The organism is Pseudoalteromonas sp. SG44-8 (genome assembly GCF_014164125.1).
In the GTDB taxonomy this organism is placed as follows: Bacteria; Pseudomonadota; Gammaproteobacteria; order Enterobacterales; family Alteromonadaceae; genus Pseudoalteromonas; species Pseudoalteromonas rhizosphaerae.
The window spans coordinates 1-57,671 of the sequence record NZ_JACJEQ010000025.1 but is presented as its reverse complement, the minus strand read 5'-3'; the positions used below and the strand labels follow the sequence as shown (position 1 = coordinate 57,671).

58 protein-coding genes and 1 tRNA gene (1 of these 59 running past the window's edge) are annotated in these 57,671 nt (G+C 41.4%); 24 read left to right on the top strand and 35 right to left on the bottom strand.

Going from position 1 to position 57,671, the window contains the following annotated elements; translation table 11 throughout:
- Window positions 1–438: the 3' portion of an alkylphosphonate utilization protein gene (locus H5163_RS16550; protein ID WP_145238171.1), read on the top strand. It extends 129 nt beyond the left edge of the window; only the last 438 of its 567 coding nucleotides appear in the window; its start codon lies off the left edge, out of view; its stop codon occupies window positions 436–438.
- Between the two features lie 148 nt (window positions 439–586).
- Window positions 587–1,399, top strand: a complete 813-nt coding sequence (locus H5163_RS16545; RefSeq protein WP_182735556.1) for an META domain-containing protein — start codon at window positions 587–589, stop codon at window positions 1,397–1,399.
- A 51-nt stretch (window positions 1,400–1,450) separates the two neighbouring features.
- Here H5163_RS16545 and H5163_RS16540 read toward each other — a convergent pair whose 3' ends face one another.
- Window positions 1,451–2,290 (bottom strand): 23S rRNA (adenine(2030)-N(6))-methyltransferase RlmJ, encoded by an 840-nt coding sequence (locus H5163_RS16540; RefSeq protein WP_182735555.1) that lies wholly within the window; start codon window positions 2,288–2,290, stop codon window positions 1,451–1,453.
- Between the two features lie 234 nt (window positions 2,291–2,524).
- On the opposite strand from H5163_RS16540, the gene zapB reads away from it, so the two are divergent.
- The 9 genes from zapB (at window position 2,525) to H5163_RS16495 (ending at window position 9,900) form a co-directional block, all read left to right on the top strand.
- On the top strand, window positions 2,525–2,755 hold the full coding sequence (zapB, locus tag H5163_RS16535) for a cell division protein ZapB (RefSeq protein WP_145238165.1): 231 nt from the start codon (window positions 2,525–2,527) through the stop codon (window positions 2,753–2,755).
- A complete protein-coding gene (locus H5163_RS16530) occupies window positions 2,755–3,054 on the top strand; it encodes a cell division protein ZapA (protein WP_145238162.1) in 300 nt (99 codons plus the stop codon). The genes zapB and H5163_RS16530 overlap by 1 nt, the downstream gene beginning before the upstream one ends.
- 107 nt (window positions 3,055–3,161) lie before the next feature.
- Window positions 3,162–4,181, top strand: a complete 1,020-nt coding sequence (locus H5163_RS16525) for an MBL fold metallo-hydrolase (protein WP_149980510.1) — start codon at window positions 3,162–3,164, stop codon at window positions 4,179–4,181.
- A 54-nt stretch (window positions 4,182–4,235) separates the two neighbouring features.
- Window positions 4,236–5,726, top strand: coding sequence for a LysM peptidoglycan-binding domain-containing protein (locus tag H5163_RS16520; RefSeq protein ID WP_182735559.1), 1,491 nt, complete (start codon window positions 4,236–4,238; stop codon window positions 5,724–5,726).
- A 76-nt stretch (window positions 5,727–5,802) separates the two neighbouring features.
- Window positions 5,803–6,291, top strand: coding sequence for a peptidylprolyl isomerase (locus tag H5163_RS16515; RefSeq protein ID WP_182732172.1), 489 nt, complete (start codon window positions 5,803–5,805; stop codon window positions 6,289–6,291).
- Between the two features lie 9 nt (window positions 6,292–6,300).
- The gene (locus H5163_RS16510) at window positions 6,301–7,029 is read left to right on the top strand and encodes an SDR family NAD(P)-dependent oxidoreductase (RefSeq protein WP_145238150.1); all 729 of its coding nucleotides are present in this window, start codon (window positions 6,301–6,303) and stop codon (window positions 7,027–7,029) included.
- A complete protein-coding gene (locus H5163_RS16505) occupies window positions 7,026–7,868 on the top strand; it encodes an amidohydrolase (protein ID WP_182735554.1) in 843 nt (280 codons plus the stop codon). Before H5163_RS16510 ends, H5163_RS16505 begins: the two co-directional genes overlap by 4 nt.
- A 48-nt stretch (window positions 7,869–7,916) precedes the next feature.
- The gene (locus H5163_RS16500) at window positions 7,917–9,488 is read left to right on the top strand and encodes a S41 family peptidase (protein WP_182735553.1); all 1,572 of its coding nucleotides are present in this window, start codon (window positions 7,917–7,919) and stop codon (window positions 9,486–9,488) included.
- A 31-nt stretch (window positions 9,489–9,519) separates the two neighbouring features.
- Window positions 9,520–9,900 (top strand): hypothetical protein, encoded by a 381-nt coding sequence (locus H5163_RS16495; protein WP_182732169.1) that lies wholly within the window; start codon window positions 9,520–9,522, stop codon window positions 9,898–9,900.
- 128 nt (window positions 9,901–10,028) lie between these two features.
- On the opposite strand, the gene H5163_RS16490 is transcribed toward H5163_RS16495, so the two are convergent.
- The 4 genes from H5163_RS16490 to H5163_RS16475 all read right to left on the bottom strand — a co-directional run bounded on the left by H5163_RS16490 (window position 10,029) and on the right by H5163_RS16475 (window position 13,166).
- On the bottom strand, window positions 10,029–11,204 hold the full coding sequence (locus H5163_RS16490) for a mandelate racemase/muconate lactonizing enzyme family protein (RefSeq protein ID WP_064668182.1): 1,176 nt from the start codon (window positions 11,202–11,204) through the stop codon (window positions 10,029–10,031).
- A gap of 28 nt (window positions 11,205–11,232) precedes the next feature.
- Window positions 11,233–12,000 (bottom strand): class II aldolase/adducin family protein, encoded by a 768-nt coding sequence (locus tag H5163_RS16485; protein WP_182735552.1) that lies wholly within the window; start codon window positions 11,998–12,000, stop codon window positions 11,233–11,235.
- 160 nt (window positions 12,001–12,160) lie between these two features.
- Window positions 12,161–12,484 (bottom strand): c-type cytochrome, encoded by a 324-nt coding sequence (locus tag H5163_RS16480; RefSeq protein WP_145238134.1) that lies wholly within the window; start codon window positions 12,482–12,484, stop codon window positions 12,161–12,163.
- A gap of 142 nt (window positions 12,485–12,626) precedes the next feature.
- Window positions 12,627–13,166, bottom strand: coding sequence for a DUF2058 domain-containing protein (locus tag H5163_RS16475; RefSeq protein ID WP_149980503.1), 540 nt, complete (start codon window positions 13,164–13,166; stop codon window positions 12,627–12,629).
- Between the two features lie 222 nt (window positions 13,167–13,388).
- Here H5163_RS16475 and H5163_RS16470 point away from each other — a divergent pair, with 222 nt between their 5' ends.
- Complete coding sequence (locus H5163_RS16470) at window positions 13,389–14,531, top strand: MFS transporter (protein WP_145238127.1); 1,143 nt, start codon at window positions 13,389–13,391, stop codon at window positions 14,529–14,531.
- Here the strand turns inward: H5163_RS16470 and H5163_RS16465 are convergent.
- Together H5163_RS16465 and H5163_RS16460 are read right to left on the bottom strand one after the other, a co-directional pair.
- Window positions 14,498–14,998 carry a prolyl-tRNA synthetase associated domain-containing protein gene (locus H5163_RS16465; protein WP_145238125.1) on the bottom strand — a complete coding sequence of 167 codons (501 nt, stop codon included), beginning with the start codon at window positions 14,996–14,998 and terminating at the stop codon, window positions 14,498–14,500. The genes H5163_RS16470 and H5163_RS16465 overlap by 34 nt on opposite strands.
- Window positions 14,999–15,388: a hypothetical protein gene (locus H5163_RS16460; protein ID WP_145238122.1), complete on the bottom strand. Its 390-nt coding sequence runs from the start codon at window positions 15,386–15,388 to the stop codon at window positions 14,999–15,001. It lies immediately after the preceding gene.
- Between the two features lie 175 nt (window positions 15,389–15,563).
- Here H5163_RS16460 and H5163_RS16455 point away from each other — a divergent pair.
- Window positions 15,564–15,639 (top strand) — tRNA-Ala (locus H5163_RS16455).
- Window positions 15,640–15,832: 193 nt separating this feature from the next.
- Here the strand turns inward: H5163_RS16455 and H5163_RS16450 are convergent.
- Window positions 15,833–17,080: a glutamate-5-semialdehyde dehydrogenase gene (locus tag H5163_RS16450; protein ID WP_145238119.1), complete on the bottom strand. Its 1,248-nt coding sequence runs from the start codon at window positions 17,078–17,080 to the stop codon at window positions 15,833–15,835.
- Window positions 17,077–18,183: a glutamate 5-kinase gene (proB, locus tag H5163_RS16445; protein WP_145238116.1), complete on the bottom strand. Its 1,107-nt coding sequence runs from the start codon at window positions 18,181–18,183 to the stop codon at window positions 17,077–17,079. The genes H5163_RS16450 and proB overlap by 4 nt, the downstream gene beginning before the upstream one ends.
- A gap of 919 nt (window positions 18,184–19,102) precedes the next feature.
- On the opposite strand from proB, the gene H5163_RS16440 reads away from it, so the two are divergent.
- Complete coding sequence (locus H5163_RS16440) at window positions 19,103–20,965, top strand: sodium:proton antiporter (RefSeq protein WP_145238113.1); 1,863 nt, start codon at window positions 19,103–19,105, stop codon at window positions 20,963–20,965.
- Window positions 20,966–21,031: 66 nt separating this feature from the next.
- Here H5163_RS16440 and H5163_RS16435 read toward each other — a convergent pair whose 3' ends face one another.
- The 15 genes from H5163_RS16435 to cutA form a co-directional block, all read right to left on the bottom strand.
- Entirely contained in the window at window positions 21,032–21,655 is a 624-nt protein-coding gene (locus H5163_RS16435) for a tetratricopeptide repeat protein (protein ID WP_145238110.1), read from the bottom strand.
- A 148-nt stretch (window positions 21,656–21,803) separates the two neighbouring features.
- Complete coding sequence (locus H5163_RS16430) at window positions 21,804–23,117, bottom strand: adenylosuccinate synthase (protein ID WP_182735551.1); 1,314 nt, start codon at window positions 23,115–23,117, stop codon at window positions 21,804–21,806.
- A 217-nt stretch (window positions 23,118–23,334) separates the two neighbouring features.
- Window positions 23,335–24,213 carry a protease modulator HflC gene (gene hflC, locus H5163_RS16425; RefSeq protein ID WP_145238107.1) on the bottom strand — a complete coding sequence of 293 codons (879 nt, stop codon included), beginning with the start codon at window positions 24,211–24,213 and terminating at the stop codon, window positions 23,335–23,337.
- A 5-nt stretch (window positions 24,214–24,218) separates the two neighbouring features.
- A complete protein-coding gene (gene hflK / locus H5163_RS16420) occupies window positions 24,219–25,385 on the bottom strand; it encodes an FtsH protease activity modulator HflK (protein ID WP_145238104.1) in 1,167 nt (388 codons plus the stop codon).
- A 106-nt stretch (window positions 25,386–25,491) separates the two neighbouring features.
- The gene (gene hflX, locus H5163_RS16415; protein WP_149980498.1) at window positions 25,492–26,775 is read right to left on the bottom strand and encodes a ribosome rescue GTPase HflX; all 1,284 of its coding nucleotides are present in this window, start codon (window positions 26,773–26,775) and stop codon (window positions 25,492–25,494) included.
- A gap of 16 nt (window positions 26,776–26,791) precedes the next feature.
- Window positions 26,792–27,055 (bottom strand): RNA chaperone Hfq, encoded by a 264-nt coding sequence (gene hfq, locus H5163_RS16410; protein WP_064668197.1) that lies wholly within the window; start codon window positions 27,053–27,055, stop codon window positions 26,792–26,794.
- Between the two features lie 79 nt (window positions 27,056–27,134).
- A complete protein-coding gene (gene miaA, locus H5163_RS16405) occupies window positions 27,135–28,052 on the bottom strand; it encodes a tRNA (adenosine(37)-N6)-dimethylallyltransferase MiaA (RefSeq protein ID WP_149980497.1) in 918 nt (305 codons plus the stop codon).
- A gap of 10 nt (window positions 28,053–28,062) precedes the next feature.
- Window positions 28,063–29,910 (bottom strand): DNA mismatch repair endonuclease MutL, encoded by a 1,848-nt coding sequence (gene mutL / locus H5163_RS16400; RefSeq protein ID WP_182735550.1) that lies wholly within the window; start codon window positions 29,908–29,910, stop codon window positions 28,063–28,065.
- Window positions 29,911–29,926: 16 nt separating this feature from the next.
- Window positions 29,927–31,270: an N-acetylmuramoyl-L-alanine amidase gene (locus H5163_RS16395; protein ID WP_145238092.1), complete on the bottom strand. Its 1,344-nt coding sequence runs from the start codon at window positions 31,268–31,270 to the stop codon at window positions 29,927–29,929.
- A 29-nt stretch (window positions 31,271–31,299) separates the two neighbouring features.
- On the bottom strand, window positions 31,300–31,773 hold the full coding sequence (gene tsaE / locus H5163_RS16390; protein ID WP_145238089.1) for a tRNA (adenosine(37)-N6)-threonylcarbamoyltransferase complex ATPase subunit type 1 TsaE: 474 nt from the start codon (window positions 31,771–31,773) through the stop codon (window positions 31,300–31,302).
- Between the two features lie 128 nt (window positions 31,774–31,901).
- Window positions 31,902–33,242 carry an acetyl-CoA carboxylase biotin carboxylase subunit gene (gene accC, locus H5163_RS16385; RefSeq protein ID WP_145238085.1) on the bottom strand — a complete coding sequence of 447 codons (1,341 nt, stop codon included), beginning with the start codon at window positions 33,240–33,242 and terminating at the stop codon, window positions 31,902–31,904.
- Window positions 33,243–33,268: 26 nt separating this feature from the next.
- Window positions 33,269–33,730 (bottom strand): acetyl-CoA carboxylase biotin carboxyl carrier protein, encoded by a 462-nt coding sequence (gene accB / locus H5163_RS16380; protein WP_182735549.1) that lies wholly within the window; start codon window positions 33,728–33,730, stop codon window positions 33,269–33,271.
- A gap of 33 nt (window positions 33,731–33,763) precedes the next feature.
- Window positions 33,764–34,216, bottom strand: coding sequence for a type II 3-dehydroquinate dehydratase (gene aroQ / locus H5163_RS16375; protein ID WP_145238079.1), 453 nt, complete (start codon window positions 34,214–34,216; stop codon window positions 33,764–33,766).
- 227 nt (window positions 34,217–34,443) lie between these two features.
- Window positions 34,444–36,273 (bottom strand): protein-disulfide reductase DsbD, encoded by a 1,830-nt coding sequence (locus tag H5163_RS16370; protein ID WP_182735548.1) that lies wholly within the window; start codon window positions 36,271–36,273, stop codon window positions 34,444–34,446.
- A complete protein-coding gene (gene cutA / locus H5163_RS16365; protein WP_182732161.1) occupies window positions 36,273–36,593 on the bottom strand; it encodes a divalent-cation tolerance protein CutA in 321 nt (106 codons plus the stop codon). Before cutA ends, H5163_RS16370 begins: the two co-directional genes overlap by 1 nt.
- A gap of 211 nt (window positions 36,594–36,804) precedes the next feature.
- On the opposite strand from cutA, the gene H5163_RS16360 reads away from it, so the two are divergent.
- The 6 genes from H5163_RS16360 to H5163_RS16335 all read left to right on the top strand — a co-directional run bounded on the left by H5163_RS16360 (window position 36,805) and on the right by H5163_RS16335 (window position 41,059).
- Window positions 36,805–37,281 carry an FxsA family protein gene (locus H5163_RS16360; RefSeq protein ID WP_182735547.1) on the top strand — a complete coding sequence of 159 codons (477 nt, stop codon included), beginning with the start codon at window positions 36,805–36,807 and terminating at the stop codon, window positions 37,279–37,281.
- A 153-nt stretch (window positions 37,282–37,434) separates the two neighbouring features.
- Window positions 37,435–37,722, top strand: coding sequence for a co-chaperone GroES (locus H5163_RS16355; RefSeq protein WP_054204533.1), 288 nt, complete (start codon window positions 37,435–37,437; stop codon window positions 37,720–37,722).
- 47 nt (window positions 37,723–37,769) lie between these two features.
- Window positions 37,770–39,416, top strand: a complete 1,647-nt coding sequence (gene groL, locus H5163_RS16350; protein WP_145238063.1) for a chaperonin GroEL — start codon at window positions 37,770–37,772, stop codon at window positions 39,414–39,416.
- Between the two features lie 178 nt (window positions 39,417–39,594).
- The gene (gene rnk, locus H5163_RS16345; RefSeq protein ID WP_145238060.1) at window positions 39,595–40,008 is read left to right on the top strand and encodes a nucleoside diphosphate kinase regulator; all 414 of its coding nucleotides are present in this window, start codon (window positions 39,595–39,597) and stop codon (window positions 40,006–40,008) included.
- Window positions 40,009–40,244: 236 nt separating this feature from the next.
- Window positions 40,245–40,643, top strand: coding sequence for a VOC family protein (locus tag H5163_RS16340; RefSeq protein WP_149980488.1), 399 nt, complete (start codon window positions 40,245–40,247; stop codon window positions 40,641–40,643).
- A 131-nt stretch (window positions 40,644–40,774) separates the two neighbouring features.
- Window positions 40,775–41,059 carry a hypothetical protein gene (locus H5163_RS16335; RefSeq protein ID WP_149980487.1) on the top strand — a complete coding sequence of 95 codons (285 nt, stop codon included), beginning with the start codon at window positions 40,775–40,777 and terminating at the stop codon, window positions 41,057–41,059.
- 45 nt (window positions 41,060–41,104) lie between these two features.
- Here the strand turns inward: H5163_RS16335 and H5163_RS16330 are convergent, their stop codons facing one another.
- The 10 genes from H5163_RS16330 to H5163_RS16285 form a co-directional block, all read right to left on the bottom strand.
- Window positions 41,105–43,072 (bottom strand): methyl-accepting chemotaxis protein, encoded by a 1,968-nt coding sequence (locus H5163_RS16330; protein WP_182735546.1) that lies wholly within the window; start codon window positions 43,070–43,072, stop codon window positions 41,105–41,107.
- Window positions 43,073–43,184: 112 nt separating this feature from the next.
- Entirely contained in the window at window positions 43,185–44,675 is a 1,491-nt protein-coding gene (locus H5163_RS16325) for an NAD(P)H-hydrate dehydratase (protein WP_182735545.1), read from the bottom strand.
- Window positions 44,676–44,895: 220 nt separating this feature from the next.
- On the bottom strand, window positions 44,896–45,708 hold the full coding sequence (gene speD, locus H5163_RS16320) for an adenosylmethionine decarboxylase (RefSeq protein WP_145238045.1): 813 nt from the start codon (window positions 45,706–45,708) through the stop codon (window positions 44,896–44,898).
- A gap of 88 nt (window positions 45,709–45,796) precedes the next feature.
- Window positions 45,797–46,210 carry an OsmC family protein gene (locus H5163_RS16315; RefSeq protein WP_145238042.1) on the bottom strand — a complete coding sequence of 138 codons (414 nt, stop codon included), beginning with the start codon at window positions 46,208–46,210 and terminating at the stop codon, window positions 45,797–45,799.
- An 81-nt stretch (window positions 46,211–46,291) separates the two neighbouring features.
- A complete protein-coding gene (locus tag H5163_RS16310; RefSeq protein ID WP_149980484.1) occupies window positions 46,292–46,639 on the bottom strand; it encodes a DUF3802 family protein in 348 nt (115 codons plus the stop codon).
- Window positions 46,640–46,779: 140 nt separating this feature from the next.
- Window positions 46,780–48,249: a succinylglutamate-semialdehyde dehydrogenase gene (gene astD / locus H5163_RS16305; RefSeq protein ID WP_145238036.1), complete on the bottom strand. Its 1,470-nt coding sequence runs from the start codon at window positions 48,247–48,249 to the stop codon at window positions 46,780–46,782.
- A gap of 15 nt (window positions 48,250–48,264) precedes the next feature.
- Entirely contained in the window at window positions 48,265–49,281 is a 1,017-nt protein-coding gene (gene astA / locus H5163_RS16300) for an arginine N-succinyltransferase (protein ID WP_145238033.1), read from the bottom strand.
- Window positions 49,282–49,369: 88 nt separating this feature from the next.
- Window positions 49,370–50,575 (bottom strand): aspartate aminotransferase family protein, encoded by a 1,206-nt coding sequence (locus H5163_RS16295; protein ID WP_149980483.1) that lies wholly within the window; start codon window positions 50,573–50,575, stop codon window positions 49,370–49,372.
- 382 nt (window positions 50,576–50,957) lie between these two features.
- Window positions 50,958–52,118: an HDOD domain-containing protein gene (locus H5163_RS16290; RefSeq protein ID WP_145238027.1), complete on the bottom strand. Its 1,161-nt coding sequence runs from the start codon at window positions 52,116–52,118 to the stop codon at window positions 50,958–50,960.
- Between the two features lie 57 nt (window positions 52,119–52,175).
- A complete protein-coding gene (locus H5163_RS16285; RefSeq protein ID WP_145238024.1) occupies window positions 52,176–52,757 on the bottom strand; it encodes an aminodeoxychorismate/anthranilate synthase component II in 582 nt (193 codons plus the stop codon).
- Between the two features lie 268 nt (window positions 52,758–53,025).
- On the opposite strand from H5163_RS16285, the gene H5163_RS16280 reads away from it, so the two are divergent.
- From H5163_RS16280 to glpD, 3 genes are all read left to right on the top strand, one after another.
- A complete protein-coding gene (locus H5163_RS16280; RefSeq protein ID WP_145238021.1) occupies window positions 53,026–53,271 on the top strand; it encodes a YdcH family protein in 246 nt (81 codons plus the stop codon).
- 170 nt (window positions 53,272–53,441) lie between these two features.
- A complete protein-coding gene (gene glpK / locus H5163_RS16275) occupies window positions 53,442–54,944 on the top strand; it encodes a glycerol kinase GlpK (protein ID WP_182735544.1) in 1,503 nt (500 codons plus the stop codon).
- Between the two features lie 47 nt (window positions 54,945–54,991).
- Complete coding sequence (gene glpD / locus H5163_RS16270) at window positions 54,992–56,485, top strand: glycerol-3-phosphate dehydrogenase (RefSeq protein WP_182735543.1); 1,494 nt, start codon at window positions 54,992–54,994, stop codon at window positions 56,483–56,485.
- A gap of 7 nt (window positions 56,486–56,492) precedes the next feature.
- Here glpD and H5163_RS16265 read toward each other — a convergent pair whose 3' ends face one another.
- Window positions 56,493–56,891 carry a thioesterase family protein gene (locus tag H5163_RS16265; protein ID WP_182718911.1) on the bottom strand — a complete coding sequence of 133 codons (399 nt, stop codon included), beginning with the start codon at window positions 56,889–56,891 and terminating at the stop codon, window positions 56,493–56,495.
- 31 nt (window positions 56,892–56,922) lie between these two features.
- On the opposite strand from H5163_RS16265, the gene H5163_RS16260 reads away from it, so the two are divergent.
- Window positions 56,923–57,627 carry a 2OG-Fe(II) oxygenase gene (locus H5163_RS16260; RefSeq protein WP_145238009.1) on the top strand — a complete coding sequence of 235 codons (705 nt, stop codon included), beginning with the start codon at window positions 56,923–56,925 and terminating at the stop codon, window positions 57,625–57,627.
- Window positions 57,628–57,671: the final 44 nt, after the last annotated feature.

The window sequence follows — 57,671 nt, the reverse complement described above, 5'->3', positions numbered from 1 at the left end:
TGCCAAACGTGTAAAGACCAAGTTGAAGGCACCACTGATATTACCCCTACTCATTGGCATTGTTTAAACGATAGCATGTGGAGCCAAACACCTGCGGTACAAGTGGTGGCGTACCGTATGCTAACCCGTTTAGCTGCTGATAATGGCTGGGCACAAGATGCGCTAGACATGATCTATCTTGAAGAAGATACGTTAGCATGGGCTAAAAAAGTACTTGCTGAAAATGATGATATTAAACATGTTGATAGCAACGGCGTGGTACTGCAAGCCGGCGATACAGTCACACTTATTAAAGATTTAGATGTTAAGGGCAGTAGCTTAACGGCTAAACGTGGTACTGCTGTGCGTAATATCGGCTTAACCAGCAACCCTGAACATATTGAAGGACGTGTTGACGGTCAGCGCATTGTTATTTTGACCAAGTTTGTGAAGAAGTAAATATATCTCTGCCTACAAAAAGGTGCATTTATGCGCCTTTTTTGTTATTAAATAACAACTTAGAATAATTAAGCTATGATTAAGTAACTACCCCGTACACTTATAGTAATTAAGAATTCACCGATTTAATTACATCAAGGAATAAGCCATGCTATTACACAAACCAAATGCAATTTTAAAATCGATTGTTGGTATTAGTCTATTAGCCAGTAGTGCTGTTGTGCTTTCAGGATGCCAAAATCAATCTGAGCCAACTAAACAGATGACTGATGATGCAGCTATGGCCACTTTAACAACTCAAGTTAGCTACCTTGATCGTAGTATGCTACGTCCGGGATCACAACTCACAGTGACTTTAGCTGATGTGTCAAAGATGGATACTGAAGCAGAAATAATTAGTCAACAAACTATTGATATCAATGGCGCACCACCTTACACGGTAGAGCTTAGTTATGACACAAGAAAAATTGCTCAACGTCATCGCTATAGTTTGATGGCACGGATCACCAATCAAGACCAACTATTATATGTAAGCACTACACATAACAATCCATTTGAGCAATCACAACAAGCATCTTTTGAAGTCGTCGTGTCTAAAGTTGCGCCGCAAAAGCCCAATGTCGATTTAGTAAATACGTATTTTAAAGCTGTTACTATAAATGGCGTGCAAGTCACTGTTGAAACAAAAGAACCCTTTATTCAATTTAGTAAAGATAACAAAAGCCATGGCTTTTTAGGCTGCAATAATTTTGCTGGTAGTTATCAAGTAGATCAACAAGCACTGACATTCAGCCCGCAAGCTAGTACTAGAAAAATGTGCTCTCAAGGTATGGAACAAGAAACTGCAATGTCTGGCGTACTAGAAAATACTGCGACGTGGAATATTAATGGTGAATCACTCACCTTAAAAGATAAGCAAGGTAAAGTACTGGCAACATTTAAAGCCGTGTATTTTAATTAACTCTAATCACTCTCTGTAATTAAACGCCCAGTAAACTGGGCGTTTCGATGTTTATTCGGCAACTAATTGTTCGCTGCGATAAAAGCCTGATGAATCGCTTAATAAGTTAACTAGTTCAGGTAATACCTTATCCATAGTTTGTTTTAACTTCCACGGTGGATTAATCACTATCATCCCCGATGCAGTCATGCCATGCACGTCAGTATCTGCTTCAGTCGCCAATTCAAATAACTGAATATTACGCATACCTGAAGCAATCAATCCCTCTTCCATACGCTCAATTCTTTCTCTGTCGACCGCCGGATACCAAATCATGTAAGTGCCAGTAGCAAAGCGTTGATAAGCCTTCGTTAATGTTGTTACCACAGTGTCGTAATCGTCTTTAATTTCATAAGGTGGATCAATGAGTACACATGCTCTACGCGAAGCGGGGGGTAATAACCCCACTAGGCCCGTAAAGCCATCCTCGCCGCGGACACGAATTGAGCGCTTACCGCTCATGTTTTCTTGTAGTAATGCCAAATCTCGCGGATGTAGTTCAAAAAACCAACCTTTGTCTTGGCGACGCAAGAAATGCTCAGCAATTTTCGGCGAGCCCGGATAAAAAGCTAATTGTTCTGTGTCATTAAATGATTTAATTAAATCAATATAATCATTTAGTTCCTGATGCTCACTGCGATGTTGATAAAGCTTAGCAATGCCATTAAGGTATTCTTGCGTTTTTTGTGCATCAGCACTGGCTAATTCAAAAAAGCCAGCTCCTGAGTGAGTATCGATATAGTCCAATGGCTTATCTTTGAGCGTCTGGTAACTTAATACCTGAGCTAATACCAAATGTTTAACGACATCGGCTGGGTTTCCAGCATGAAATGAGTGTCTGTAACTGAGCATAATATAATTTCGCTTAAATAAACTCATTGAAGTTAGTTATATTCTACAACATAAAACGCCAAGGGTCATAAATTGCTGGCCATTAAGTGAACCACTTATGAACAAATTAGTCGCTAGCCTGAACAGCTTATTAACATTAAATAAAAATCAGCCAAAACACACGTAAATGCTGGCATATAAAGCAACTTTGCTTTACATTTGCATGACAATAATCACAGTTTTATGAGCGCCTTTATGAATAACGATACCCTTTCTCAACTAGAACAATTGATCGACCAATTAATTAGCCAAAATTCACAGCTACAAACTCAGGTTAGCGAGCTTAAAGATAAAAATAGTAAGCTAATCGATGAAAATGAAATTCTTCAACTTGAAGTACTTGAAAGTGAAGAAAAACAAAAAGACACCAGCACAACTTTAACGGGTTTACTTGAGAAGCTACAAAGCGCCCAACAGGCTAACTAATGTCTGAGCTGCAAAACCAGCGAGTCACAGTTGAGTTGCTTGGTAAAGAGCAGCAATTTGCTTGCCCAGCTGGGCAAGAGGATGCACTCATTGCATCAGCCAAATACTTAAATGATTTGGTTGATAAAATGAAGCAGCGCTCAACAGTGCGCAATGATCAAAAAGCCTTATTAATGGCAGCCTTGAATATTAGCCATGAGTTACTCGAAGCAAAAACACAGCAAAGCGTTACCCAACAGCAGCAGGATCAACTCATCGATAAGCTCAGTGCTTACTTAGGGCAATCGTCAGCCGAATAAAAAAAGCGCACTCGCGCTTTTTTTATTATCTCGTGGATTCCAGTATCAATTAAAAACAAAATCAGCTAACTTGCCTATTTTATTTTCTCTATTTTGGCAATACGGTTATGACTCACCCTTTTTATATCCCCACTCAGTTAACTGCACTTTTATTGCTAAGCTTTAGTCTTGTTGCACCCCGCTCTGCTGTTGCAGCAACACAGTGGCAAACAATCTCCCCTAACGTACAATTTTTAGAGCAGCAACGAGCCCTACGCTTTTATGACTCAAACCAAGTGCTCATTGAAGGTGATAAATGCGCGCTAATGTTTGATGCCAGTGGCGACTTTGCCGCTGTTGAAGCAACCGTTAAGCAACTAAAAAGCACCTTAAAAACCCCTTTGTGTTACTTAGTTGCTAGTCACTTCCACGACGACCATTTACTGGGCATGGCTATTTTGCAGCATCATTTCCCTGATGCTCAATTAATTGTCCATCAACAACTTGCTACTGAATTTAGTCAACTCCAACAAACCTATACTAATAAACTTGATAGTTATGAAAAAAGTATAGAATTGAGTTTACAGCGTTTAGCCCAGCAGCCCGAAGCGCAACAACAGCACTGGCAAAACAAACTCAACTTAGCTAAGCAGCGATTATTACGATGGCGCCAATATCAACTACAACCACCACAAACTTACGTTGTTGATAGCTTAACCATTGAACTTGGCAACTACCCGGTCACTATTAACGCACACCAAGCCCATACTAATGGTGATTTAACTCTCAGCGCCGAAAATCATCGCATTTTAGTCGGTGCTGATGTGGTTGATTGGCTGCCTTATCCCGGCCATGGTAATTTTAATAACTGGTTGCAGATACTCACGCAACTTCACTCAGATCAGCGCATCAAGATAATCCTTCCTGGCCACGGAAGCGTACTAAAACGAGACGATTTACAGCAACCATTAAACTTTTTGCACGCGATACAACAGCATGTAACAAACTACCCAGAGCAAGATTTAGTGCAATTACAGCAAAGCTTTAATCAGCAGTTTGCGAAAGACTACCAAGTTGATGAGATAGCACGAAAAGCTTACCCGTTGTTTCTAGAGGCTGGACTTAAACGAGTTAAACAGTCAAAATAGCGCTCGCACACGGATGTGCTAGACTTTTAAAAGGATATTAATTTAGTGATTTTTATGCGCTGTTACCTCTTTGCCCTGTTTGTGACTTTAATCTTACTATCTGGTTGCCAAACAACTGAACCACATTTAGCGCCAAGTGATACTGTGCAAGCTCCGGTTATTTTTAATCACCTTAAACCGTCATCAAATAGCTCAGCACAGCCCACAGATACCAAGCATAAAAAACAAAAAATAACATTAACAGCTCCAGCGCAACAAGCCGCTACATCACCTCAAGCGCACACTCGTAATGACGATTTATGGCAACATATAGCCAACAATCTAACCATTAACATATACTTAAACAAAGCACTAAATAAACGGATTCTCTGGTATACCAAGCAACCCAAATACTTACAGATTGTCAGTGCCCGGGCTGCGCCTTATCTTTATCATATTGTTAGTAAAATAGAACAACGTAAGTTACCCATGGAATTAGCCTTATTGCCTTTTGTAGAAAGTGACTTTCGCCCGACTATTAGCTCATCAGAACAAGCTGTTGGGGTATGGCAATTAGTCGGTGCGACGGCTCATCATTTCGGTATAAAATCAGATCAATGGTATGACGGGCGCAAAGATGTTCTCGCTTCAACAGATGCAGCTTTGGCCTATTTAGAGTATTTACATAAGCGCTTTGATGGCGACTGGCTACATGCATTAGCGGCTTATAATAGTGGCGAAGGACGTGTAAAGCGCGCCATCGCAGAAAATAAAAAGCGCGGCAAAAGCACTGATTACTGGTCGTTGAAATTACCCAAAGAAACCTCTGAATACGTGCCAAAGCTAATGGCATTAAGCTACTTAATACAAAACCCTCAGCACGGACTATACCGCCCTAAACTTGCCAACAAAGCCCTTACAACTGAGCTTAACGTTGGCCAGCAATTTGATTTTTCGGTGATTGCCAATTTATCTGGTATTGGTCGCAGCCAACTACACAAACTCAACCCTGGCTATTTAAAAAACCAAAGCTCACCTAATGGTCCCCATACTTTATTACTACCACTGCAACAGCAAAGCTTATTAAGCAGCCAGTTCTTTAAAAATAATTTCACTGGCGAATATACAGTGAAAAAAAATGATACTTTGTACTCGATTGCTCGTCGTTTTGGATTATCAGTTAACAAACTAAAAGCGATGAATAACAAAACCTCTAATTTAATTGGTATTGGTGAAGCATTGATGGTTGGCCAACCTCGCACCATGCCAGACTCGTTAACTATCAATTATAAAATCAGTCCTTACCTTGAACAAACTGAAATAGCGATCCCCACTATCGCTATTCAATATCAGGTAAAGCCTGGTGATACTATCTGGGGAATTAGCCAACTTTATGATGTGCCGCATAGTGATTTAGCCCGGTGGAATAAACTTAGTGCCTCGAGTATTTTAACGCCTGGCACGCAGCTGGTGCTACATTTGCCGCAAGCAACAAAGGCCGTGTCACAATTGCATGACGAAGGTTTACTTTCAGAGCTTGCAAGAACCTTAAAGCAACCACACTAACCGAACCAGTAGTTTATAATCCGGCTTATTTAGCGTAAAATTAGCTTTTCATTACAGTTAAATTAAAGAGATCGGCATGCAAATTAGCAAAAACTCGGCAGTTGAATTTCACTACACATTAAGTGAAGCGGGCGAGCAACTAGAAACAAGTACTGGCAGTGAGCCGCTAACCTATATTCATGGTTTGGAAGGTATGCTTCCAGGTCTTGAAACGGCTCTTGAAGGCAAGGCTGCTGGCGATAGCTTCAGCGTGACACTTACACCGAGTGAATCTTACGGTGAACGTGTTGATGATCTTATTCAACGTATTCCTCTTAAACACCTTCAAGGTGACACTAAAGTATGGAAGCCAGGTATGACAGCAATGGTTAGCTCTAATCAAGGCCGTCATCAAGTAACGATCGTGAAAGTAGGTCGTTTCAATGCTGATTGTGATTTAAACCACCCATTTGCAGGCAAAACTCTAACGTTTGATGTGCAAGTACTTAGCGTACGTGAAGCAACCAGCGAAGAAGTATCACACGGCCATGTCCATAGCGAAGGCGGTTGTGGTCACAACCACTAAGGAAATTCCATGTCAAAGGTTGCTATCGTTACAGGCGGCAGTAAAGGTATAGGTCTTGCTGTTGTAAAGCGTTTTCTAAATAATGGTTACCAAGTACATAACCTTGATCTAGAACCTGCAAATTTAGGCACTTGGCACCACTGCGATGTGAGTGATGTTAGCGCAGTAAAAACGGTTATTGCAAAAATTGCCAGTAATGGCAAATGTATAGATGTGTTGGTATCGAATGCCGGCCGTCATCTAAGCGCGACAATTGAAGACACTGACGAAGCAACCTTCGATAGCTTGTTTGCTCTTAATGTAAAAGGTGCCTACGCGGCAATTCAAAGCGTGTTACCAAGCATGAAAGCGCAACAAAATGGGGCAATTATTTTAATTGCCTCAGATCAAGCCATCATAGCTAAAAACAACTCGTTTGCGTATAACCTGACCAAACATGCGTTAGCCTCAATGGCAAAAACCACCGCATTGGATTATGCCCAGTTTAATATTCGCACCAATGCAGTGTGCCCAGGCACCATAGAAACACCGCTTTTTCATAATGCTATCGACGCATATTGTGCTCGTAGTGGCGCCGACAAAGCCACTATAGTTGCCGAAGAAGGCGCATTACAGCCACTCGGACGATTAGGCCAAGCTGATGAAGTCGCAGCATTGGTTACGTTTTTAGCCAGTGATGATGCCAGCTTTATTACCGGCAGTTTGCAAACCATTGACGGTGGTTACACCGCGCAATGAGTGAACGTATTATTGACCCCCACGTACACTTTTTTAATTTAGTCCAAGGGCAATATGATTGGCTACAAGGTAACAATCCTGTGCCTTGGCCAAATTTAGATACGATTAAAGCGCCCATAAGTGTTAACCAATTACAGCATATAAGTCAGTTTGAAATTGCTGGCCTAGTACACATTGAAGCAGGCTTTGATAACCAGCACCCCATCAATGAACTGCACTGGCTAGCTGAGCACTTAAGTGGCCACAATTATAAAGCTATCAGCTTTGCCAATATTAACAGTCATCCCGACGATTTTAATAATGCAATTACCGCTTTATCACACCTAAGCTTAGTGGGCATTAGAGATATCACCGAAGGCGCTGATGCCATGCGCTTAAGCGATGCTACATGCCATGATAACTTAGCGCTATTAGCCAGTAAGCAGCTGATATTTGAAGCTCAATTTGAAGTTGAAAAGCTTACAATTACCCAACAGCTAATCAACTACTGCCAACAACTTCCGCATTTACAATTAATAATAAACCATGCGGGTTTACCCAATAATCTGTCAATTTGGCAGCATGGGATCAGCCAATTAGCGCAACTACCTAACTGCTGGATTAAATTTTCAGGCTTTGAGCTACTCACTGCGCAGATGCAAGCTCAGCAACAGCAGTGTTTTAACTTTATCCTGCAGCACTTTGGCCAGCACCGCGTTATGTTTGCTAGTAATTTCCCTGTATGTCAAATCAACGCGAGTTATCAACAGCGTTGGTCAAACCATTTTGAGCTTTGTAACACTCATAATTTATGGCAAAAACTCAGCTACAAAAATGCTCAGCACTGCTACCAAGTTTAATAAAAAACCGCTATATTGAGTTATATTGTATAAAAACAGAGCATCATCATGGCTATCTCTTCTATTCAAAAGCTCACTATTGGGTTTTTCAATGTTTCTTTTCTAGCGTTTCTTTCTGGCTGTGGTGGCGGTAGTACAATGACCGACAACAACAGCAATGGTGGTGGCGACACTGGTAGCAGTATCAATTGGACGCAAGGTGTATTTCAGCCCTCTAGTAACTTTTATCAACAATGCCAAGTATTAAACGAAAAGCACTGGCTGCGATCATGGAGTAACGAAACCTATCTTTGGTATGACGAAATTATCGATCGTGATCCAGCGCTGACCCCTGCTGTAAGTGAATATTTTAAATTACTAAAAACCGAGCAAATTACCGAGTCAGGCGCAAACAAAGATAACTTTCACTCCAGTCTGCCGACCGCACAATGGAGAGCCCAAAGCCAATCAGGGGTAACCTTCGGCTATGGTTTTAACGTTAAATTAATAAGCCCTACAGCACCACGCCAAGGTGTGATCAGCTATACAGAACCTAACTCACCTGCAAGTGCGCAAAATCTTGCCCGCGGCTTTGAGATTTTAGAAATCGATGGTGTTGATTTTATCAATGCCAATACGCAAGCTGAAGTAGATACCCTCAACGCAGGTTTATATCCAACTAAAGTTGGTAAAAGCACCAGCTTTGTATTCAAAGATATAAATACCGATGAAACCCGCGAAGTTATTTTAAACTCGCAAACGATTACTTCTAGGCCAGTCACAAACGTGAAGACCTTAGCTGATGGCACTGTTGGTTACTTTCAATTTAATAGCCACAATGCAATTGCTGAAAAACCGCTTTATGATGCCTTTAATAATCTCAAAGCAAGTAATGTCACTGACCTAATTATTGATATTCGTTACAATGGCGGTGGTTTTTTACAAATGGCTAGTCAAGTTGCTTATATGATCGCAGGCCCCGCGAATACCAACGGTAAAATTTTCGAAAAAACCATTTTTAACGATCAACACCCAACATTTAATCCAGTAACAGGACAACGCTTAAAACCCGTCATGTTTACCAATGAGTTTGTTGGTTTTGCTGATAATCCTGCTCTAGTTGTTGGCACGCCATTACCAACCTTAAATTTAGAACGCGTGTACTTGTTAACTACCGCCAGCACTTGCTCTGCCAGCGAAGCGATAATAAATGGCTTACGCGGTGCAGATATTGAGGTAATTCAAATTGGCTCTGGTACCTGCGGTAAACCATACGGTTTTTATCCCACCGATAACTGCGATACGACTTACTTTAGCATTCAATTTACTGGCGAAAACAATAAAGGTTTTGGTGAATATTCAGATGGTTTTGCGCCGCAAAACACCACTGATAATGCCCGCTTACCAGTACGCATAGCCGGTTGCGCCGTTGCTGATGACTTTAGCCACCAGTTAGGCGATCCTGAAGAAGCGGTACTAAAAGCCGCGTTGGGTTATCGTGATAATGGTAGTTGTCCAGCAGCCAGTTCAATAGCCAGTAAGCAAGGTTTTGCACCTGCACGCTTTGGTGACACCCCAACAGTATTAGATACGCGGGCTGGATCTCTTGCTGAGCAAAATAAAATACTGCCTTCGCATTAAGCGTTAGCATTAAACTCAAGGCAGAATTGTTATGCTAAAAGAATGTTCATCATCAATACTAGCCGCGCTCTTGATCTGCGGCTGCTCTGTACAAAATGAAAAACCAACACCAAAATTACAGCATGCATTACTAATAGAGCCACAAGGTGAACTGATTGCTCAAGGAATTGCTCGCCTAATGCGCTCAGAGAAGATTGCAGTAGCTAATGATGTGTTTATGAAGCGCAGCTTGATGGTCGTTGATAACGTCACTAAAACCGACGAGCTTGGCAACCCTATTATGGGTAAACAGCTAAACATGCCAGACCGTTTTGAATTACTGATAAAAAACAACCTATGCTTTGTACGTCATCTCGATAGCAAAGCCACCGAGCCGCTACCGGATGTACAATGTAAGGTGAATGATATCTAGGTGCTAGGAAAATTTTAACGCTTTGAATTAGTAAGAAATAGTTTTAAATTTGCAAAGGTCAAAGTAGATAAATTTAATGAATAGCGAGCAGGAATTAGCTCGCTATTCATAGCTCGTAGCCTATGATTTTATTTGATCTCAACACGCTGAGAGCGCATCACTATTTCGTCGTTAAGTTCAATACCAATACCCGGCTCTTCAGACACTTCAAAGAAACCATTTTTAGGCTGTGGATCTTGCAAGCATAACTCACGGTTCCACTTTTTAATTGCATAAGTGTGATGCTCATGAATTAAGAAATTTGGAATAGCCGTTTCTAAATGTAATGATGCTGCGGTTGCAACGGGGCCGCCACAGACGTGAGCCTGAATACGTACATCAAAAATATCAGCGTAATCACACACTTTTTTAGTTTCAGTAAAACCACCACATAAACCGATATCTGGCTGTAATACATTAATACTTTGATCTTCTAAGTAAGGGCGCACACCCCAACGATTATATAAACGCTCGCCACCGGCAATTGGCACTGATACTTTATCTGCCACTTTGGCATGTAACGAATGATTTAAGTAGTTAACTGGTTCTTCATAAAACATACAGTCAAATTCTTTAGCGATTTCACCGATTTGAATAGCAGAGGTAACACCCGGTAAACTGTGGCATTCAAAAATGATATCGACTTCATCACCAACAGCTTCACGAATTGCCTGCATACGGGCGCGATATAGCTTCATTTCAGCACGTGAAATAATGTTAGTGCGGTCGTAATAGGTATTGCCGTCTTTATCATATTGGATCGGATCAACTTTAACGGCATCGTAGCCTTCAGCCACTGCTTTTAACGCCGCTTCTGCGTATTCTTGTGGATGTACCAGAGCTTTAAACTCAGTGTCCCAGTCAAACTGTAATTGCGAAGCATAAGTACGCAGCTTGTCGTTAACTTTACCGCCTAGCAACTGATACACAGGCAAACCTAGTGCTTTACCCTTAATGTCCCATAAAGCAGTGTCTATCGCGCTCATTGCTGCATAGACTACTGGGCCCCCACCTAAACCCCAAAAGCTTTCACGCAGCATACGCGACCATAATTTTTCGGTTTGAAATGGGTCATGACCAATTAAGAAAGCATCAGCCATTTCTTTGATCATAGCAGCGGCAGCACTGTGTCCTAAATCATAAGCAAGGCCAGCTTCGCCAACCCCGCTAATACCTTCGTCAGTATGAATACGGACAAATACAGGAGTCCAAGCAGGTCTGTCTGGACAGTGGATATCAAAAACTTCAACGCGATTAACTTTCATGACAATTCCTTATTAACCAAGGCTTAGGTTATTTTGCAAAACTAGGATCAAGACGATGGGCCTTACGTAACATCGCAGGCCAAGCTAATTGCCCACCGGTACTACCGCTGTGCACTACATTCGCTTGATTATAAATATTATCGATTATGGCTTGAGGTACTGGTGTAACAGCTTGGCCACTGGCTTGTAAAGCCAGCTGTATTTCACAAGCACGCTGTAAGTCATAAAAACGCATAAATGCATCACCCACCGTTGGCCCCACAGTTAAACCACCATGGTTTACTAACAACATATGATTAGTATTAGCGAGATCATCTTGTAAACGTTTTTTCTCATCGCTATTAACTGCTAAGCCTTCATAGCCGTGATAAGACAATGACGGCAGTGAAAACATTGAATACTGACTAAGTGGCAGCAGACCATTTTGCTGCGTGGCAACGGCAATCGTTTCTTTAGTATGTAAGTGAATAACACAATGAGCGTCATCACGCACTTCGTGAATCGCGCTGTGAATCGTAAAACCAGCAGGGTTGATTGCAAATGGCGTGTCATCTAAAATATTTCCGGCCAAGTCCACTTTGACTAGGTTAGAAGCTGTTACTTCATCAAATGTGAGGCCAAACGCATTCACTAAATAATGGTCAGTCCCCGGCAAACGCGCCGATAAATGTGTGTAAATCAAATCACCCCAACGAAAATGCTCAACCAACCGATAACAGGCGGCTAAATCAACTCGTAACTGCCATTCTTGTGCAGAGACTTTATTTTTTAAATCAAGTTGTGGTAATTCAAACATTATGGGGCCTTATTTAAACGCGTTAAAAACAAAACACGAAATAGATGGATAGAAGTCTAAAGTAGTGTGCGTGGATGATCAATATTTAAAACAAAACAGCCACACCAAATTGGTGTGGCTGTTTTCGGTGAGCCCATTGATAACTCACACTCAGCAAAAATTATTTTACGTTTGCTAAGTAATCGGCAATAGCGACCATTTCTTCTTCAGTAACAGTCGCAACCATCGCTTTCATCGCTGCAGTCATGCCATTGTTGCGCGCACCTGATTTAATGTCTTTCATTTGGGCCACTAAGTAGTCTTTATTCTGACCATTTAGTTTAGGATACATTGCCATGATCGGTGCCTTACCTTCAGGGCCATGACATGTTTGGCACATTTTTGCTGTATAAAGCGCAGCACCATCGGCAGCCATGCTGTTAAATGACATACTAGCAACCATAGAGAGGCTTGCACCTAAGAGTAATTTTGTTATCTTGCTCATTGTATTTTCTCTTCTTTTTGACGGTTTATAAAAATTATTAGCTTAATTGTAGACCATAATAACGGATCTTTGTACATCACATATGTACGTAATTTATACACCAAGTAGATCACCAAACACGCTGTTCAAGTCATCTCTTAGGCTACCACACTAAATCATCTGGTACTTCAAAATCAGCGTATGGGTCATCAGCATCTTTGCCTTTGTCTTCAGGCTCTACATGAAACACGATGTACTTTTCATCAACTTCTGCCACTTTACGGGCTGGCTCATCTTCAAGTACAAAAAACTGCCCTTCCAATACACAAATTGCCAGTCGGCCACCTGACAAGGCTTTTTGCGTTTGTTCATTTACGTCGAGCTCTTTGACTTTATTTTCGTAAGTAAAATTGAAAGTCCGCTCACCACGAATCGAATCTTGATTATGATGTTCTAATATCTGCTTTACGCGGGCAACTTGCTCACGTTGCTTTAACTCACCTTGGCGAGCTTGATTTAATTCTTCTGCTTTTTTCTGCTGTTCTAACTTTGTTTGCTGAATATGCTTTTGCAGATCACTAGGGTTACTGGTCGCCCCTTTTTTTGGCTTTTTTTGTTGCTTACGCTTTTCACTTTTAGCAACTTTAGCTTTATGTGATGTGGTTAATCCTGCTTGTAGCAATTGGTCTTGTAATGAACCCATAGCTTTGTTCCATTAAAAACTGATATTAGCTTTATTTTAATCACCAATTAAAACAAATCATAGTGCTGTGGCCATTAATCTAGCAAAGTGTTGTGATTGAAAACCTGATTTAGCGCAATAAATACTTATTTCTAGAATAAAAGTAACCACTTAAAGAACGCGTTGAGGTTGAATTTAATATCAATCAGGTTAAGCTGTGGTTTTTGTAGTAGGGCCAATAAAATGCGTTTCGGTCATTTATTAGTTTGCTCGCTGTTTATCTTTTTCGTGCTCTATGCACCGCAGCCATTATTAAGCTTATTTGCAGAGCAATTTTCAGTTAGTCCTGCAACCGCAGGTAGCTTGATGACGGCAACTATGCTCCCTTTGGCGATTGCTCCTTTGGTATACGGCTTATTACTAGCTAAACGTAACCCTTTAACAATTCTTCGCTACGCGATGCTAGTACTAGCTGTTACCTGTGTTGCTTTTGCCTATGCCCCCAGTTTTGAGTTATTACTGTTACTACGATTTTTACAAGGTTTAACCTTGCCTGCCGCACTCACCGCAATGACCACTTACATAGGCAGCACTTATCAAGCTGATAGTTTGCAAAAGAATATGACCTTCTATATTGGCAGTACAATTGCTGGGGGTTACTTTGGCCGAGTGTTAGCGGCTATTTTTGCTGATTTATGGACTTGGCAAAGCTTCTATTTTGTTATTGCCGCAGGTTTAATTAGCTTTGCACTGAGTATTCCACGTAATCAAACAGCCATTGTTAACAGCACTCTTTCCCCATTAAATTATTTAAAACAGCTCGCGAATGCTGCGGTATTAAAATTATATGGTGCGGTGTTTTGTATGTTTTTTTGCTTTGCTGCGTTATTAAATTATTTACCGTTCATTTTACAAGACACTTTTTTAATTACTAATACCCGTGATATTGGCTTAGTTTATAGCGGTTACTTGATTGGCGCCCTCGCCTCTATTGCGACTCCTTGGTTATTAAAAAAGAGTATTTCACCGTGGCATTTATTGTCTGCTATATTTGCTTTTTACAGCACTACACTAGTATTTTTGATGAGCTCACAATTAGTGATTTTTTTACTGGCATTCACTGGTTTTTGCGGCGCGATGTTTATTATTCATTCAACCGCAGCGCCACTGGTTAATAAAATAAGCAGTGCACCACCGAGTGTCACTAATGGTGCTTATGTGTCGTTTTATTATAGTGGCGGGGCTTTAGGCTCTTTTGTACCAGGCTTGGTATATCAACAACTTGGCCATATCGCATTTATGGCCTCGTTATTATTAGTCTGTATATGCGGATTAATTTTAGTAAGTTCGGCTTATCTAGCGGGTAAAAAAACCACTTTAGGCTGATGCCCTGTGGTGGCAAAAAAAGCGTCTAAATCGGCTTTTTTTAATAACCATGTTTGGGTGTTCTCAAATGGATGACAATGAAATAGATCACCAAACCATATGTCTTGGTCAAGCCATAAAGTGACATCATTTTGCTTATCATTCATCAGAGCAAGCATAGATACACATCCAGGTGCGACTTTTAAAAAGCGTGCTAAGCGCTCATCAGAGGCAAACCCTAAGCGTGACAAGCCTTGATATTTAGCCAGTGATTTTAAGTCTAACTGCTTGTCATGTGCGGTGATCACCAAAAAATGCTTTTTACCTTCGTTATCACGCAAAAATAAGTTTTTTAATCGCGTTCCGGGCCGTTCCACCATTAATTCATCTGCAGCAAGACTACTATGTAATGCAGGGTGTTCGATAACGTCATAATTGATATTTAAATGCGCTAACAGCGCCGCTAATTTACTTTTATCCGCTAACATTTATAAACAACGCCCCATCAAGCGTACACTTAAATCTCGCCACAATACTTCATTTATCTCATATTTATCGTTGCGACAATATTTTTTGTCATGCAACTCTTGTTTTAATAAGTGCACGGCTTGATCTTCTAATTCTAATTTTAAGCTATTTGATTCTTCAAAATATTCTTGCTCTGCAAAGTTTTTAAATTGCTGGCGTGTCAGTGGTCGATCTAAGTTTAAATTTGCGCGACTATTGGCTTTAACCGATACCACATAAGCAAAAATCTTATTACCTTGCTCATCTAATTTAGTGTGTAACTGTTTATTATTAATTTCAAAAGGCGGCTCATCACTTTGGCTAGCACAACCACAGAGTAAAACGAGTAACATCAACGCGTATTTTTTCATTATTAGTATCATTCCTGTTATCCAGTGACCGTTAGTCTACCAAAAATTCATTGTTTGCGTAAAAATTCAAAAAATATATAAATAATACTTGACCAAATTTAGAAATCTCATTAAAGTTCGTCCCGCTTGAAACGGAACCTCAAGTAGGTTACGAAATTCGTAACTTTAGGAATGTGGGGCTATAGCTCAGCTGGGAGAGCGCCTGCCTTGCACGCAGGAGGTCAGCAGTTCGATCCTGCTTAGCTCCACCACTTTCCTACTCTTCAATTTTTATCACTATGGCTCTCATGCCAAATTCAATTTTTAAATCTTTGTCATTTTAATCAAAAAACTGTTTATTTTATGTTAGTTATTTTTTAGCTATCAGTTGTGCGCTGCATGGTATTTACGATCAAAAATGCCGAGCATAAACTCGGCATTTTAATTTGGTTATTCGACTACCAATTATTCGCGAATTTGACCTACACCATTGACGAGGTATTTCTCCGTCGTTAATGATTCTAAGCCCATTGGACCGTAAGCGTGTAGTTTTGACGTTGCGATACCAATCTCTGCACCTAAACCTAACTGTGAACCATCAGAGAAGCGTGATGAGGTATTAACCATCACTACTGAGGCATCAACACTGCGCTGGAACAATTCAGCCGCGGCTTGGTTTTTAGTGCAAATAACTTCCGTATGGTTTGAACCAAATTGCGCAATATGCTCAATTGCACCAGCAAAATCTGGTACTACACGAATCGCGATTTCTAAATCTAAATATTCTTCGCCAAATTCCTCTGGCGCAAGCACTGTTGCATCATCAAAATATTGTGCGGCTTGGCTATCTGCATTTATTTTTACACCTTCTTGGCGTAATACAACAGCACATAAATTTAAAAACTCATCTGCAACATCCTGATGAACGACAAGTCCTTCTAATGCATTACATACGCCAGTACGCTGAGTTTTACCGTTCAGTAGCAAGTTAATCGCCACTTCTAAGTCAGCGTCTTTATCTACGTATAAATGACATACACCTTTAAAATGCTGGATCACAGGAATTGTACTGTTATCTGTTACAAAGTTAATTAGCCCTTCGCCGCCGCGTGGAATAATTAAGTCAATGCTGTCACGTTGCTGCATCAATTCCATTAATAATCCGCGGTCTGGATCTGGAATAACGGAGATTAACGCTGCCGGTAAATTATGCTGCTCTAATACTTGATGCATAACACTAGCAATTGCTTGCGAGCTTTTAAGCGCCTCTTTACCACCACGTAAAATAACCCCATTACCTGATTTGAAGCATAACGCTCCAGCATCAGCGGTTACATTTGGACGCGCTTCATAAATCATACATACCACACCAAGTGGTACGCGCATTTTACGAATTTTAATCCCGTTAGGACGTTCAGTAATATCGCGTAATTGACCCACAGGATCATCAAGGCTTACAATCACTTCAATGCCTTCAGCCATCGCTTCAATACGTTCGTCATTAAGCGTTAAACGGTCAATCATAGCGGCTGCTAGATTGTTATCACGGGCTGCGGCTAAATCACTTTCGTTCTCTTTAATAATAAATGCTTTTTGTTGGCGTAATGCTGCAGCCATATCCAGTAGCACCTGATTTTTAGTCTCGGTATCGAGTAAGGCTAACTGATGTGCCGCTTTTGCTGCCTGACGTGAAATATCTGTAATTAAACTCATGACTTCTCCAATAATGCGATATCTTTCTCTGAAATAACGGGACCAATCGAATCTTGCATCTTGTCGCTAAATTCGCTTTGTTCGTTATCAGCTATAAAATTCAATAAACAACTACTGTAATTTGCAGTTGCTTTGGCTAATCGAGTGCCGTCGCTGCTACGTACCAAAATGGTATCGCCAATTGCAAACTCACCATGCACTGCGACAATTTCATCGCCACGGATACAGCCAGTTTCACCTTCTAAAGATTCATCGTATGAACCTGCGACAACGACTTCACCTTGCTCACTTGCAGTATGAGTCATCCAGTGAACAGCTTCTTGCATCGGTTTTTCGTATGGTAAGAAAATAGTACCTGGGTTCTCACCTTCCAGCAGTTTTGTAAATGTCTGCTCTTTAAAACCATTAATTATATAAGTAGTAATACCATGTGAAGTCGCTTTTTCAGCTGCTTCAATTTTAGTTTTCATACCACCTGTACCAACCGCACTGGTAGCAGATCCTGCCATAGCATAGATTGATTCATCAATTGATTTAATTTCAGGCAGTAATATTGCATCATCGTGCAGATTAGGGTTTTTATCATAAAGCCCATCCACATCTGAAAAAATCATCAATGCATCAGCATCTGCTGCAGCAGCGACCATTGCCGATAAGTTATCATTATCACCGACTTTTAAATCATCAGTTGTCACCGTATCATTTTCATTCATGATTGGCAGAACACCATGATCCAACAAAGTGAAAACAGTTTCTCTAATACTCTCATAACGCTCACGGTCACGTAAGTCACCATGAGTTAATAAAATCTGCGCCGATGGGAAATCAAAAAAGCGGTCCCACATAGCCATCATTTCGGTTTGCCCTGCTGCTGCCATGGCTTTTTTCATTGCCACAGTGCGCTCTTGTGTCTTCGGAAATAAATGCGCGCCAGCGGCAACTGAGCCTGACGAAACTAAAATAACTTCAATTCCTTGACTACGACAACGAACAATAAACTGAGCGATGGTTAATAAATAGCGTGAGCGACAACCATCTTGATCAGGTGCAATCAATGCGCTACCTACTTTTAATACGATACGTCGCCAATTTAACTTTTGCATAAATGTTCAACTTTCCATTTTAACTGTGACTTACCCTAGTTTGGATAAATCTGAAAACAACCACCTAGTGTTTACCTAGGTTACGAGTTAACAATTTGCACTTGCTTTTGCTCACTTTCTTTAGCCATCACTTTTTAATACTCAGCCGGAAACGCTCACTTAGTTAATTAACAAAGTGCGTTAGATATAGCATAACTTTGGCTCAATCATTAAGACTGAACAGTTATAAAGTAAATAAAAAGTGTTGTTTATGCATCGCTGTAAAAAGCTGTGTGAAGCTTTTTTATTAACAACATACATAGAGCCTCTAAAGTCTGGTACACCAACAGATAGGGTGATGACTCAAGGACCGAGATTTGCTCACCACGATGGGTGTCAAATATTGAGTAAGTAACAGTTCAACTCAAACAATATGAATCACAATAAAATGTAATTTATGTTCAAATTAACTAATTACTAAAAATGAGTAAAATTGTACAAACTGCATTCAAAACAATTAACAAATTGATTTTTAAGCATATAAATATAGTAACCTCAATCTAAGTTGTTGTAATTTAAAGCAACTTAAAAATAACTATATGTATTCGCTTAGACCTAACAAGTAACTAATTAGATGACTAATTGTTTGAACACTAACTATATTACGCTACTTTTAGCCTAAAGATCAAGACTATATTTTATTCACTCGGCTTACTATTGCAGCCAATAAATTTTAAAGTCTTTAAGATTCAGTTGGTTAAACAGAGTTTAATTTGTTTCAAATATTTTAAAACCAATAAATTATCATTTCTTCTACAAATAAGTTCGTAAACAGCTAAAATTCTATTAGGAAAAATTAACATACACGTGTATACCCCTGTATTATAAGTATCGAAAGGTTTACTCCTAACTGTTGTAATAAATAAGGAATACTTCATCTATGTCAGCTATTTATATCGCAGGGATCGCTCTATGTTCGGTTCTCGCCCAATGGATAGCATGGGGTTTTCGTGTCCCAGCTATTTTATTTTTGTTACTTACCGGCCTGTTACTTGGCCCTGCTACGGGTTTACTTGATCCAGATGCACTGCTTGGTGATTTACTCTTCCCTGTGGTCTCGCTCAGTGTTGCGGTGATCTTATTTGAAGGTTCTTTAACTCTACACTTTCGAGAACTCAAAGGTATTGGCAAGGTAGTCCGTAACTTGTGCTCTATTGGCATGATTACGACTTGTATAGTGATAAGTCTCAGTGCCTATTGGATTTTAGAACTCAACTGGCGTGTAGCAGCGGTGCTCGGTGCGGTATTGGTTGTTACTGGCCCAACAGTTATTGCACCGCTATTAAACTCAATGCGGCCAACCCAAGATATTGATCGCATACTACGCTGGGAGGGCATTGTTATTGACCCAATTGGTGCTTTATTTGCGGTTTTAGTATTTGAAGCGGTAATGCTAGTTGGTCAAGGTGAAGTGTTTATCCATACCGTAATCGCCTTGTTTAAAACCTTAGGAGTCGGTTTATCTATTGGCGTGGTCGCAGGTTGGCTTACAACGTTACTGATCCGCCGCGAATGGCTACCATTTGAATTACATAAATTCGGCATCTTAGCTCTGGTACTTATTAGCTTTACAGTCTCAAATCATTTGAGCCATGAGTCAGGTCTATTAGCGGTTACTGTATTTGGTATTTGGTTAGCGAACCAAGACGATTTAGAAATTGATTCTGTTTTAGAGTTTAAAGAAGATCTGTCTATGATCTTAATTTCAACCTTATTCATTTTGCTTGCTGCGCGTTTAGAATTAGCTGATTTAATGATGCTTGATGCCGATGTGTTTATCTTTTTGGCTATCGTATTATTTATCGCTCGCCCATTGTGTATTGCGATCTCCACTTTCGGCACTGAGCTACCAATTAAATCTCGCTTAGTACTCGCGTGGATTGCTCCGCGCGGTATTGTCGCAGCAGCGGTAGGCTCTGTTTTTGCTATTAGTATGATGGAAGCTGGTGTTGCTGACGCCGAGAAAATGGTGCCACTGATTTTTACCGTTATTATTATCACAGTAGTTCTGCAAAGCTTAACTGCGATTCCGATTGCGAAGCTATTAGGTGTTCGTCAGCCTTCACCTAATACTATTTTGATCATTGGTGCAAACCATGTCGCTCGTGCCATTGCTTGTGGGCTAAAAGAGCAAAATATTCAAGTACACTTATCAGATCCAGCTTGGGAAAACTGCCGCATGGCACGTATGGATGGGCTGCCTTGTTATTATGGTAACCCGCAATCAGAACATGCTGAACGTTACTTACCCCTGACAACTCTACGCAGCGTAATGGCGCTTTCGCCAAACCGCCATCATAACGCGCTAGGCGTGCAGTATTTTTCACATTTATTGAATGAAAAGAACGTCTTTTCATTGCGTTCTTCTACCTCTCACGCCAAAGCAAACAAAGACAGCGCGACGTTTCTATCTCGGCAAATTTTGTTTGGTGACAGCGGCTCTTATGCACGTTTAAGTAGCTTAATTGCCAAAGGCGGCAAGGTCAGTGTAACGCGAATTTCTGAAGAGTTTAACTGGGGCAAATACCAAGAGATGAACAGCGATGCAATTCCGTTATTCATCCTCAATGGTGACAAAGACAGTGATGATGATAGCCCTATCAAACTGCGTCCGTTTACTATTAATATGGAAAAACCGCCGCAAGAAGGTGAACGTGTCGTCGCGATGCTGCCACCAAAAATGTCGGTATTGAAAGATCCTAATAATGGCAAAAACAAAGAACCGAAAGAAATAAAAGAGTAAAACGAAAAGGGCTAGGTATCACACCTAGCCCTTTTACTTTCAACTTGCTAACTGATCAGCTCATACCTACATCGGCAAGCGTGCTCGCGCGACAACACTATCGGGCATTTTTTGCGCTAATTGGGCTAGCGAGCGTTCAATCTTTTTATGGGTTGCTTTATCTGCAACCATACTATGAAATAACCAACGATATGCGTCTTCGTAATCACGTGGACTGCCATAGCCTTGATTAAATAAATTAACTAACCGCAATTGTGCTTTTAAATTACCTTGTGATGAAGCTTCACGTAGGTAAGTCACAGCAAGCGCTTTATCCTTTTGCACTAATCGACCCGTGTCATAGTATCGCCCGAGTTGCTCTAATGCCGCCGCTAAGCCTTGCTGCGCTGCTTGACGCATATAATACACACCAAGCTCTACATTACGATCAACACACACCGCATACGCCAGCATATCGCCATATAAAAATTGATAAGAAGGCAGTGCCATTTTATTGGCTCGTGCTTCGATATCTTGTACTAACTGGCAGTCATCTGCCTTTACACGCGCAAGATGTGTATTACTATTGATCAAAGCGAGCAGCTCAGTTTCTGTATATAGTGGCACGGCAGCTATGGTCTCTTCAGACTTGGCGTGGCTTGCCAGCAAAAACGATAACGGCACTAATGATAAACAAGTTAACAAACGCATTTAGGTCACTTTAAATTAAAAACCATCTTGCTAAAGTTTATACAAAGATCGTTCCATAATGAAATTTATAAATAGCTTATTTATTATAAACACTATCCCCAGACACAAAAAAAGCTGCACAAGGCAGCTTTTTTAGTACTATTAGTAATTATGCAAACGGACTGCGTAATACCATAGTTTCTACACGGTCAGGACCTGTAGAAATAATATCAACAGGTACACCGGTGATTTCTTCAATGCGTTTGATGTAATCAAGTGCCGCTTTTGGTAGCTGCTCAACAGTAGTAGCACCCACTGTATTTTCAGTCCAACCAGGCATCTCTTCATAAACTGGCGTTACTTTATCATAACCTTCAGCAGCAAGTGGCGTCACATTAGTGATAGTGCCATCTTCTAACTGATAACCAGTACAGATTTTTAGTGTTTCTAGACCATCTAACACGTCTAGTTTAGTTAAACAAAAACCTGAGATAGAGTTAATTTGTACTGCACGGCGCATAGCCACAGCATCTAACCAACCAGTACGACGTAAGCGACCAGTCGTTGCACCAAACTCATGACCTACGGTACCTAAGTGCTTACCAACTGGGTCTTGTTTTTCTAAACCGTCGTAAAGCTCGGTAGGGAAAGGACCAGAACCAACACGCGTGGTGTAAGCTTTGATAATACCTAGTACATAATCAAGATTTAACGGACCAAAACCAGCACCTGTAGCAACGCCACCGGCAGTGGTATTTGAAGACGTTACATATGGATAAGTACCGTGATCGATATCAAGTAATGTACCTTGCGCGCCTTCAAACAAGATGTTGTCGCCCGCTAAACGCGTTTGATCAAGTAACTCAGTTACGTCAACAACCATTGCTTTAAGGATATCTGCAACAGCCATTGCATCATCAAAGGTCTGTTGGAAATCTACCGCACCTACTTTGTAATAATTTACTAAAGTGAAGTTATGGTATTCCAATACTTCTTTAAGCTTCGCAGCGAATAATTCAGGGTTGAATAAGTCACCGATACGCAAACCACGACGGGCTACTTTATCTTCATAAGCAGGACCTATGCCGCGACCTGTTGTACCAATCGCTTTATTACCACGTGCTTTTTCACGAGCTACATCTAATGCGATGTGGAAAGGCAAAATAAGCGGACATGCTTCACTGATCAATAAACGTTCACGTACTGGTACGCCACGTTCTTCAAGCATGCCAATCTCTTTCATTAGCGCTTCTGGTGAAACAACAACACCATTACCAATCACACACTTAACATTGTCACGTAATACACCCGATGGAATAAGGTGTAAAACTGTCTTTTCACCTTCGATTACCAGTGTATGACCAGCGTTATGGCCACCTTGGTAACGAACTACTAAAGATGCTTTGTCTGTAAGGAGGTCAACTACCTTACCCTTACCTTCGTCACCCCATTGGGTGCCTAATACAACAACGTTTTTACCCATTGTAAATTCACTTAGAAAAAATTAGGACGAGATTTTACCAGATAATGAGGGGAAAGATCACCCCCGTTTAGGTTATTTTTTCTGCGCAGTCGTACAACGACCTTTGCAATAAAAATTAACTGGTTGAATAACATTAAGTTACTCATAAAAATTCATCTTACTAAAAGAAAAACCCTGCATACACAGGGTTTGGATTTGTGCTAGATTTAGAAAAAGATTACTGCGCTGCAGCACCTTTCATATATCTAAAGAAGTCACTGTCTGGTGATAATACCATTACGTCTTGCTTATCTTTAAAAGTCTTTTTATAGGCCTCTAATGAACGTACAAAACCAAAGAATTCAGCATCTTTATTGTACGCATTGGCATAAATAGCCGCAGCTTTTGCATCGCCTTCACCGCGAACGGTACGGGCATTACGCTCAGCATCAGCCAGCATTACTGTGACACGACGGTCAATGTCAGCACGAATCGTTTCGGCTTTTTCTTGACCTTCAGAGCGATGCTCTTTAGCAACAGCAGTACGCTCTGCACGCATACGTTGGTAAATCGAATTACTCACTTCTGACGGTAAATTGATTTGCTTAACACGTACATCAAGTACTTCAATACCTAGCTCTTGAGCACTTTCAGAAGCTTGAACTAATGCTTCTTCCATTAACTCGCTACGTTCACCGGAAACAATCTCACGGATAGTACGTGAACCAAAGTTAGTACGTAGACCATTATTTACTTTTTGCTTAAGTAGTGCTTCAGCGTATTGCTTATCACCACGGGCACGTAAGTAAAAAGCACTAAAATCACTAACACGCCATTTTACAAACGAATCAACTATTAAGTCTTTTTTCTCGCTAGTAACAAAACGATCCGGTGCACCATCTAATGTCTGAATACGCGCATCAATACGACGTACTTGACTAAAGAAAGGTACTTTGAATTGTAAGCCAGGACCATAAACAATTGCTTTATCATCACTGTCTTTTTGCACTTTGCTGAATAGCATAACAATTGCTTTTTGCCCTTCAGGTACTACGAACACTGACGAAAAAGACAACACAACGGCCGCTAGTAATATAACTAAACTAAAGTTTTTCATTGCGCTTATCTCCCGTCGTTAAAGCGATCAGCACCAAAGCGGTCTGAACTTGAGTTCACAGTGCTATTGCGCGATGTATTAACTTTATTGCGTAAGTCGTTAATATCACTTGAGCTAGGTAATGCAACACGGGTTGCGTTCCCTTGCTTATCCATGATTTTATCAAGCGGTAAATACATCATATTATTGCCGCCCTTAACATCAACTAACACTTTTGAACTGTTACCTAGCACTTCTTCCATGGCATCAATATATAAACGCTCACGGGTTACACGCTTAGCAGCCTGATATTCAGGTAATAGCTTTTCAAAACGCGCGACTTCACCTTGTGCTTCTAAAATAATGCGCTCGCCGTAACCTTCAGCTTCTTGCGTCATACGGGTAACTTGACCACGAGCACGTGGCTCAATTTCACGCGCGTATGCTTCAGCTTCACGAATAAAACGTTGTTCATCTTCTTGTGCGGCAATGGCATCATCAAACGCGTCTTTAACTTCAGCCGGTGGGCGTGAGTCTTTAAAGTTAACGTCAGTTACGATCAAGCCTAAGTTATACGGTTCGATGATTTTATTCAGTTCATCCCAGGTATTTTGACGCACAACCTCACGGCCATTTGTTAATACTTGGTCCATTTTTGAATGACCAACAACATAACGCAGTGCACTCTCTAGCGCTTCTTCTAAGCTAGAATCAGCATTAGTTACACTAAATTTGTATAGGAAAGGGTCAATTACACGGTATTGCACCTGAAACTCAACGCTTACCACGTTTTCATCTTCAGTGAGCATAAAACCAGACGTCGATAATGAGCGAACGGCTTCAATATCTACCGGAATTACCGTTTCAATAAACGTCATTTTCCAACGCAGACCTGGATCTGCAATGCGGTCAAATTGACCAAAATGTAAAACGATGCCGCGCTCTGCTTCTTTCACGGTATAAATACCGCTCAATGCCCATACAATTGCAGCAATGATCAGTACAAATGAAAGACCAGCTCCACCAAGTCCGCCGCCGCCATTGCCGGATTTATTACCGCCAAATAAGCCACCAAACTTGCTGCTGAATTTACGAAACACCTCGTCTAAGTCAGGTGGGCCTTGATCACGTCCGCCTTTTTTGTTCCACGGATCTTTGTCATTGCCATTATTACCCGGTTCATTCCAGGCCATAGCTATACTCCATTGTTATCTAAATAATTTAGGTAATTACGTTAAATCTAACAAAAATACCGCAGTTCTCATACTAAAAATGACATTGTGCAGTAGTTTTTTCGAATTACGAAATAAAAGCGTCGATTTCAGGACCAAACTCTTTTCTTAAACGATTCCATTCTACCATAGGCAGTCGAGTAGCAAGTAACCAATGACCCTGTTCATCAAAGTCTTCTTGATGCACGGCATTTAAATTGAACAACGCAGCACGTAAACGACCATATTGCGGAGCTAATTTAAGCGTATGAACAAACATTTTCTTTGCTAACAGCTCGCTGATAGCTTCAGACAATAGTTCACACCCTGCGCCACTGTGTGCCGACAACCATACTCTAATAGGCATGCCTTCATCGTCACGGTCAATACGTGGTTCAATATCTTCAAGCGCATCAATTTTGTTGTAAACCAACAATTGCGGCACTTCATCAGCTTCTATTTCTTTAAGAACCGATTGTACCTGTTCAATATTCTCTTTACGACGATGATCCGCAACATCGACCACATGAAGTTGTAAATCAGCTTCACGAGTTTCGGTTAGCGTCGCTTTAAATGCGGCAACTAAGTCATGGGGTAAATGGCGAATAAAGCCAACGGTATCGGCTAAAATTATCGAACCAACATCTTCTATTTCGAGTTTGCGTAAAGTTGGATCAAGCGTCGCGAACAGTTGATCAGCAGCATACACATTAGAGTTAGTAATGCGATTAAATAGCGTCGACTTACCCGCATTGGTATACCCTACCAACGACACCGTAGGAATTTCATTGCGGTTACGAGCACGTCTACCTTGCTCACGCTGCACTGCCACTTTCTCTAAACGCGCGCGAATACTTTGAATACGAACTCGCAATAAACGTCGATCTGTTTCTAGCTGAGTTTCACCAGGCCCGCGCAAACCGATCCCGCCTTTTTGGCGTTCAAGATGCGTCCAGCCTCGGATCAAACGCGTCGACATATGACGCAATTGTGCTAGCTCAACCTGCAACTTACCTTCATGGGTACGTGCACGTTGCGCAAAAATATCAAGAATAAGCGTCGTTCTATCAAGCACACGACATTGGCAAACGCGTTCTAAATTGCGTTCCTGTGACGGTCTGAGTTGATGATTAAAAATGACGACATCTGCGTTGTGGATTTTGACAATCTCAGCGATTTCTTCAGCCTTTCCGGTACCGACGAATAGTTTCGGATGTGGTGCTTGACGGCTGCCTTGCACAACCGCCAAACTGCTAACACCAGCAGAAGATACCAACATTTCCAATTCATGAAGATCTTCACGATCCCCTTCTTTTGGAAAGTCGATATGAACTAAGACTGCCTGTTCGCCGGCTTCATAACGGTCAAACAAACATTATGCTCCTAATTTAAAAATTTCCAGCTTCAGGCTCTTCACCGTCTTCGCTTCCTTGAATACCTTGGAAGTTAACAGCACGAGCAGGAACTACGGTAGAAATCGCATGTTTATACACCATTTGATTCACGGTGTTTTCTAGTAAAATAACAAATTGATCAAATGACTGGATCTTACCTTGTAGTTTGATGCCATTAACCAAAAAGATTGATACTGGAATACGCTCACGACGTAGCGCATTCAAAAATGGGTCTTGTAACGATTGGCCTTTTGCCATGTTATTTTCCTTCGTTCTAGGTGTTATTATAATTAAGTGGCTGAACTCATTTAACAAAGCTAAAAAATTTCAACTACTACTAGCTTAGCGAACTTACAACACGTTGCAAGTTTTCTTCATCACCCGTTGTTAACCACGTTACATCGGGCCAACCTCTTAACCACGTCAATTGACGCTTAGCAAGCTGTCGTGTTGCTGCAATACCGCGAAAGACCATTTCATCGTAATCAATCTCGCCAGCAATGTAATCCCACATTTGTCTATAACCCACGCAACGAATGGAAGGTAAGTTAGGGTGTAAATCCTTACGTTGATATAGGGATGAAACTTCATTTTCAAACCCCTGCTCAAGCATTATTTTAAACCTTTGTTCAATTCGCTGGTGTAAATCGGCGCGATCATCAGGCGCAATAGCAAATTGATGAAAAGTATACGGTAAACTCGGCTGCTTACTTTTTTGTAATTCAGTCATTGTTTTACCCGTTAATCGGTAAACTTCAAGGGCGCGGTTAATGCGTTGCGAGTCATTCTCGCTCATTTTTTGTGCCGCTTGCGGATCAATTATCTCAAGCTCTTTATAAAGTGCCGGCCAGCCATGTTGCTTAGCTTGTTGCTCAAGCTCTGCTCGTACTACCGGGCATGCTTCAGGTAATGGCGATAATCCATCAATTAATGCTTTAAAGTACATCATTGTACCACCAACTAATACAGGCACTTTACCTTGTTGGTGAAATTGGTCAATCTTTTCAATTGCATCACGACGAAAATCAGCTACTGAGTAACTTTCGCTAGGGTCGATTAGATCAATTAAATGGTGTGGCGCAAGCGCTAACTCATGTTGATCTGGTTTTGCCGTACCTATGTTCATATCTTTATACACTAAGGCTGAATCGACGCTGATTATTTCAGTTTTTAAATGTTGGCATAAGGCGATTGCTAATGCAGTTTTGCCTGCAGCGGTTGGGCCCATTAAAAAAATGACCGGTAAATTACTCAACTCGATAACCTTAATCTAACTGTGCTAAAAAATAACTTAAATCTATTTTAACTGCTTTTGCAGATAAACGCTGGATTGTTTGCGGATTATTTTGCATTCGCGTAACCGCCAAGGCAAAAGCTTGGCTGGCAAAAAAGCGCTCGGGCACTTGGCTAAGCTGCCAGTTTAGCCATTGCTCCACACTATTAAGCTCAGCCTTAGTGGCTTTTAATAGCGCATCTACGGCTTGGCTCACATCAAGCAGATACAAACTCTGTGGCAACTTTTTAACCATCACAAATTGCTTTTCAATCAATAACTCAAAGCCCAGCAAGGTAAACCATGATTGTTGCTGTGTTAAGCTTTGGCTATCTTCTTTACTGATATTAACTCGCACAGGCAATAGTAAGGCTTTTCCTTCTAAGCTGCCTTGCTCAGCAATAAGCTCAAGCCAATCATTGACTAATAAATATTTAAAGTGTGAGCAATATAATTGCTGTTGCAGGCTAAATACACAACCGCCATCACTTTGTACCAGCAACGGCTGCGCACTTTGCGTCTGTAACAATGGTGCTACTTCTTGAGTAACGCCAATAGGTTGATCAAAATGGCTGGCGTGTTGCTCATTGACCCCTTGATAAAACGCACTCACATCTTGATGATTTGTCCGGCTCGCTTGCTTACTTCGCTCGCTTGAACCTGTATATCCACCACCACTAGGTGCTAAATTAGCACCGTAGCGAGCTTGCTCCGCTGGTTGTAAGTGCGACTTAGGATAATCAAACAAACTGTCTGCTGTATTGCTGGAGTGAGCGGGTGTTGCTGTGTGTGCTGCTTTAGCATCGCTGTGTTGCGAATCAACATGCTGATTAACACCAGCAAACTCATCTTGAAGCGGCACCACGACTTGTTTAATTGCCTGCAGAATAAAATCATGCACTAAGCGACCTTGATGAAAACGCACTTCGTGTTTCGCAGGATGCACGTTTACATCCACTTGACGCGGATCAATGTCGATATAAATAACAAAGCCCGGTAGCTCTTCTTGGCCTGCGACTTCTTCGAACGCTTGGCGAATGGCATGAGAAATAAGCTTATCGCGCATCATACGATTATTTACATAGGTATATTGCGTAGTATTACTCGAGCCAACTGGTAGCACCCAACCATGTAGCTGCAAGCCTGTATCGCCTGACTCAATATATAACCCCTGCTCAGCAAAGGCTTTACCTGCAACCTGAGCGACCCGAGCAATAGCCTGTGCAGGGTCGGTTTTAGCACGATATTGACGCACTACTTTATCGTTATGGGTGAGGGTAATTGACACATCAAAACGGCTCAGGGCAATACGCTTTATTAACTCATCAATGTGAGTGAATTCGGTTTTTTCGGTGCGTAAAAATTTACGTCTAGCGGGCGTATTAAAAAATAAGTCTTTAACTTCAATGGTGGTGCCGTCAGGGTGAGCAGTGGGTTTAATCTGCACCGCCATATCTCGCCCCTGCGCAAATGCTTGCCAAGCCGCCTCTTGCTGTTTGGTTTTTGAGCTAAGTGTCAAACGCGATACCGAACTAATGGACGCCAATGCTTCGCCGCGAAAGCCCAAAGAACAAATATTTTCTAAATCATCAAGGGACTTTAATTTACTAGTAGCATGACGAGAAAGCGCCAACGTGAGCTCGTCTTTATCAATGCCTGAGCCGTTATCACGAATGCGAATAAGCTTATGACCGCCGCGCTCAATATCAATTTGAATACGTGTTGCGCCTGCATCTAGGCTATTTTCAACGAGTTCTTTGACCACAGATGCGGGTCTCTCAACCACTTCGCCCGCAGCAATTTGGTTAGCTAATCGCGCGGGTAATATTTCAATGCTCATACTGATCCTAACGATTTTAACTTTGCGGAATGTCTAACTCTTGACCAATAAACAAGGTATTAGATTTTAATTGATTGACTTGTTTAAGCTTACCTACAGATACCCCATAGCGACTAGCTAACAAACTTAACGACTCACCAGGGCGAACTTTATGTTTAGTAGGATATTGCGATTTTAACGACGCAAACAGCGAATCATCCGGAGGATTTTTAAGATAATAACTTTTGATAGAAGTAAATATTGCTTTCGCTAAGCGCTCTTGGTGATTAGCACTTTTTAATAGTTTTTCTTCTCGCGGGTTTGAAATAAACCCAGTTTCGACCAAAATAGATGGAATATCTGGTGACTTTAATACCGCTAGGCTAGCCGCTTGCGGCTCTTTTTTATGTAACTTAGCGACCTTTTTAAGCTCATGAACCATGCCTTCAGCAACGCTGAAACCGGTTTTCATCGAATGATCCATCGACATATCCAACAGCGCCTGCGCCAAGTACTTTTCACTGGCCGTGTCTTTAATCACTCCAGCAGCACCACCGAGTAGCTCTGAATGTTTTTCTTTATCTTCTATCCATTTACCAATTTCTGAATTAGCACGACGAAGTGATAACACCCAAACAGAGGCGCCATTTGGTTGCGGGCTAGTAAATGCATCCGCATGAATTGAAACTAAAAAGTCAGCCTTTTTCTGCCTTGCACGGCTAGTGCGAGTATTAAGTTTGACAAAGTAATCTCCACTTCGCACCATTCGCGAAATCATCCCGCGTTCAGCATCAATCATCCGCTCTAAGCGTTTGGCAATTTGTAGTGTGATATCTTTTTCATAAGTACCAGAGGGGCCAATTGACCCAGGGTCTTCGCCGCCATGGCCTGCATCAATAGCAATAATAATATCGCGTTGTTGATTAAGCTCACGCTTTTTAACCGCAGTATTACTCGTTGCAGCTACTGGCTCTGCTTGATTTTTGTCATATAAGTCGACCACTAAACGATTTTTATAAGGTCCCGTTGGCGCCAGTGCAAAAATCACCGGTTTAACGGCCCCTGTAAGCTCAAAAACAAATCGTACCCCCTGGCTACTTTTCGCTTTCGAGTAACGTAGTTTACTGACGATTTGATGCTTACTGGGAATAGTTGGTAGGTCTTTTATTTTATCTGTATTTTCTAAATCGACCACTAAGCGCAGTGGATTTTTTAGCATAAAATAACTGAAGTCGGGCTTATCCGTTAAGTCGAATACTACCCGCGTACTATCTGGCGATGGCCACACCCGTACACTATTGATAGTATTTTGTGCATAGAGATTAGCACTGATTGCTAACAGCAAAAAAGCACCCATCCACTTTATGACAACTCGACTCATCGGTATCTTCACACCCTTGTTATTTGTTGTTATTCACTATGGTTTTTGAGTTTATCCACGATACTGTGACCACGCGGGCTAATGCTTTGGATCTCAATTGCTCGTGCATCGCCGACATAACGTAAAGTAATATCTAAGTCTGGTGTTGGGATAAACTCGCCGCCTTTTTCAGGCCATTCCACCACACAAATAGCTGTTGGCGAAAAATAATCTCGAATACCCATGTATTCTAATTCTTCTGGATCGCCTAAACGATATAAATCAAAATGATAAACATTGGCCGTTGCCAACTCATAAGGCTCCACCAGCGTATAAGTTGGACTCTTAACTTTACCTTGATGACCAAAGCCTTGGATCACACCACGTGTTAAAGTGGTTTTACCTGCTCCCAAATCACCGTGTAAGTAAATAACTGCACCTTGCTCCATTAGCATAGCAAGTTGATTGCCCATTTTAACCGTTGCAGCTTCATCAGCGAGTTGAAAACCAACACAGTGCGTCATTCTAACCTCATGGATAGTATTAAAAACGATAACTTGTTAATCATACCAGATTATTTTACTAAGGCGAGAATCGACACTTATAGACACAAAAAAACCGGCAAAGTTGCCGGTTTTTTTTGTAATTAGGACTATAGACCTAATTTTTTCTCAAGATAGTGGATATTAGTACCACCATTTTGGAAGTTTTCATCCGCTAAGATGCGCTTATGTAATGACGTATTAGTTTTAATACCGTCAATCACAAGCTCATTCAATGCGTTACGTGCACGGGCAATTGCTACATTACGGTTTTCACCGTAAGTAATTAATTTACCGATCATTGAATCATAGTGTGGTGGCACTGTGTAGTCAGCATAAATATGGCTGTCCCAACGAATACCTAAACCACCTGCTGGGTGGAAACGCGTAATTTTACCCGGTGACGGGATAAACGTTTCAGGATCTTCAGCATTAATACGACACTCAATTGCATGACCACGAATAACGACATCGTCTTGCGTGAATGATAGTGGTTGGCCCGCTGCAATTTTTAACTGCTCTTTGATCAAATCAACACCGGTAACCATTTCTGTCACTGGATGCTCAACCTGAATACGAGTGTTCATTTCAATGAAATAGAACTCACCATTTTCGTATAAGAACTCAAATGTACCCGCACCACGATAACCGATTTCGATACATGCACGCGTACAACGCTCACCGATAAACTTACGCACTTCAGCAGTAATACCTGGTGCTGGCGCTTCTTCGACTACTTTTTGATGACGACGTTGCATAGAACAATCACGTTCACCTAAGTGAACAGCATTACCTTGCCCGTCAGCCAATACTTGAACTTCGATATGACGTGGGTTTTCAAGGAATTTTTCCATGTAAACCATGCTATTACCAAAGAACTGTTTTGCTTCTTGTTGCGTTAAAGCGATTGAGTCAATTAACTCAGCTTCACTGCGAACAACCCGCATACCACGACCACCACCGCCACCAGCGGCTTTGATGATCACTGGGTAACCGATACGTTTAGCGATTTGCATGTTGCGGTCTTTATCATCCGATACCGGACCATCTGAACCTGGTACACATGGTACGCCAGCTTTACGCATTGCTTCGATTGCAGATACTTTATCGCCCATTAGACGAATCGTGTCGCCGCGCGGACCAATAAACACAAAACCACTTTGTTCAACTTGATCAGCAAAATCAGCGTTTTCTGCAAGGAAACCATAACCCGGGTGGATAGCAACTGCATCGGTTACTTCAGCTGCCGCAATAATGCGCGGAATGTCTAAGTAACTTTCAGTGGCAGAAGGTCTACCAATACATATTGTTTCATCTGCAAGCAATACATGCTTAAGATCGCGATCCGCCGTTGAATGCACAGCAACCGTTTTGATCCCAAGCTCTTTGCAGGCGCGCAATATACGAAGTGCAATTTCACCTCGGTTTGCAATGACTACTTTATCTAACATTAGAGTTGGCCTTTTAGGTTGCGCTATTATTCAATGATGAATAAAGGTTGATCAAATTCTACTGGCTCGCCATTTTCAACTAAAATCGCTTTCACGGTGCCCGCTTTATCTGACTCAATTTGGTTCATCATTTTCATCGCTTCGATGATACAAAGCGTATCACCTACTTTAACTTGTGAACCCACTTCTACATATGAAGGCGCTTCAGGAGAAGCTGCTGTATAGAAAGAACCAACCATTGGCGATAATACTTGATGGCCAGTAGGACCGGCAGGTGCTGCCGCTTCTGCGCTTGCAACAGGTGCAGCTGCAGGGGCTGGAGCTGGTGCTGGTGCGTACTGTGGTGCATAATGCGGAGCGTAAGCAGGACCTGCACTCATATTATTACGATTGATACGTACTGATTCTTCACCTTCGGTGATTTCTAATTCAGCAATACCTGATTCTTCTACTAGTTCAATTAGTTTTTTGATCTTGCGAATATCCATGAACGACCCGCCTGTTAGTTTGTTAGTTTAAAATTAATTCGAGTTTTGCAACCGATTGACCGCAGCTTCAAGTGCTGCGCGATAACCCATTGCGCCTAATCCACATATCACGCCCTGCGCCACATCAGAAAAATATGAATGATGACGAAACGCTTCCCGCGTGTGCACATTAGTTAAGTGCACTTCAAAAAACGGGATATCAACAGCCAGTAACGCATCACGTAAAGCCACGCTTGTATGCGTAAATGCCGCTGGGTTGATAATAATGTAATCAATGACCTGCCATGCACTATGTATGTGCTCAATTAAAGCTTGCTCACTATTACTTTGAAAATGCGTTAGCTCAACATCTAGACCATGCGCAAACTCAGTTAGTTCGCTCATAATCTCACTCAGTGTTTGTAAACCGTATTTTTCTGGTTCACGCTTACCCAGCATGTTTAAGTTAGGGCCATTTATAACTAAAAGTTTAAATTTTGCAGCCATAATACGCGATAATCCTATAAATAATGAGTTAAGCCATTTTGATTAGAAATTCCCGCAAAATGTAGAGGGGAAAAACTAAAATAGCAAGTATTTCTCACGTTAACCACCTATTATAGCCAGTTCGATGTAAATAGCAGCAAAATACTGGTCTAATCACTAGTAGCCACCACAAAAACAAAAACGCCACTCATATAAAGTGGCGTTTAAAATAGCGGTGCGAAAAACGTTTATTTAGCGCTATTTCTCACTTTAGCTAAATGCTCAGCAAAGTCCTTGGCATTTAAAAAGCCCGTCACACGCTGTGCTGCAAGCTCTTCACCTTGTGTATCAAAAAACAAAATACTGGGTAAACCAAATACCGAAAACTCTTCCATTACAGCAATTGTTTTATCATCACTTTCGGTCAAATCAATTTTTAACAACTCAAAGTTTGCAAACTCACCTTGTACTTTAGCGTCAGGAAAAGTGTATTTCTCGAACTCTTTACACGCAACACACCAATCTGCATATAAATCGACCATCACTAAACGACCACCACTGTTTGCATCATTTATTGCTTGTTTGAGCTCAGCTAAATCAGCAACTAATTTAAAGCCGCGCTCTTGTTGCTCGCCATTTGCGGCACTAACAACTTGCGCTGTGGGCCATATATAGTTTTTAGTTAAGCTCACACCGCTAACAACTAATAACGTTGCAACAAACCACAATGCAGTTTTTAACTTACCTTGTGTTTGAGCGCTCTGCCAATGATGTAAATACAAGGCCGTTGCTAATGCTAATAAGCCCGCCATAAGTAATATGATGTCTGCATCGACAATACGTTCAAGCAAGATCAATGGCACTACCAGCATGATAAAACCAAACAGGGTTTTAACTTGTTCCATCCAGCCGCCTGCTTTTGGCAATAATTTACCGCCGGAGGTGCCTAATAACAGCAGCGGAATACCCATCCCTAAACTCAGCACATACAAAGTTAAGCCGCCAACTAAATAATCGCCGCTTTGCGCAACAAACAATAGCGCAGCTGATAACGGTGCAGTGGTACAAGGTGACGCAATTAAGCCCGATAAAACCCCCATTAAAAACACGCCAATGTAGTTGCCGCCTTTTTGATTATTACTTACTTGTGTGAGCTTATTCATCATGCCGCTAGGGAGCTTTATTTCGTACCAACCAAACATCGACATAGCGAGTAAAACGAATAATAAACTGAAACTAATCAATACATATGGGTGCTGCAAATAACCTTGCACTTGACCACCAAGTGATGCAACCACAAGGCCCAGCGCCGCATACGTAACGGCCATACCCTGCACATAAACAAAAGAAAGCGCAAAAGCTTTTTTAGTGGAAAGATTTTTTTGTCCTGCAATTAGGCTCGACAAAATAGGAAACATCGGAAATACACATGGCGTAAATGCCAAGCCAATACCGACCAAAAAGAAAATCGCTAAGTTCGCTAACAAACCTTGCGAGGCCAGTTTTTCAGTAAAGTTTAATTCTTTTTCTAAGTCATCTTCTTGCGTTACAACATCTTCTGTAGCAGCCGCTGATTCAGCGCTAAGCGCAGCTAATGCATTGCCTGCTGTTGCATTATCAGTTGCAGGGGTTTCACCGGCAATCATACTCAATGGAATGGTGATGATCTCTGGCGGGTAACATAGCCCTGCTTCAGCACAGCCTTGATAACGTACTTTAATTACGCCATCTTCAGCTATATTACTTAGCTTGCTGATCACACTCAGTGAATCAAAAAACACTGCTGTTTTGCCAAAAAACTCATCTTCAATGATCACGCCTTTACCAAGATCGGGCACTTCAATATCAGCACCTTTACCAATGATTTCTAGCTTCTTTTTATATAGGTAATATCCCGGCGCAATATCCCAACCAATAAAAAGTGTGCTGCCCTGCTGATCAAAATCAAATGAAAATGCCTGATCAACAGGTAAAAATGTTTGCTCTTTGGGCTGCAGCAAATCACTTAATAAATTATTAGTTGCAGCCTGTGCTGGCATTAACGACAGCGCACAAAGCAATAAAAGAAAACAACGCATTAATTAAGTACCTCATCCATCCAATTAAAATAGGCTAAATTGCCAGTGGCCACATCAATAACCTGTATTTCAGGAATTTCATAACTATGTAATTGCTTGATAGTTTGAATCAATTCATTCATTTTTTCTGACTTCGTTTTAATTAATAATTTACACTCGGTTGCATAAGCAACCTCTCCTTGCCACATATAAACAGATTCCACATTTGGAAGAATGTTCACACACGCAGCTAATTTAAGCTTAACTAATTGCTCAGCTATGGAGCGTGCCTCACTTACATCTGCGCAAGTGGTAAAAATAAGTCGAAAATGAGTCGTCATATTGAACCTTTGATTGATTGCTCTGCCCAATGCCATAGTAGCTGATAGCTAAGGCAAAGTGTAGTTAACCTAAACTGCGGATAATAAATCGCTTAATCAGAGTTCAGGCTATTTAGCCAACACTGCTTTACCACTAGCCTTGAAAAAAGACCTGATAACCCATATTTATATTTCATCAACTCAACTGAGTGATCACTATTTAGAGAGCCTTATGTTTAGATTTTTGTTTTTATTATTTATTCTCGTGCCAATTATTGAAATTGCGTTGTTAATTCAAGTAGCTGATGTAATTGGTGGATTCGCCACTATTGCACTGGTTATTGTAACCGCAATATTCGGCGCAAAATTAGTTAGAACACAAGGTATGGGCGCACTGCAAAATGTGCAAACACAAATGGCGCAAGGGCAAATGCCAGCCAAAGAATTATTTACCGGTTTATGTGTGATTATTGCTGGCATATTATTGCTAACTCCAGGCATTATGACCGACGTATTCGGTTTTTTATTATTGACCCCGGCCATTCGCAATAAACTAGCTGCAGGCCTTGCTAGTCAAGCAACTGTGCGTATGAGTGCAGGCATGCAACAAGGTCCAACAGCATTTAATCAGCACACCCATTCAGAGCCAGAACCTCGCAAAATGAGCGAGCCGACCACTATTGATGGTGAGTACGAGAGAAAAGATTAAAAATTTTAATTTTTATCACTTGGGTTTTGAAGCAATACCCCCATTACTGAGTACAACTAAATCAATTGCCTTGAACCACAGGGTTTAATGCAAACTGGTACATATAAAGCTTTTTTCTGTCCTGTTCAGAAACTGTTAGGAGAACTAAATAAAATGAACATTCGTCCTTTACATGATCGCGTGATCGTTGAGCGCCTAGAAGAAGAAACCAAATCTGCTGGCGGTATTGTATTAACTGGTTCTGCGGCTGAGAAATCAACCCGCGGTAAAGTTGTTGCAGTGGGTAATGGCCGTACTCTAGATAACGGTGATGTGAGAGCATTAGAAGTTAAAGTCGGTGACACTGTGTTATTCGGCTCATATGTTGAAAAAGCTGAAAAGATCGAAGGTCAAGAGTACCTGATCATGCGTGAAGACAATATTTTAGGCATTGTAGGCTAAAGCTACTTTTCGTTTAACAAACATTCAGAATTCAAAGGAAATTAATCATGGCAGCAAAAGAAGTACTTTTTGCAGGTGACGCACGCGCTAAAATGCTAGCTGGCGTAAACATCTTAGCAAACGCAGTTCGTGTAACTTTAGGTCCTAAAGGCCGTAACGTAATCCTAGACAAATCATTTGGCTCTCCAGTGATCACTAAAGATGGTGTATCAGTGGCAAAAGAAATCGAACTTGAAGACAAGTTTGAAAATATGGGCGCACAAATGGTTAAAGAAGTTGCATCTAAAGCAAACGATGCAGCCGGTGACGGTACAACTACTGCAACAGTATTAGCACAGTCAATTGTAAACGAAGGCTTAAAAGCGGTTGCTGCGGGCATGAACCCAATGGACCTTAAGCGCGGTATTGATAAAGCAATCATCGCAGCTGTTGCTGAGCTAAAAGAACTTTCTGTACCATGTGCCGATGCAAAAGCAATCGCTCAAGTGGGTACTATTTCAGCTAACTCTGATAAAGAAATTGGCGACATCATTGCAGAAGCAATGGAAAAAGTAGGCCGTAATTCAGGTGTAATCACTGTTGAAGAAGGTCAATCACTTGAAAACGAACTAGATGTTGTTGAAGGCATGCAGTTTGACCGTGGTTACTTATCTCCATACTTCATCAACAACGCAGAAAAAGGCGCTGTTGAATTAGATAACCCATTTATTCTACTTGTAGATAAAAAAATCTCTAATATTCGTGAGTTGCTACCTACATTAGAAGCCGTTGCTAAAGCAAGCAAACCATTACTTATCATTGCTGAAGACCTTGAAGGCGAAGCACTAGCTACTCTAGTTGTTAACAACATGCGCGGTATCGTTAAAGTATCAGCAGTTAAAGCACCTGGTTTTGGCGACCGTCGTAAAGCAATGCTACAAGATATCGCAGTATTAACTGGCGGTACGGTTATCTCTGAAGAAATCGGCCTGGAACTTGAAAAAGCAACAGTTGAAGATTTAGGTACTGCAAAGCGCGTAGTTATCACTAAAGATGATACAACTATCATCGATGGTGCAGGCGAAGAAGCTGGCATCAACGGTCGCGTTGCGCAAATCAAAGCACAAATCGAAGAAGCAACATCAGACTACGATAAAGAGAAACTACAAGAGCGCATGGCTAAACTTGCCGGCGGTGTTGCGGTAATCAAAGTAGGTGCTGCTACTGAAATCGAAATGAAAGAGAAAAAAGACCGCGTTGAAGATGCACTTCATGCAACTCGCGCTGCGGTTGAAGAAGGCGTAGTGCCTGGTGGTGGTGTTGCACTAGTACGTGCAGCAAGCAAACTTGTTGATTTAGTTGGTGACAACGAAGATCAAAGCCACGGTATCAAAGTAGCACTACGTGCTATGGAAGCACCACTTCGTCAAATCGTTACCAACGCAGGTGACGAAGCGTCTGTTGTTATTAACGCAGTTAAAGGCGGCACGGGTAACTTCGGTTACAACGCAGCAACTGGCGAATACAACGACATGATTGAAATGGGTATCCTAGATCCAACAAAAGTAACGCGCTCTGCACTACAATTTGCAGGCTCGATTGCTGGCCTTATGATCACCACTGAAGCAATGGTAGCTGAAATCCCAAAGGATGAAGCTGGCGGCGCTGATATGGGAGGCATGGGCGGCATGGGTGGTATGGGCGGCATGATGTAATTCATCTCCTAACCATCTAGCTAAAATAAAAACCCAGCTTCGGCTGGGTTTTTAGCTTTAAGAGCAACGATAAAGTAGCAAATAAAATGACTCCAGCGTATTGCAGTGCTTTTTAACTGTATGCCAAAACCATACTCAGAGTTAATTTTATTTATAAGCCATAATTAAGGATATTAAGATGAATAAAAAGCCTGAACTGATCATCTCGTCACTCGATGCTGATAGATTGTATGATTTAATGGAATCATTACCAGCAGGAAGCTTTGCTGGTGAAAAAGAACTTGAAGCTGAACTCGGCCGTGCAACAATCGTTGAGCCAAAAGATGTGCCTTCGACAGTGGTTACTATGAACTCAACGGTAAACTTTATCGTTGAATCGACCCAAGAAGAATTCACTAAGACCTTAGTGTATCCAAAAAATGCTGATGCAAGTGCTGATAAAATATCAATTTTAGCACCAGTAGGTAGCGCCCTACTTGGTCTATCGCAAGGCGATGAAATTGAATGGCCAAAACCAAGTGGCGGTCTCATAAAAGTAAAAATAAAAGCAATCACTTATCAGCCAGAACGAGCCGGTGAGTTACATCGCTAATATTTATGTTATTAAAAACCCAGTGAAAGCTGGGTTTTGTTTTTAAAGATAATAAGTTTAAAACCTAGCGCCAGCCACACGTAAGTCCAGATTTATCGGGAAAAGCTTTCTGGCTGAAGTCAGACCTACTGATAAATCTAGCACCGCACTTAACGTACCAGCCTTTTGTCCTCGGGTTATATTTTCTTATATGCTAAAAAGCATCTTTAAGCACTGCATTATTTCAAGGTAGGACAATGACAAACATAAAACAGCATATAGGTAGCATGGCATTAGTTGTAGGGAATTATGATGATGCGATTGCATTTTACACTCAAAAACTGGGGTTTGATTTAATCGAAGATACTGATCAGGGTAATGGCAAACGCTGGGTATTAGTATCACCACCTAACTCTAATGGCACTAATTTATTACTCGCACAAGCAAGTACTCAACAGCAGTTAGAGGCTGTGGGCAACCAAACTGGGGGCCGAGTGTTTTTATTTTTACATACCAATGACTTTTGGCGAGATTATGAATTAATGCAAAAAAATGGCGTTAACTTTAATGAACAGCCCCGCGTAGAAGAATACGGCACCGTTGTGGTATTTGAAGATTTGTATGGTAATAAATGGGACTTACTACAATTAAATTAAAAGCAGTCTGTGAGAGGTCACTAATCGCGATAAATCACAACCTACTGGCGCTTAATATGGAACCTCTGGTTGACTTGATATTGTTCAATTAACCCTCATTAACTAACTATTAGTAACCATATTAAAAACAAATGGATTTATTAAACAAAGTTAGCATTGAAACATTATTAGTTCACCTTGGTGTAGTGACGTTATTGTTACTGGTGATATTGTGGTCAATGGTAAAAATAGTTGTGTGGGGTAAAACCATGTCACGAGGGGCTTTTTTATTTTTGTCGTTCTTTCCGCTTATTTCGTTATTCCCTATTCCACCCCCGCAATTTGAGAATGTACAAAAAGCCAAACAAGAGCAGCGTAAACGCAAAGAAGACTCCGGCGATCCACCAGAAGAGGACGAAGGTGAAGCATCGCGCTGACATTCTCAGCTCACGATGCTTGAAAAACACTATCAATGAATCACATTATTGCTGACTAATTTGATATAAACGCTGTGCTTGGCTATTTGAATCTTTGCTGACGCTACGAAATTCTTCAGCATCACTGGCATTTTGCACAGAGATCTCACGAATTCGCTCTGCCAAGTTTTTCACATTTTCGGTTACCTGTGATTGCTCTTCAGTCGCTACGGCAATGCTTGATGAACGCTCTTTAATATCATTAAACGCGGTAACAATACTTTCATACTGTGCACGTGTTGTTGCTGAGCGCTCGTTCACTACTTCAGAGTATTCACGGCATTCTCCAATAACGTTAACCCCTCGACTAGCGGCTTCTTGCAATTGGCTGATCATGGTTTCAATCTCGCCAGCCGATTGCTGAGTACGATGTGCCAAAGTTCTAACTTCATCAGCCACTACCGCGAAACCACGCCCTGATTCACCTGCTCGAGCAGCTTCAATGGCGGCATTAAGCGCAAGTAGATTAGTTTGTTCTGAAATATTCATGATCACATCAAGCACCGAGCCCACTTGTTTTGAGTCTTGTGCAATCCGTGAAATGGCATCTGATGATTCCGTTAATTTATCAAATAATAACTGGATTGATTCGGCATTCTTCTCAATAACATCAAAACCAGAATTCACTAAATCAGCTGATTGCGTAGTAATATCTGCAACGCTCAAAACATCTTGTGAGGCTGATGAGGCTGCTATCGACATTTCATGAATTGCCTCAGCCAACATGTTGTTTTCTTCCATTAACTCTTGCGTACGAATTTGGCTGTTATTACTTAAGTTATCCATCGCTTCAGCGTTGTTTTTAACCGCAGCGGCTTCTGCTTGGATCTGTTCTAAAATCTTAATCAGATGATCGCCATAATCATTAATCGCTTCGCATAAGTGGCTCATTTCATCACTTCCACGCACGGCCAGTTTTGAATTCGTGCGACCTTGCACCAACATTCTAACTTGCTCTGTGGTGGTGTTAATTTGCTGCACCAGGCGATTACCAAAAATCAGTAATACTGATACAAAAGCGAGAATAAGGGCGATAAATGAACTGTATAAATAATAAGTGAGGGTGTTAACGGTTTTCTTGGCAATTGCGGCAGGAATAATAACCCCTGAGCGCCAATTTTGCTCTGCCAATGAGTAAGTTACTAAAATAGATTCGTCATTATTAACCACACCACTGGCAAATTCAGCAACAGTTGTATTGCTGTTTTGCAAGGCGCTGACCAACGGCTTTAAGCTACTGTCTTTACTGGCAACCTGAGTAAGGCTCATCATTGCTAAGTTAGTATTGCGTATCGATGGAATCGATACTAATTGCTCGGCGCTATCTAAAATAAAGTTATAGGTGCCCGTAGCATTGTTCTCTGCGATCAATGAGCTTTCGATAGATGCCAGTTCAACGTCTAAGGTGGCAACCCCCCAAAATTGGTTATCACGGATTATTTTCACGGAACAGGTAACCATCGGTACATTCGATACCGTGTCTACATAAGCTTCGGACCAAACGCACTCACCCCGATTAGCGTTAATGGCATTTTTATACCAGGTTTCTTGTTGATACGCGCTGCTGTCGGGCTGGTTATAATCATCTAAAAGTTTATATTGGCCATTACCTGTTTTCGCCCAGAAAAGAGATGCCTTTGCTGCTGAAGGCAGCATTTTATTCGGCTCAGGCCAAATACCACCACCCGCAATACCTTTGCCACTTGCAATCAAAGGAGCAATATTTTCAATAAAGGCCGCCTGCTGCAATGGCAAAGTCTCGGCTACCACGGCTAAGCTTTGCGTTAAGGTGGCACTTTTAGCTAAATCTTTTGCTAACGATTCGCCGATCACCTTTGCTTGTAATTTTGCGCTGGATATAGCGTCATTTTTAATGATTGGCGTAACAACTAGCTGCATTATTCCTGACAGAATAATTAAAGCAAACAACAGCAGCAGAAAACTCCCTAGGTACATTTTTTTTTGTATCAACATCTTCTTTTTACCTCAGTAGTAAATAATAGCCGCGCAAATTAGAGTATAGGGACTGTGCTGTATTTAGCAAAACGAGTTCCTAAAAATAGTGACCAAAAAGTATATTTAACCGCTATTTACCATTAATGAGCTGCCTAACAATAGCAAATAAATCACTTGGCAACATACCGCGCTCCCCTTCGCGTTCTGCCAAAATATCGGCTGCTTTAGCGTGCAATGTCACACCGTAACATGCGGCTTGATCAACAGCGAAACCTTGAGCAAGTAACGCACCTATGATGCCGGTAAGCACATCACCACTGCCACCAACGGCAAGCGCTGGATTACCATTTTCGCACAACCAAGTTTGCTGCCCGTTGGCGATCAGGCTACCCGCGCCTTTCAGCACACTGGTACTGGTATAACGTTTAGCTAAATCCGTAGCAGATTGAAAGCGATTTGCTTCAATCTCAGCAATTGAAACTTTCATTAGCCGTGAGGCTTCACCAGCATGCGGGGTTATTATGCAATTTTTAAGGCGATACTCTAAAGCATGCTTAGCCAACAAATTTAAGCCATCAGCATCAATAACTAATGGTAAATTATTTGCTAAGCAATATTGTATAACCTGCTCAAATGTCGTTTGCGCCCAACTATCCTGACCAAGACCTGGACCAATAATGACACAATTTGCCCATTCAAGGGCTGCGGATAAACTGTCGCAACTGACCATTAATTCAGGGCGACCACTACTGACTACTTGTACACTGCTTTGATGAGTATAAACACGCACCATTGCAGCGCCTGTACGAAGCGCTGCTTCACTTGATAAACGAATGGCCCCGCTAGTACCTTGATTCCCACCGACGCATAACAACTTGCCGTGGTTCCCTTTATGGCTATTGCGACTTCGTGCAGCAAGTGGCTTAAAACTAGTAATATTGATAAGTGTTGCGCTAGCATCCACTAACTTGGTAAATGGTTCTGCAATTCCTAGATCATTAAAAACGAGTTTTCCTGCAGCACTTCGCCCGGCACCGGTTACTAAGCCTTGTTTAATCCCCACAAAAGTAACGGTAATAGTAGCCTGGATGGCGATGCCAAGTGGCTGCCCGGTGTCGGCGTCTATGCCTGAAGGTAAATCAATTGCCACTATTGCGCCAGGTTGCGCGTTGGCATCTTCAATCATCGTTAAAAATGGCCGACGAACTTGACTATTAATTCCGGTACCTAACAAACCATCAATAATAATATCGGCATTATTGAGGCGACCTTGCGTGTAACTTTCAACTTCGCCCCCCAATGCTTGCCAACGTTGCTGAGCTGTAAGCGCATCCCCGGTGAGATGTCTACTGGTATCGGCTGCAAGTACAATGACTTCCTTACCGGCTTGCTTGGCAAGGCTTGCCACAATATAGCCATCGCCCGCATTATTACCATAACCGACCAGAATAAAGTAGCGCTGAGCATTCGGAAAATGCTCGATACACTGCGAGAATACCGCATGCCCTGCGCGCTCCATCAAAGTGAACATGCTAACGCCTGCCAAGGTCGCTGCTTTTGCTTCGTGCTCCCTCACCTGCTTTGCCAAAAATAGTTGCTGTGCTAGGCCTTGATTCTGCATATTGATCCATAATAGAAGACGGGCTGTTTACTTAGACTATTAGCCACAGCTGCTAGCGTCAAGGAATGTCGTCACCAACATTTTCAGGCTAATTTAGGAGGTATACTTAGGAAGGATGGTCTTTTCGTTTGCTTTTGTTGCTGCATTTAGCAACTTTAATAAAAAACGGCGCGCAATTTACATTGCGCGCCGTTTTTTAAAACTTACTAATTAAGTGAGTTTATTCTGCTTCCGGCAGGTTACGGCCGTAAAAGATTTCTTGCATTTCACGTGTTAATTTAGAACGAATTGCTTCTTCTTCGTCTTCAGATAGATCACTCGTAGTAACACCAAATAAATAAGTATTTAGGTCTGTTTCTTTTAGCATCATCTTAGTGTGGAACAAGTTTTCTTGATACACATTCACGTCCATCATTTGGTACGCTTCTTTGGTATCTTCGGTCATGTAGTTTTGAATTGAGTTGATCGCGTGATCGATATAGTGCTTAACACCATCTACGTCACGGGTAAAACCACGCACTCGGTAGTCAATTGTTACAACATCTGACTCTAAGCTATGAATTAGGAAGTTTAACGCTTTTAATGGCGAAATAATGCCACATGTTGATACTTCGATATCGGCACGGAAAGTACAAATACCATCATCAGGGTGAGCTTCAGGATAGGTATGAACGCAGATGTGGCTTTTATCTAAATGAGCAACAACTGTTTCAGGTAATGGTCCTGGTGCTTCATCAACTTCATAAGTTTGCTGCTGCTCAATTGGCTCTTCTGAGATCAGAATTGTTACACTAGCACCTTGAGGATCGTAATCTTGACGCGAAACATTTAAAATATTCGCACCGATAATGTCTACTACTTCACCTAAAATATCGGTTAGTCGATCAGCACTGTACTGTTCGTCGATATATTCAATATATTCTTTACGTTGTTGCTCAGTCTTTGCATAGCAAATATCGTAAATACTAAAGCTTAAACTTTTGGTTAAGTTATTAAAGCCATGAAGTTTAATTTTATCGAAGGGTTTGTTCATGATAAACCAACCTATAAACAAGTGAAATCTGCCAGAGCAGAATGAAAAGTTCGCGGATTTTATACGAATTTCACCTCAGGAAAAAGCGTTATTTTCCCTGTTCTTGTATAACTTCGTGTGTGTGGGTAATTTCTACTGTTTTATCAAGCATTAATGCTACTGAACAATACTTCTCTGCAGATAGTTGAACGGCACGCGCAAGGTGCTTTTCTGAAACGTTGTCGCCAGTCACAACAAAGTGTAAGTTAATCTTAGTGAATACTCGCGGAGCGGACTCTGCGCGTTCAGCACTCAATTGCACTTGCACATCTGAAAACTGTTGTTTAGCTTTTTTTAGAATACTGACTACATCAACCGATGAACAGCAGCCAACTGACATTAATACCATTTCCATTGGGCTTGGTGCGGCGCTATCGCTACCAGCATCAAACACAACATTGTGACCAGAATTAGAACGCCCTAAAAAAGTATCGCCTTCAACCCATTTCACATTCGCTTGCATTTTATTACTCTCAAAGAAGTTATTTCCTTGATTGTAAGGAAGTCACACGCAGTTGCAAATTAAAAACGATAATTGGAATGATCAGGCACTTTCGACAACTGCGCTATCAAAGAGGTTTTTTACCAATGCGGCAAATTCATCGATAAATGCATGTTGCTCTATTGTCACTTGATTACTGGTGACGCTGCTGAGGACTTCTTGTAAGTCGTATACAATGCCATCTACTTCACGCACGATTTGACTACGTTGTTCAGTAGAAAGCTCTGTGTGTTGCTGGCATAACAACATAACATTTTCAGCAATATCATCTTCTATTAGCTCCATAATAGTAGGAGCGCCTGGTTTTATTTCGCCGGACTTCTCAAATAATGCTAAATTTTGAGTAAGATACATGATGAGGTCATCATATCCTTGCCTATCTAAAACCATAATTATCCACACCTAATTAAAACGACTGTATTGATTTAAGCAGAAAGCGCTTTTAATTGCTACCTTTGAGCATTAACCAATACAAAAAAAGCAGCCTTGGCTGCTTTTTTAGTTATTTATTACTATTTGACCAAAATCGATTAATCGATTTTTAAGCCTGGGCTTAATGTTGCTGGCATTGCTACTTTTTCAAGTTCAACAGAGGCAACTGGGTATGCGCAATAATCAGCTGCATAGTAAGCACTTGCACGATGATTACCTGATGCACCAATACCACCAAAAGGAGCTGCACTTGAGGCACCGGTGATTGGGCGGTTCCAGTTAACAATACCAGCACGGATACGACGTAAAAAATGGTCGTAATCTGCCGCATTATCACTGAGTAAACCCGCAGACAAACCAAAGCTGGTATCGTTGGCTTTATCAATCGCACTATCAAAATCTGTAAAGCGGAATACTTTTAATAGTGGACCAAAGTGCTCTTCATCTGGGAAGTTAGCAACATCTGTGCACTCAATAATACCAGGCGTTACAAAACCTGTATTTTCAGTATGCTTAAGCTCAACCAATACTTCAGCACCAAGCTCAACGAGTTGTTGCTGTGCTTTTACCATACCAGCGGCCGCAGCTGATGAGATCATCGAGCCCATAAACGGTTGCTCTACATCATCGTAGTTGCCCACTTTGATGGCTTTAGTCGCGGTAATTAAACCGGCTAAAATTGCATCGCCTTGCTCACCTGCTGGTAAAAACAGCTTGCGTGCACAGGTACAACGTTGGCCACTTGAGATAAATGCTGATTGAATAATATCGTGAATAACGGCTTTGGTATCAGCAACATCAGTAATAATCAGTGGATTGTTACCACCCATTTCTAATGCTAAGATTTTACCTGGTTGACCGGCAAACTGCTCATGCAGAATATGACCTGTGCGTGATGAACCGGTAAAGAATAAGCCATCAATACCTTTGTGAGCAGCAAGAGCCTTACCTGTGGCTACTTCGCCTTGTACTAGGTTAATAACCCCTGCTGGTAAACCTGCTTTTTCCCATAACTTAAGCGTTAGCTCAGCAACAGCTGGAGTTAGCTCCGATGGTTTAAACACCACGGTATTGCCCGCCAAAAGTGCAGGCACAATATGGCCATTAGGTAAATGACCAGGGAAGTTATAAGGGCCAAATACCGCCACTACACCATGTGGTTTGTGGCGGATCATTGCACGACCTTGCGGCATTGGGTTTTCTACGTCGCCAGTGCGCTCTAAAAATGCTTTTTCAGAGATAGCTATTTTACCGACCATAGCACCCGCTTCAGTGCGAGTTTCCCATAACGGCTTACCCGTTTCTTGTGCTATTACAACAGCAAGCTCTTCGCTGTGCTCTTTTAGGGTTTCGGCAAAAGTTTTTACAATCGCTAAACGTTCTGCAAATGATTTATCAGCCCAGCTATAAAATGCTGCACGCGCAGAGTTAACAGCGGTGTCTACTTGCTCACTGGTGGCTGAGTTTGCTTGCCAAATAATTTCGTTATTGGCTGGGTTTACTGAATTAAATGCATCGCCTAGACCTTGCGACCATTGACCATTAATAAATTGTGCAGGATGAGTCATGTACTTTCTCCTAAATTATATACGTGTTGCGGTAACTATATCGCCAGCTTGTAAGTGCAGTGCATCGGCCATTGCCTGTGGCAAAGTCAACTCAGAGCTTGTTTCATCAAGGTTTAGTTGTGCAACGGTTGCTCTAAAATCATTGAGTTTGTCATTCGCTAGCATGATAGCCGTCTCGCCGCTGTTTTCACCGATTTTTACGGTAAAGTTTTTGGCATTACGAATAGTTGCAATATTATCTACTTTTGCTTCTACCGTTGGGCCAGCATCAAAAATGTCAACGTAGCCATTAAAGGTGAAGCCTTCTTTTTTCAGTAGTTCAATCGCAGGGCGCGTATTATTGTGCACCTTGCCGATCACGGCTTGCGCCTCTTTACTTAATAAGTTGACGTAAATTGGGTACTTTGGCATTAGTTCAGCAATAAACACTTTTTGGCCAATACCGGTTAAGTAATCAGCTGTTGGAAAATCCATCGAGAAAAAGTGTTCTTCTAACCATTGCCAAAATGGACTACTGCCGTGTTCGTTAGAAACACCGCGCATTTCTGCAATTACGGTTTCAGCAAAGCGTTCTTGGTGCTGCTTGATAAACATAAAACGTGCTTTTGAAAGCAGCTTACCGTTATTATTTTTACGGTAACCATCTTTTAAAAACAGCGTACAAAGCTCAGTTGCTCCAGTGTAATCATTACACAAGGTTAAAATATCAACCGCTTTATAAACATTCAATGTACGAGATGAATGAATAGCTTTACTTAAATGATAGTGATAAAACGCATCATCTAAACCAACCGCAGCTTCAATTGCTGAGGTACCGACTACTTCACCTGTTTCGCTATCTTCAAGAACAAACAAGTAACCTTCATCACCCGGATGAGATGCACTTTTTGCGAATGAGCTTATTGAATGAGCTATCTTCTTTTGTAATAACTCTTCGTTATTAGGTAAAGAGGTAAAACCATGTCCTGATTCGTGGGCAATTTTCAATAAAGCTGGGTAATCACATTGCTGGATTGGGCGAAGGATCATCATGAGTCCGCTTGCTCCCTTATAAATAACGGTAAATTAAGAATATTAGGGCAAGCTTGCTACTTGCCCTTATTATGATTAGAGGTGTTGATTAACCGTTCACAACGTTGGCTACGGCTTTTTCAAAGCGCGCCATCCCTTCACGGATATCCGCTTCAGGGATCACTAAAGATGGAGTAAAACGCACCACATCGGCACCCGCGACTAACGACATCACACCCTCAGCGGTTCCTGCTACTAAAAACTCTTTAGCACGACCTTTAAACTGCTCATTAACCACAGCACCAATTAATAAACCTTGACCACGAATTTCCGAGAAAACGTTGTACTTATCGTTAATTGCAGTTAGTAATTCATTAAACAATGCTGACTTTGCTTTTACGCCAGCTAATACTTCTGGTGTATTCACAGTATCAAAGGCTGCTTCACCAACAGCACATGCCAACGGATTGCCGCCATAAGTAGAACCATGAGTACCGACTTTAAGGTGCTTAGCAATCTCTGTCGTGGTGATCATTGCACCAATTGGAAAACCGCCGCCAAGTGCTTTTGCAGTAGTTAAAATATCAGGTACTACATTTAACCCTTGGTATGCATAAAGATCGCCAGTACGACCGACACCAGTTTGTACTTCATCAAAAATAAGCAATGCGTTATGTTTAGTACATAACTGGCGTACACCTTGAGCAAACTCGTCAGTAGCAGAGATAATGCCGCCTTCACCTTGTAATGGCTCCATCATTACCGCACATGTGTTATCAGAGATTAATGCTTCAAATGCGGCTAAATCGTTATAGTCACAATGTACGATATCTCCCGGCTTAGGACCAAAACCATCAGAGTAAGCAGCTTGACCGCCCACGGTTACAGTAAAGAATGTACGGCCATGGAAACCTTTATTGAAAGCGATGATTTGCGATTTTTGCTCACCAAAATTTTCAAGCGCAACACGACGCGCTAATTTTAGTGCGCCTTCATTTGCTTCTGCGCCTGAGTTGGCGAAATATACTTTTTCAGCAAATGTAGCATCTACCAATTTTTTAGCTAAACGAAGTGCTGGCTCATTAGTCATTACATTTGATAGGTGCCAGATTTTTTCGCCTTGCTCTTTTAATGCTTTAACCAATGCTGGATGACAATGACCTAGACAGTTAACAGCGATACCACCGGCAAAATCGATATATTCACGACCTTGCTGATCCCATACACGTGAGCCTTCGCCACGAACAGGAATAACGCTTGAAGGTGCGTAGTTAGGAACCATTACTTGATCAAATAATTCGCGATTGACTGTCATTTTATATCCTCTTAATTGTGATCCTACAGAAAGTTTAAAAAATAGGCTTGATGATAGACTGTTGTACCATCTCCTTTGGCGTAAATCAGCATAGCTCACATCGCCAAAAATACTCTCTGGTTCAATTTTCAGATAATCATTATTTCAGAGTTTTTCGTTATTGTCTCTTATAAAACTTTCATGTAGCCCTTGTTATTAAAGGCTTTGAGATATAATTTCAGAGATAGTGAATAACTATCTGAATAACGAATTATGGGGTTGTTTATTCTATATCGCTGCCCCACCACCCACCAGGCAGAGCTTTGCAAGATAAAATATGGGTAAGAGTAGATATTAATGATGAATGAATAGTCGTAAAAAAATTAACAAAAAATTTATGAAACTAATCAATTTTAATATGAAAGTGCTGCAAATTGGTTTTTTCAAGCTGTTCTAGTTCCTGTTTTGATAACCCAACGTAATCAAACCAGAGTGATTTTTCATCACTTTCCACCAGCTGATGTTCGCTCAAAGTAACACATTGACTATAACAACGTGCCTTTTGCATTAACATCGCTAATGGCAATAGTGAATCCCCTTTGGACACACCATTAATCAACTGCGATAACACAGCATTAAAAGGTAAATACCGAAACGCCATTTTATCAATCACCGTCGCCGTGACTTTTAGCGCATGCTGATTAAGTAAAGTACTTAAAAATAACGGATCAGGTTTTAACTCTAACAATGCGGTGTGAAGATCTTTATGTTGGTCTTCTCGGGCAAGGGTTACTTTGCGCTGCCACACTCGTTCGAATGTACGTAAATAGAGTCGAATCAAAGCTATCTTGCCAACATCGAGTAACATACCCAAAGTAAATGCATGTACTTCATTAATACCATTGAGCTTAGCCAACTCTTGCGCCGCAATCGCGCAAGCCATTGAGTTATCGCGTAGGCGACGCTTTAATAATGGAAATGGTTCGGTGCTGTGTGGCATCCAATGACGTACCGCAAAGGTTGGCACTACAAACTGTAAGTTGTCTAAACCAATATAACGCAGAGCTAAAGAGGGATTATCAACTTTTACCGAAGTATGTTTATTGCGCTGCGCGCGATAATAAGGCAAATTCACAAAAGCAACTAACTCACGTCCTAACCAAGTTAAATCTTTAACTAATGGCTCAAGGCGCCCTACCGATGCTGATTTTACCGCAAGTATGTCTAAAATCGCGGGGACATTATCTTCAATACCAATGGTTTCATGTAGTACCGTATCAATATCGGCTAACTGCTTGTTCATGGCGGTATCAATAACTTGATGTAACTGCTGGCTGGCTTGAGCGCGGTACTTATGATGCGAAGTACTGGAGAGTTTACGTATTTTTTGCGCAGCAACTTCAACCTCAAGTAAGGTGCGCTGCTTCATCGCCTCACCATAATTTATATCTAGAGTATGAATATAGCCAATTTGACGTTGCGCAAAGCTATGTCCAAGCAACAAATCATGGGCTCGTTGCTCTAATGCCTTAGCTGTCCTTTGTTGGCGTATTTCATCTGTCATTAATAGTTATCTTTTATAAATAAATTAAGGGAAGCTACTACGTTTGTTAGCATAAGCCTAGAACCGAGTTAAAAAGTTAGCAAGTAATTCAAGTCCTCGCTGCGTTAAAATTGCCTCTGGGTGAAATTGTACCCCCTCTAACGCTAAGCTATTATGAACTAAGCCCATTATTTCATCTAACTGGCCACTTTCAGTTTCGGTCCAAGCGGTGATCTGCAACTCATCAGGAATGCTATCTTGTTCAACAACCAACGAATGATAACGGCAAACTGTTAATGGATTTGGTAAGCCGGCAAATACACCTTGATTAGCATGATAAATTGGCGAGGTTTTACCATGCATCACTTGCTTTGCCCTAACAATGTTCGCACCTAGTGCTTGTGCTATTGTTTGATGACCTAAACAAATACCTAAAATTGGAAATTGACCTTTTAATTGCTCAACAAGCTCCAAAGATATACCCGCTTCATTTGGTGAACATGGGCCGGGAGATATCACGATATGCTTAGGGTTTAACTGGGCAATTTGACTAACCGAGATCTCATCATTGCGCTTTACTAGCACCTCTTGATCTAAACGTTGAAAATACTGTACCAAATTGTAGGTAAACGAGTCGTAGTTATCGATCATTAAAAGCATGTAATAAAGCACTCAAAATAGAAATTGTTTGCAGGCAACTGCCTGCGTTCATATTCTAACTTAAGCCCGCACGAGTGTCAGTGTTTTGTATTCAGGCAAAGGGAAATTACTTTAATAACGATAATACTGAGCTTGATGTTGATTTATTTTAAATCAGCCCAAGCTCTATTGTATTGGCAAAACGCCTCAGAGCATTTAATTTGACTAAAACCCATGCGTGTTTATCTATCGAGATTAATATGTAACACGCTTTAATAAGGAGCGACCTATGTTAGGCGAAGATCATTCATTAACTAAAGATTTCCCTGAATACCAAAGCACTATCACTAAGCTCAACACTGATAATGAAGAGTTCGCGGCAAGGGCAAAGCAATACAATGCAATTGATAAAGAAATCCGTGTCCTGGAGTTACAAGATGCCCCTATTGATGATGAAGCAATGCATCAATTAAAACACGATAGAATGGCATTAAAAGATTGGCTCCATCAGCAATTAGCTGATGCTGCCAACTAATAATTATATATATCTGGCGCTTATTTAAAACTAAGCGCCAGCACTGAGCCTTAACTCCCTTTCACTCATCCTATTTGCCTAAAATTACATCCATTATGGTGCAAAAGCATTGCTATTCGTTTAGCTTAGAGACAAGCTATCTTTATCTAAGTTAAATAACATTATATTTTATGTGCAAATACATACTCTCGATTGACCAAGGAACGACGAGCTCTCGCGCCATCTTATACACCAAAGATGCCGAGGTTTTTGGCACAGCCCAACAAACCTTCCCGCAGCACTTTGTGCAAAATGGTTGGGTTGAACACGATCCTGTAGATATTTGGCAAACCGTATTCGCGAGCGTTAAAAACGTATTGGCGCAGCAACGGGTAACGGCTGCCGACATTATTGCCATAGGCATTGCTAATCAACGAGAAACCACCTTAGTGTGGAGTAAAAAAACCGGGCAACCTATTTACAACGCGATTGTGTGGCAAGACCGACGCACTAGCCAGTACTGTGATAGTTTGCGCGATGCTGGGCACAGTAAAATCGTCAATGATAAAACCGGCTTATTACTCGATCCGTACTTTTCTGCCACCAAAATTCGTTGGATCTTAGATAACGTCACTGGCGCTAAAGAGCAAGCACAAGCAGGTGAGCTGGCGTTTGGTACGGTAGACACCTACTTACTATGGCAATTAACCGATGGTAAAGTACACAAAACCGATGCAACCAATGCCTCTCGCACATTACTGTTTAACATTCACCAGCAATGCTGGGATGAAGACTTACTCGCCTTATTTGATATTCCAGCCTCGATGCTACCTGAAGTAATGGACTCAGCGGCTGACTTTGGTGTTACTAGCAGCGAGTTATTTGGTGGTGAAATTCCAATTAGCGGCATAGCGGGTGATCAGCAAGCCGCTTTAATTGGCCAAGCTTGTTTTGAAGAAGGTATGGCAAAAAGCACCTACGGAACAGGCTGTTTTTTAATGCTTAACACCGGCGATAAAGCACTAAAGTCAAACAATCGCTTATTAACCACCATCGCATATAGACTTAACGGCAAACCTACGTATGCCATTGAAGGCAGTATTTTTATGGCAGGTGCCACCATGCAGTGGATTGTAGAGGGCTTGAAATTATTAGAAAGCGCGGGAGAAAGTGAAGCCCTCGTCAAAGGTGTTCCCTTAGATCATGGGGTATTTTTAGTGCCCTCTTTTACAGGTTTAGGCGCTCCCTATTGGGATGCCAATGCCCGAGGTGCTATTTTAGGGCTTACTCGAGATTCAGGTATTAGTACGATTGTCGCTGCAGCTTTGCAATCAGTGGGTTATCAAACTAAAGATTTACAAAAAGCGATGGAAGGGGATGGCTTGCGCCCCAGCATCTTGCGCGTTGACGGCGGTATGGCTAATAATAATTGGGCTATGGAGTTTTTAGCTAATATTTTAGGTGCGAGTGTTGAGCGCCCCACCTTAACCGAAACCACCTCGCTTGGCGTCGCCTATTTAGCAGGCCTGCAAAGTGGTGTTTATGAATCAACAGCGCAACTAGCAACTATGTGGCGATGTGACCGCCGCTTTGAGCCAACTATGAGTAGCTTTGAGCGTAACGATTTATATGCAAAATGGCTACATTGTATTGCGCAAGTGACGCTTGCTAATAATCCGCAGAATGACGGCTAATCGCGTTAATATAATCTGGCATTAACAACTAACTTTAAGGTTCACCCGTGCAGTTACTCGATAACGAATATGATTTACTTGTCATTGGCGGTGGCATTAATGGTGCTGGTATTGCAGCAGATGCAAGTGGTAGAGGCTTGAAAGTATTATTGTGTGAGCAAGACGATTTAGCCTCAGCCACCTCATCAAACAGCAGTAAGCTTATTCATGGCGGGCTGCGCTATTTAGAGCACTATCAATTTAGGTTAGTAAAAGAAGCATTGCTAGAGCGTGAAGTGTTATTAAAAAAAGCACCGCATATTATTTGGCCGCTCTCGTTTAGGCTTCCTCATCAGTCACATTTGCGGCCGCCATGGATGATCCGCCTAGGATTATTTATTTACGACCATCTAGGAAAACGAGACACGCTACCCGCTTCCAAGTCGATTATTTTCACAAAAGACAGTGTGCTAAATGCATCAATTACACAAGGGTTTGAATATGCTGATGGCTGGGTAGATGACGCGCGTTTAGTGATCTTAAACGCCCTTGCCGCCGAACAACACGGAGCAACCATAGCAACACGTACTCGTTGTATAAAGGCACAGCGCAATATTGAACATTGGGATGTAACTCTAGCGCAACAAACGACCCAGCAGCAACTACAAATCAAAGCCAAATGCATTGTTAATGCCGCAGGCCCTTGGGTTGCTTCATTGTTTGATAATGTATTTATTCAGCCATCACCACAGCATATTCGCTTAGTCAAAGGCAGCCATATCGTGGTGCCACGTATTCATGACGAGCCATGTGCCTATATTCTCCAAAATGAAGATCAACGTATTGTTTTTGTCATTCCCTTTGAAGATGACTATTCTCTCATTGGCACTACTGATGAAGAATATACCGGCAATATTAAAGATGTAAAAATTAGCAAACAAGAAATTAGTTACTTAATCAATATTACTAATCATTACTTTAAAACTCCGATTGAAGCGACTGATATAGTACATACATTCAGTGGCGTACGGCCATTACTCGATGACCACTCAGCAGATGCTCAAGCTGTAACCCGCGATTATAAGCTGATATTAAATAATGATGATAATCAGGCTGCTTTGTTAAGTGTGTTTGGCGGAAAAATAACTACTTATCGAAAACTGGCAGAAAATGCTGTGGACAAACTCGCGCTATTTTATCCTCATATGACTGAAGCGTGGACAAAAAGCGCGCCGTTACCAGGCGGAGATTTTAGTGAAAAAGCGACGTTAATAACGCAACTACAAGTAAAATATAATTGGTTGCCTGAGTTATTATTAAATAGGCTGGTACGCTCCTATGGCACGCTAACTAATGCACTGCTAGGTAATTGCAGTGCATTGGCTGACTTAGGTTGTCATTTTGGCCATGGTCTATACGCTCAAGAAGTCGATTACCTAATTAACAACGAGTGGGCAAAAACCAGCGATGACATATTGTGGCGTAGAACAAAGCTCGGGCTACGCTTTAGTAAAGCGCAAGTCACCGCTTTAGATAACTACTTGCGCACCTTAAATTACTAACTACACATTAAGAAGCTGCAATAAAATGCTCATTTAAGGCTGCTTTTTCAATACTAGATAAAGCTTGCTTAGCTTTAGCGGCAAAGTCGTAACGTACCAGCACTGTTTTACCGATTGCGCAGCATTTATCTTGCTGCCATGCCTCTTGGCGAAGCACAAATGAGCTGCTGCCAATATGCTCTACCGATGTTTTAATACTTACTTCATGCGAGTAAAACAACTCACCTACAAACGACACCTCAATTTTAGCAATAATAAGCTTCCAATCGTGAGGATTTAAATCGGGGGTAAAAAATTTAAAAATAGGTGCACGTGCGGCTTCAAACCAAACAGGGAGTACGGTATTGTTGATGTGTCCGAGTGCATCCGTTTCGCTAAAGCGCGGCATCACTTTTTCAGTAAACATAATAATCCAATAATAATTAAACAGGTAACTCATGACGGACTTTATCCGCGTGTATGACAACGCGCTCAGTAATGACTTTTGCGATAACTTTATCACCACCTTTTCGCAAAGCCCGCATATAAAACAAGGGATGACATCAGGCGGCATAGATCTTAATAAAAAAGATAGCCACGACTTACACTTAAACAATCATCCTGAATACGCTGAGCAATTAAAACATATTCAACAAACTACTGCACAATATGTTTTTAACTACATTGAAGAACATATTTTTATAATGATTGGGGCGTTTGGTTTAAAAGTGTACCACCCCCAAACAGGACAACCTGTTGATTTAACGCAAGCTAATTTTGACGAGGTAGGTAAACCGCAATTACCTTTATTGGTACAGCAAATTTTTCGACTCGGTAATATCCAAGCGCAAAAATACGAAGTTAACAAAGGCGGCTACCCGTATTGGCATAGTGAAGTGTACCCACAGTTACACCATAACGAAGCACTGCATCGAGTATTGTTATTTATGTTTTATTTAAACGATGTTGAAGAAGGCGGTGAAACCGAGTTTTATTATCAAAATCGTAAGATAGCTCCGAAAAAAGGCACTATGGTGATTGCCCCAGGCTACTTTACTCATACTCATCGCGGTAATAAGCCAGTATCGAATGATAAATATATTTTAACGTCGTGGGTGCTATTTAACCGCGCAGAGCAAATATACGGGCAGCCACAGGCCTAAGCGGTAAGCGGTAAGCGGTAAGCGGTAAGCGGTAAGCGGTAAGC

What these genes read in the sequence shown, in the direction of transcription:
- H5163_RS16545 (WP_182735556.1), top strand. Translation starts at nt 587, where the DNA reads ATGCTATTACACAAACCAAATGCAATTTTAAAATCGATTGTTGGTATT.
- H5163_RS16540 (WP_182735555.1), bottom strand. Translation starts at nt 2,290, where the DNA reads ATGCTCAGTTACAGACACTCATTTCATGCTGGAAACCCAGCCGATGTC.
- zapB (WP_145238165.1), top strand. Translation starts at nt 2,525, where the DNA reads ATGAATAACGATACCCTTTCTCAACTAGAACAATTGATCGACCAATTA.
- H5163_RS16530 (WP_145238162.1), top strand. Translation starts at nt 2,755, where the DNA reads ATGTCTGAGCTGCAAAACCAGCGAGTCACAGTTGAGTTGCTTGGTAAA.
- H5163_RS16525 (WP_149980510.1), top strand. Translation starts at nt 3,162, where the DNA reads ATGACTCACCCTTTTTATATCCCCACTCAGTTAACTGCACTTTTATTG.
- H5163_RS16520 (WP_182735559.1), top strand. Translation starts at nt 4,236, where the DNA reads ATGCGCTGTTACCTCTTTGCCCTGTTTGTGACTTTAATCTTACTATCT.
- H5163_RS16515 (WP_182732172.1), top strand. Translation starts at nt 5,803, where the DNA reads ATGCAAATTAGCAAAAACTCGGCAGTTGAATTTCACTACACATTAAGT.
- H5163_RS16510 (WP_145238150.1), top strand. Translation starts at nt 6,301, where the DNA reads ATGTCAAAGGTTGCTATCGTTACAGGCGGCAGTAAAGGTATAGGTCTT.
- H5163_RS16505 (WP_182735554.1), top strand. Translation starts at nt 7,026, where the DNA reads ATGAGTGAACGTATTATTGACCCCCACGTACACTTTTTTAATTTAGTC.
- H5163_RS16500 (WP_182735553.1), top strand. Translation starts at nt 7,917, where the DNA reads ATGGCTATCTCTTCTATTCAAAAGCTCACTATTGGGTTTTTCAATGTT.
- H5163_RS16495 (WP_182732169.1), top strand. Translation starts at nt 9,520, where the DNA reads ATGCTAAAAGAATGTTCATCATCAATACTAGCCGCGCTCTTGATCTGC.
- H5163_RS16490 (WP_064668182.1), bottom strand. Translation starts at nt 11,204, where the DNA reads ATGAAAGTTAATCGCGTTGAAGTTTTTGATATCCACTGTCCAGACAGA.
- H5163_RS16485 (WP_182735552.1), bottom strand. Translation starts at nt 12,000, where the DNA reads ATGTTTGAATTACCACAACTTGATTTAAAAAATAAAGTCTCTGCACAA.
- H5163_RS16480 (WP_145238134.1), bottom strand. Translation starts at nt 12,484, where the DNA reads ATGAGCAAGATAACAAAATTACTCTTAGGTGCAAGCCTCTCTATGGTT.
- H5163_RS16475 (WP_149980503.1), bottom strand. Translation starts at nt 13,166, where the DNA reads ATGGGTTCATTACAAGACCAATTGCTACAAGCAGGATTAACCACATCA.
- H5163_RS16470 (WP_145238127.1), top strand. Translation starts at nt 13,389, where the DNA reads ATGCGTTTCGGTCATTTATTAGTTTGCTCGCTGTTTATCTTTTTCGTG.
- H5163_RS16465 (WP_145238125.1), bottom strand. Translation starts at nt 14,998, where the DNA reads ATGTTAGCGGATAAAAGTAAATTAGCGGCGCTGTTAGCGCATTTAAAT.
- H5163_RS16460 (WP_145238122.1), bottom strand. Translation starts at nt 15,388, where the DNA reads ATGAAAAAATACGCGTTGATGTTACTCGTTTTACTCTGTGGTTGTGCT.
- H5163_RS16450 (WP_145238119.1), bottom strand. Translation starts at nt 17,080, where the DNA reads ATGAGTTTAATTACAGATATTTCACGTCAGGCAGCAAAAGCGGCACAT.
- proB (WP_145238116.1), bottom strand. Translation starts at nt 18,183, where the DNA reads ATGCAAAAGTTAAATTGGCGACGTATCGTATTAAAAGTAGGTAGCGCA.
- H5163_RS16440 (WP_145238113.1), top strand. Translation starts at nt 19,103, where the DNA reads ATGTCAGCTATTTATATCGCAGGGATCGCTCTATGTTCGGTTCTCGCC.
- H5163_RS16435 (WP_145238110.1), bottom strand. Translation starts at nt 21,655, where the DNA reads ATGCGTTTGTTAACTTGTTTATCATTAGTGCCGTTATCGTTTTTGCTG.
- H5163_RS16430 (WP_182735551.1), bottom strand. Translation starts at nt 23,117, where the DNA reads ATGGGTAAAAACGTTGTTGTATTAGGCACCCAATGGGGTGACGAAGGT.
- hflC (WP_145238107.1), bottom strand. Translation starts at nt 24,213, where the DNA reads ATGAAAAACTTTAGTTTAGTTATATTACTAGCGGCCGTTGTGTTGTCT.
- hflK (WP_145238104.1), bottom strand. Translation starts at nt 25,385, where the DNA reads ATGGCCTGGAATGAACCGGGTAATAATGGCAATGACAAAGATCCGTGG.
- hfq (WP_064668197.1), bottom strand. Translation starts at nt 27,055, where the DNA reads ATGGCAAAAGGCCAATCGTTACAAGACCCATTTTTGAATGCGCTACGT.
- mutL (WP_182735550.1), bottom strand. Translation starts at nt 29,910, where the DNA reads ATGAGCATTGAAATATTACCCGCGCGATTAGCTAACCAAATTGCTGCG.
- H5163_RS16395 (WP_145238092.1), bottom strand. Translation starts at nt 31,270, where the DNA reads ATGAGTCGAGTTGTCATAAAGTGGATGGGTGCTTTTTTGCTGTTAGCA.
- tsaE (WP_145238089.1), bottom strand. Translation starts at nt 31,773, where the DNA reads ATGACGCACTGTGTTGGTTTTCAACTCGCTGATGAAGCTGCAACGGTT.
- accC (WP_145238085.1), bottom strand. Translation starts at nt 33,242, where the DNA reads ATGTTAGATAAAGTAGTCATTGCAAACCGAGGTGAAATTGCACTTCGT.
- accB (WP_182735549.1), bottom strand. Translation starts at nt 33,730, where the DNA reads ATGGATATTCGCAAGATCAAAAAACTAATTGAACTAGTAGAAGAATCA.
- aroQ (WP_145238079.1), bottom strand. Translation starts at nt 34,216, where the DNA reads ATGGCTGCAAAATTTAAACTTTTAGTTATAAATGGCCCTAACTTAAAC.
- H5163_RS16370 (WP_182735548.1), bottom strand. Translation starts at nt 36,273, where the DNA reads ATGCGTTGTTTTCTTTTATTGCTTTGTGCGCTGTCGTTAATGCCAGCA.
- cutA (WP_182732161.1), bottom strand. Translation starts at nt 36,593, where the DNA reads ATGACGACTCATTTTCGACTTATTTTTACCACTTGCGCAGATGTAAGT.
- H5163_RS16360 (WP_182735547.1), top strand. Translation starts at nt 36,805, where the DNA reads ATGTTTAGATTTTTGTTTTTATTATTTATTCTCGTGCCAATTATTGAA.
- H5163_RS16355 (WP_054204533.1), top strand. Translation starts at nt 37,435, where the DNA reads ATGAACATTCGTCCTTTACATGATCGCGTGATCGTTGAGCGCCTAGAA.
- groL (WP_145238063.1), top strand. Translation starts at nt 37,770, where the DNA reads ATGGCAGCAAAAGAAGTACTTTTTGCAGGTGACGCACGCGCTAAAATG.
- rnk (WP_145238060.1), top strand. Translation starts at nt 39,595, where the DNA reads ATGAATAAAAAGCCTGAACTGATCATCTCGTCACTCGATGCTGATAGA.
- H5163_RS16340 (WP_149980488.1), top strand. Translation starts at nt 40,245, where the DNA reads ATGACAAACATAAAACAGCATATAGGTAGCATGGCATTAGTTGTAGGG.
- H5163_RS16335 (WP_149980487.1), top strand. Translation starts at nt 40,775, where the DNA reads ATGGATTTATTAAACAAAGTTAGCATTGAAACATTATTAGTTCACCTT.
- H5163_RS16330 (WP_182735546.1), bottom strand. Translation starts at nt 43,072, where the DNA reads ATGTTGATACAAAAAAAAATGTACCTAGGGAGTTTTCTGCTGCTGTTG.
- H5163_RS16325 (WP_182735545.1), bottom strand. Translation starts at nt 44,675, where the DNA reads ATGCAGAATCAAGGCCTAGCACAGCAACTATTTTTGGCAAAGCAGGTG.
- speD (WP_145238045.1), bottom strand. Translation starts at nt 45,708, where the DNA reads ATGAACAAACCCTTCGATAAAATTAAACTTCATGGCTTTAATAACTTA.
- H5163_RS16315 (WP_145238042.1), bottom strand. Translation starts at nt 46,210, where the DNA reads ATGCAAGCGAATGTGAAATGGGTTGAAGGCGATACTTTTTTAGGGCGT.
- H5163_RS16310 (WP_149980484.1), bottom strand. Translation starts at nt 46,639, where the DNA reads ATGGTTTTAGATAGGCAAGGATATGATGACCTCATCATGTATCTTACT.
- astD (WP_145238036.1), bottom strand. Translation starts at nt 48,249, where the DNA reads ATGACTCATCCTGCACAATTTATTAATGGTCAATGGTCGCAAGGTCTA.
- astA (WP_145238033.1), bottom strand. Translation starts at nt 49,281, where the DNA reads ATGATGATCCTTCGCCCAATCCAGCAATGTGATTACCCAGCTTTATTG.
- H5163_RS16295 (WP_149980483.1), bottom strand. Translation starts at nt 50,575, where the DNA reads ATGACAGTCAATCGCGAATTATTTGATCAAGTAATGGTTCCTAACTAC.
- H5163_RS16290 (WP_145238027.1), bottom strand. Translation starts at nt 52,118, where the DNA reads ATGACAGATGAAATACGCCAACAAAGGACAGCTAAGGCATTAGAGCAA.
- H5163_RS16285 (WP_145238024.1), bottom strand. Translation starts at nt 52,757, where the DNA reads ATGCTTTTAATGATCGATAACTACGACTCGTTTACCTACAATTTGGTA.
- H5163_RS16280 (WP_145238021.1), top strand. Translation starts at nt 53,026, where the DNA reads ATGTTAGGCGAAGATCATTCATTAACTAAAGATTTCCCTGAATACCAA.
- glpK (WP_182735544.1), top strand. Translation starts at nt 53,442, where the DNA reads ATGTGCAAATACATACTCTCGATTGACCAAGGAACGACGAGCTCTCGC.
- H5163_RS16265 (WP_182718911.1), bottom strand. Translation starts at nt 56,891, where the DNA reads ATGTTTACTGAAAAAGTGATGCCGCGCTTTAGCGAAACGGATGCACTC.
- H5163_RS16260 (WP_145238009.1), top strand. Translation starts at nt 56,923, where the DNA reads ATGACGGACTTTATCCGCGTGTATGACAACGCGCTCAGTAATGACTTT.